The organism is Rugamonas rubra, assembly GCF_900114705.1.
GTDB classification, from domain to species: Bacteria; Pseudomonadota; Gammaproteobacteria; order Burkholderiales; family Burkholderiaceae_D; genus Rugamonas; species Rugamonas rubra.
Genome location: NZ_FOTW01000036.1, coordinates 1 through 53,338, shown reverse-complemented (window position 1 = coordinate 53,338; position 53,338 = coordinate 1). Strand labels below are relative to the sequence as shown.

The window sequence follows — 53,338 nt, the reverse complement described above, 5'->3', positions numbered from 1 at the left end:
GGTGTCGCGTTCCTCGGTGGCGCCGTTGCGGTGGAAGCGGACCACGCCGGCCGAACTCTGCCTGAGCCGCCTGGCGTCGTGGAACAGGACCATGGTGTGGGCCGGCGTGGGCGGCGCGGCGCCGCCGGCCTCGGGCGCGCGCGAGGTGGCGGCGCGGCCGGCGCGGAAGAACCAGGCGATGCCGCGCCGTTTGAGCAGGCGCCGCAGGAAGGCGCCGGTGCCCTCGTTGTGCTGGATGATTTGCCGGCGGGCGGGGTAGCTGCGCAGGGCCAGCGCCGTGTCGACCTCGAACTCGAAGGTGGCCGCCAGCGCCGGATTGGCGCGGCGCGCTTCGGCGAGCACGGTTTGCACCACCTCCAGCTCGGTCTTGTCGAGGAACACGCGGGTGTTGACGGCCAGGTCCAGTATGGCGAGGGCGTCGCGCAGCACCAACTGGTAGCTGGCCAGGCCGCCGTCGCTCTCGCCCTGGCTGGCCTCGGCGACGATGCCGCAGATGCTGCGCAGATTGCCCTGGTCGGTGACGAGCTGCACCTCGACCGGCAGGCCGACCAGCGTTTTGAGCGGGATGCCGGCGTCCAGCGCGAGGCAGTAGATGCGCAGCTCGATGCCGTCGCAGACGGCTTCGACGCCGTCTATGCGCTGCGGCAGCAGGACGTCGCTGGCGACGCCGTCGGGGAAGTTCAGGTTCATGCGCAGCGGGCGGTTTTTGGCGGACAGGTATTTTCCGATCAGGTCGGCACCTTCGAAATCGTCGTCATAGTCCACAATGAGCTCCAGTCAGAAGGTGAGGTAGTAGCGGGTGCTGTGCTCGTCGCCGGTCGCCGGCTGGTTGAGCAGGAAAGTGCCGTAACCCAGCCGAGAGCGGAAGTCCAGCGCCACGGGCGTGACGTCCTGGGCCCGCAGGATCAGACGCACTTCGAAACGCACGCTCGGCACGGCGAACAGGGCCAGCATCGACTTGAGCCCTTGCCGCCGCTGCCGATAGGGGAAGATGCGCGGCGGCAAGCTGGGGCGCGACGGGCGTGGCGATCAGGCGATCCCACACGCTGGAGGTAAAGCTTTCGATGGCTGGCCGTTTCATCCGCTGCCCACCTTCCTGGACGCCGAAGACAAGTGGCCAGTATTGGAGCTTTGCGCGACCGTTGTTCTGCGCTGCCGCAATAGATGCGGAACCAGACGGGGGCGTGAAAAAGCGCGGAACACCCCGCTGTCGCGGGTCGTTCCGCGCCGTCGGCGCCGGTGTGAAGGCGGCTAGAACTTGGTGAAGTGGCTCTCGTCCGGGCCGTCGGCGCCGACGGCCAGCGTGCGCGCCGGCTTGGCCGCGCGCCGCGTCGCGCCGGCGCGGATCGCCGTCGGCCGGTTCGGCGCGCGCGCCGGCGCCGCCTCGGGCGTGTGGTGGCGGAACAGCTGCATCAGTTGCTCGAGCTGCTCGGCCTGGGCGCTCATCTCCTCGGCGGTGGCGGCCAGCTCCTCCGAGCTGGCGGCGTTCATCTGGGTGGTCTGGCTCAGCTGGCCGACGGCGCTGTTGATCTGGCGCACGCCGGAGGACTGCTCGGCCGAGGCGGCGGCGATCTCCTGCACCAGCGCCGAGGTCTTGCGGATGGCCGGCACGATGGCGTCGAGCAGCACGCCGGCCTGCTCGGCCAGCTGCACGCTGTTGGCCGCCACCTCGCCGATCTCGCGCGCCGCCACCTGGCTGCGCTCGGCCAGCTTGCGCACCTCGGCGGCGACCACGGCGAAGCCCTTGCCGTGCTCGTGGGCGCGGGCCGCCTCGATGGCGGCGTTCAGCGCCAGCAGGTTGGTCTGGTAGGCGATGTCGTCGATGATGCCGATCTTCAGGGCGATCTGCCGCATCGCCGCCGCCGTCGCCTTGACCACCTCGCCGCCGCGCGCCGCCTCCTGCGCCGCCTGGGTGGCCATGCCGTCGGTCAGCTTGGCGTTCTCGGCGTTCTGGGCGATCGAGGCGCTCATCTGCTCGATCGAGGCGCTGGTCTCCTCGACCCCGGCGGCCTGCTCGCTGGAGGCCTGCGATAAAGTTTGCGCGGTGGCGCTGACCTCCTGCGAGGCGCCGGCCAACTGGGCCACCACCTGCTGCACGTCGCGCACCACCAGGCCCAGGCTGCGCGACAACCACCAGGCCAGCAGGCAGCCGACCACCACGATGACGGCGTCGAGCGCCAGGATCAGCCGCTTGGCCGTCTCGGCGACGGCGCCCATCTGCGCCGACTGGCGCAGCGTCTCGGCGGCGTTGAGTTCGAGCAGCTTGTCGGTGGCGGTGGCGATGGCGGCGTCGGCGCCCTTGGCCGCCTTGTCCAGCTCGGCCACGGCGGCGCCCTTGGCGCGCAGCGCCTCGAGCTCCGCCATGCTCTCGGCGTAGGCCTTGATGCCGGCGTGGATCTCGCCGAGCTGGCCCTGCTCCTCGCGGCTCAACTCGCCGCGCGCCTGGTAGGCGGCGACGGCCTTGTCGATGGCGGCCAGGTCGGCGCGGAACTTGGCGGCGGCGTCGCCGCCGCGCAGCACGTAGTTTTTGAAGTGGTGGACCGCCTCGCCGTGCGCCCGCACCACGCCCAGCACGGCGTCCTTGCGCGCCATGGTGACGTGCTCGACCTCGTCCCAGTTGCGCTGCAGCGCGCCGAGGTTGACGAAGGCGACCACGCCGAGCAGCAGCACCAGCAGCACGATGAGGCCCAGGCCCAGTTGCAGGCGAGCCTCCATTTTCATCCGTCTCAACATGAGCAACTCCTTTGGGTGGCGGCCGCTGCGCTGCGGCGGGACGGGCCTGCGCAGGGCGGCGGCGCTGAGGGAAAGCGGGGACCGGCGGAACCATTGTGCAGCAATAACGCACGGCAATTCTCACCAATAACCACAGTGTTGCATCGGCGCCCGCCGGGCGGCGGACGGCGCCGTCCCAGCGGCCGGCAACGCGGCCTGCGCCGCTGTGGGCGCGGGCGCGGCGCGCTACAGCGGCGCGGCCGGCGGCGCGGCCGGCGGCGCGGCTTGCACGGCGGCCAGCGCGGCGATCTCGCTGCCCGCCACCACGTGCTGCACGTCGAGCAGCAGGACGAAGCGGCCGCCGACCTTGCCGATGCCCTGCAACAACTCGGCGCGCACCTGGGCGCCGAAGCTGGGCGCCGGCTCGATGTCGGCGGCGCCGATGTCGAGCACGGCCTGCACCGCGTCGACCAGGATGCCGATGACGAAGGCGCCCTCCTCGGCCGCCACCTCGAGCACGATGATGCAGCTGCGCTTGGTGAGCGCGCCGGCGGCGCGCTCGAGGCGGCGCGCCAGGTCGAGCACCGGCACGGCGGCGCCGCGCAGGTTGATGACGCCGCTGATGCAGGCCGGCATGCCCGGCAGCGCCGTCACGCCGTTGTATTCGATGATCTCCTTGACCGCCAGGATGCCGATGGCGAACAAATCGGCCCCCAGCAGGAAGGTCAGGTACTGCGCCGACGCCGATGGCGGCGGCGGTGTCACCAGCGGCAAGGCAGCCATGGCCGTCCCCCTAGAATTTGACGAAATGCGACTCGTCCGGATCGCCCATGTCGGCCATCTGGCGGCGCCCGCCCTGGCCGCCGAAGCCCTGGCCGGCGGCCTTCTTGCCGCCGCGTGCAGGCGGCTGCGGCAGCGATTTGCGCGGCGCGCCCAGCAGCTTGAAGAAGGCCATGGTCTGCTGCAGCTGCTCGGCCTGGCCGCTCATCTCCTCGGCGGTGGCGGCCAGCTGCTCGGAGCTGGAGGCGTTCTGCTGGGTGGTTTGGCTGAGCTGGGTGACGGCCGAGTTGATCTGGCCGACGCCGGCCGACTGCTCCTCCGAGGCGGCGGTGATCTCCTGCACCAGGTTGGAGGTGCGGCGGATGTTGGGCACCATCTGGTCGAGCAGCTTGCCGGCCTTCTCGGCCAGCTCGACGCTGCTGCTGGCGACCTGCTCGATCTCCTGCGCCGCCACCTGGCTGCGCTCGGCCAACTTGCGTACCTCGGCGGCGACCACGGCGAAGCCCTTGCCGTGCTCGCCGGCGCGCGCCGCCTCGATCGCCGCGTTCAGCGCCAGCAGGTTGGTCTGGTAGGCGATGTCGTCGATGATGCCGATCTTGCGGGCGATCTGCTGCATCGCCGCCACCGTCGAGCGCACCGCCTCGCCGCCCTCGGCCGCCTCCAGCGCCGCCTTGCTGGCGATGCCGTCGGTGACCCGGGCGTTCTCGGTGTTTTGCGAGATCGAGGCGGTCATCTGCTCGACCGAGGCGCTGGTCTGCTCGGTGCCGGCGGCCTGCTCGCTGGCCGCCTGCGACAGCGCCTGGGCGGTGGCGCTGACCTCCTCGGAGGCGCTGGCCAGCGCCTCGGCGCCGTTGTTGACCTCCTGCACCACGTGCGACAGCTTGTCGATCATGTTCTTCATTGCCGCCAGCAGGCTGGCGCTGTCGCCCGGCTTGAGCACGACGTCGGCGGTCAGGTCGCCGTCGGCCACCCGGCGCACGATCTCGGCGGCGTAGGACGGGTCGCCGCCCAGCTGGCGCAGGATGCCGGCCAGGATCACCGCGCCCAGCGCCACCAGCAGCGCCAGCGCGGCGGCCGAGGCGGTGTACATCTGGCGCAGCGCGGCGGTCGAGGCCGCCTCGGCCTCCTTGACGGCGTCCTCGCCGTACTTGGCGTTCATCGCCACCAGCTTGCCCAGGCCCTCCTCGACGGCGTGGAAGGCCGGCCGGTTGTCGAGGATCAGCTGGTGCAGCGCGGCGAACAACTCCTTGCGCTTGGCCGGCTCGGCGCCGACGATGCGGTTCATCTGCTCGACGATCTGGCCGTCGCGCGCCTTCCACTGCTCCCAGTCCTTGACGAACTGCTTCCACACCACCGCCTCGTCGGCGGTCTGCGGCAGCGGGTCGTAGACCCTCCAGGCCTTCTCCAGCTCGGCCATGATGTCGGCCTTGCGCTTGACCTCGTGGGCGATGTCCTTGGCGTCGGTGAAGTAGCTGGCCATCGAATCGACCGCCCGGTTGGCCGAGCGCAGCGCCGTCTTCGCCTCGTTCATGGTCTGCAGGCTCTGCACCGAGGGCATGCGGTTGCGGCCGACCTCGTCGATCATGTCGGCCTGCTTGCGCATGCCGAGGAAGGCGATCAACACCACCAGCGCCAAGGCCAGCACGGCGACGGCGATCAGGCCGATGATTTTGCTCTTGACCGTCAGATTGTTCAGCATCATTGTCTCCCCAGTGTGGTCCTGCCCCATGGTCCGGTCGCACCGCGCGCCGGCCCTCTTTGTCAACTCAGTCAACCTGCCCGGCGCCGGCCAGCGCGCGCAGGCGGCGGCGGTCGCGCCGCATCCAGCCGATCAATTCCCCGGCCGGCATCGGCCGCGCCACCAGGTAACCCTGCGCCATGTCGCAGCCGAGTTCGCGCAGCAGGCGCCAGTCGGCCTCGCTCTCGACGCCCTCGGCCACGGTGTGCACGCCGAGGCGCTGGCCCAGCTCGAGCGCGCTCTTCAGCACCACCTGGCGGTTGGGCCGCTGCGCGGCGCCGTGCACGAAGGCGCGGTCGATCTTCAGTTCGGTGAACGGGCAGCGGGCGAACTGCTGCATCGACGAGTAGCCGATGCCGAAGTCGTCCATCGCCAGGCCGAAGCCCATCAGGCGCAGCCGCCCCAGGTTGGTCAGCGACTGCGACAACTGGCGCATCACGCTGGTCTCGGTGACCTCCCACACCAGCGCCGCCGGCGCCACGCCGGAGGCCAGCACCAGCGCCGTCAGGCGGTCGACGAAGGCGCGCTCGGCCAGGTTGTCGGCCGCCAGGTTGATCGACACCGTCAGCGGCGGCAGGCCGGCCTCGCGCCAGGCCAGCATGCGCTCGAGCACCTGGCCGACGATGGCCAGGGTGAACTCGGCCATCAGCGCGCTGCCCTCGAGCGCGCCGATGAAGTACAGCGGCGCCAGCAGGCCGCGCTGCGGGTGCTGCCAGCGCGCCAGCGCCTCGACGCCCTTCAACTGGCCGCTGTTGATGGCCACCTTGGGCTGGAAGTAGGGCAGGAACTCGCGGCGCGCCAGCGCCGCCGCCAGCTCGTCCAGGGTAGGCACGAAATCGGGCGCCAGCGCGGCGGCGCCGGGCACGCGCGCGGCCAGCTCGAGCAGCTGTTCGAGCGCGGCCGGCTGCACCGGCTTGAGCAGGGTGCCGAGCAGGCCGAAGCTGGCGTCCTCCGAGCCCATGCTCTCGATGATCTCGAGCAGGCGCGGGTCGCGCGCGCTGATGACGATCAGGTGGTGCACCAGGCGCCGCTCGCGCAGCTGGCAGGTCAGCTCGATGCCGTCCATGCCCGGCATCTCCAGGTCGGTCAGCACCAGGAACAGCGGCACGCCGCCGGCCCCCTCCAGCGCGCGCAGCGCCTCGTTGCCGTCGGCCGCCTCGAGCACGGTGCCGAAGCCGAGCTGGCGCAGCAGGCCGACCAGGTGGGCGCGCTGCACCGCGCTGTCCTCGACCACCAGCACGCTCTGGCCGTGCCAGACGCGGGCCGGCCCGGTCGGGGCGGCGTCGGCGTCGGCGTCGGCGTGGGCGGAGAGGTCGATGGTCATTGGTCGCCGGCGCTCAGTGGTGGAAGGAGGCGAGCTGCTGCAGGATCTCGCGGTAGATCTGGTTGAGCGGCAGGGTCTTCTCGACGCCGCCGCGCTTGACCGCCTCCTTGGGCATGCCGTAGACCACGCAGCTGGCCTCGTCCTGCGCCAGCGTGCGGGCGCCGGCCTTGAGCATCTCGAGCAGGCCGGCGGCGCCGTCGTCGCCCATGCCGGTCATGATGACGCCGAGCGCGTTGGCGCCGGCGCAGCGCGCCACCGAGCGGAACAGCACGTCGACCGAGGGCCGGTGGCGGTTCACCAGCGGGCCGTCGACCACCTCGACGAAGTAGTAGGCGCCGGTGCGGCGCAACAGCATGTGCTTGCCGCCCGGCGCGATCAGGGCGCGGCCGGGCACCACGCGGTCGTTGTTGGCGGCCTCCTTGACGCTGATCTGGCAGACGCTGTCGAGCCGCGCGGCGAAGGCGGCGGTGAACTTCTCCGGCATGTGCTGGACGATGACGATGCCGGGGCAGACCCGCGGCAGCGCCGTCAGCACCTCCTCGAGCGCCTGGGTGCCGCCGGTCGAGGTGCCCAGCGCCACCACCCGTTCGGTGGTCTGCAGCACCGCGCGCCCCTCGGCCGGCGGCAGGATCACGTCGGCGTTGTGCTTGACGGTGGGCTGCGGCGGCGCCGCCGCCCGGCCGGCCAGGCGGCGCACGTTGGCGCCGGCCGCCGCGCGCACCGCCGAGACCAGCTCGTCGGCGCTGTCGTGCAGGAACTGCTTGAGGTCGAGCCGCGGCTTGGTGATGATCGCCACGGCGCCGGCGGCCAGCGCGTCCATCGAGGTCTGCGCCCCCTTCTCGGTCAGGGTCGAGCAGATCACCACCGGGGTCGGCCGCTCGGCCATGATCTTGCGCAGGAAGGTGATGCCGTCCATGCGCGGCATCTCGACGTCGAGCACGATGACGTCGGGCCACTGCGTCTTCATGCGCTCGATCGCCAGCAGCGGGTTGGCCACGGCGTGGGTGACGACGATGCCCTGGGCGCCGTTGAGCAGGCCGCTGAGCACCTGGCGCACGACGGCCGAATCGTCGACGATCATCACCTCGATGCTCATGCCGGCTCCTGGTGCGGGCGGCGCGGCACGAAGTCGGGCGGCACCTGGCGGCTCAGCACCTCGCCGCTGCGGATGGTGAAGATCAGTTGGCGGTGGCCCTCGCCGTACAGGCTCTCCGAGACCACGGCGATGCCGTGCTGGCGCAGCAGCTCGCGGGCGCAGGCGGCGTTCTGGCTGCCGATGTCGGGCACCTTGGCGCTGCGCGGGAACATCGCGCCGCCGCCGAACAGCTTGCCCTGGCACTGCGCCGGCGGCACGGCGCGCCGCTCCAGCTCGGCCAGCAGGAAGTCCATCGCGTCGGCGCCGTACAGGCCGGCGCGCCCGGCGCCGGCCTTGCGGTTGCTGCCGGGCAGCAGGAAGTGCGACATGGCGCCGACCCGCCGCGCCGGGTGCCACAGGGTGATCGAGACGCAGGAGCCGAGCAGGGTGCGCACGCGGTACTGCTGGTCGCCGACGAAGCAGTCGCCCGGCATCAGGAACACGTCGATCAGCTTGAGGGCGGCGCCGTTCATGGCGCCGGCTTGCGGTAGATCGACGGCGCCAGCGCCTGCACGGCGTCGCTGATGTCGTTGAGGGTCTCGGAGTGGCCGATCAGGAAGTGGCCGCCGGGGCGCAACTGGGCCAGCAGGCGGGCCACCACGGCGCGCTTGGTCGGCAGGTCGAAGTAGATCATCACGTTGCGCAGGAAGATCAGGTCGAAGCTGCCCAGCTTGGGCAGCGGCTGCACCAGGTTGAGGTGCTGGAAGGTGACGCGGGCGCGCAGCGCGCGCTCGACCAGCAGGGTGCCGGCCTCGCTGCCCTGGCCCTTCAGGCAGTAGCGCTTGAGGTAGGCCGGCGGCATCTGGCTGGCGCGCTCCATCGGGTAGTGGCCGCGCCGCGCCTTGTCCAGCACGCGGCTGGAGATGTCGCTGCCGAGCACCTCCCAGGGCGCCTCGCCGAGCACCTCGGCCAGCACCATGGCGATGCTGTAGGGCTCCTCGCCGCTGGAGCAGGCGGCGCTCCAGACGCGCAGCGCGCGCTGCTGGGCCTTGGCCGCCAGGGCCAGCTCGCGCAGCAGGGCGAAGTGCTTGGGTTCGCGGAAGAAGTAGGTCTCGTTGGTGGTCAGCAGGTCGACCGCCATCTGCAGCTCGGCCGGCTCGCGCCGGCTCTCGAGCAGCATCAGGTAGTCGCCGTAGCTGGCCAGCTGGTAGTGCGCCAGGCGCTTGGCCAGGCGGCCGCTGACCAGGGCCTGCTTGCCGTTGGCCATGAAGATCCCCGCCGCCTCGTAGATGAAGCGCTGGAACTGCGAGAACTCGCGCTCGCTCAGGGTGATCATCGCCATGCCGGTGCTCAGTGTTGCGCGGCGCGCGCCAGCGCGACGATCTCTTCGCCCGACAGCACGCGGTCGATCGCCAGCAGGCTGACGAAGCGGCCGCCGGCCTTGCCGATGCCGGCGATGAAGTCGGGCCGGATGCGCGTGCCGAAGGCGGGCGGCGGCTCGATGTCGGCGGCGCCGATGTCGACCACGGCGTTGACGGCGTCGACCAGCATGCCGAGCACCTGCTTGCCGTCGCTGTCGGCCAGCTCGACGATGACGATGCAGCTGCGCTTGCTGATCGGGCTGCTGGCGCGGCCGAAGCGGGCCGACAGGTCGAGCACCGGCACCACGGCGCCGCGCAGGTTGATCACGCCGCGCACACAGGGCGGCATCATCGGCACCGTCGCCAGGCTGGCGTACTCGATGATCTCCTTGATGTGCAGGATGCCGACGGCGAACTGCTCCTCGCCCAGCATGAAGGTGAGGAACTGGCTGGGCAGCGCGGCGGCGGCGGCGGCGGCGACCAGCGCGCGGCTGGCGCTGGGTTCGGTGGCGGGGATCATCTCTGGCTCCATGAAGGGGGGACGGGCGGCCTCAGGCGGCGGCCAGCTGGGCCGGCGGCTTGCCGCCGACCTGGGCCATCAGCGCGGCGACGTCGAGGATCAGGGCGACGTCACCGCTGCCCAGGATGGTCGAGCCGCTGATGCACTTGACCTCGGAGAAGATCGGGCTGAGCGGCTTGATCACGGTCTGGAACTCGCCCAGCAGGGTGTCGACCACCAGGCCGGCGCGCTGGTTGCCGAACTTCAGCACGACGATGCTCTCGCGCCGCCCGGCCTGGCCGTCCAGCGAGAACAGCTGGCGCAGGCGGATGAAGGGCAGCACCTGGCCGCGCAGGTTGCAGTAGTCCTGGCCCGGCTCGGCGGCGTACTCGATGCACTCCTCGATCATGTCGAGCGGGACGACGAACACCGAGCCGCCGACCTGCACCAGGAAGCCGTCGATGATGGCCAGGGTGAGCGGCAGGCGCACCGTGACGATGGTGCCGGCGCCCTCCTTGCTGTCGACCTCGACGCTGCCGCGCAGCGCCGTGATGTTGCGCTTGACCACGTCCATGCCGACCCCGCGGCCGGACAGGTTGGTGATCTTCTCGGCGGTCGAGAAGCCGGCCTCGAAGATCAGGTTGTAGATCTCGGCGTCGGACAGCTTGCGGTCGGGATCGACCAGGCCGCGCTCGATCGCCTTGGCCAGGATGCGCTCCTTCTGCAGGCCGCCGCCGTCGTCGCTGACCTCGATGACGATGCTGCCCGACTCGTGGAAGGCGTTGAGCGAGATCAGGCCGCGCGCCGGCTTGCCGCGCGCGACGCGCAGCTCGGCCGGCTCGATGCCGTGGTCCATGGCGTTGCGCACCAGGTGCATCAGCGGGTCGCCGATCTTCTCGACGACGGTCTTGTCGAGCTCGGCGTCCTCGCCGTCGACGGCCAGGCCGATGTCCTTGCCCAGCTCGCGGGCGACGTCGTGCACGACGCGCTGGAAGCGGTTGAAGGTGGCGCCGATCTTGACCATGCGCAGCTCGAGGGCGGCGTCGCGCACCTCCTCGACCAGGCCCGACAGCACCGAGCTGCACTCGAGCAGCTCGGCGTTGCACAGGCGCTGGCCGATCAGGTTGGCGCGCGCGCCGGCGATGATCAGCTCGCCGACCAGGTCGATCAGCCGGTCCAGCTTGTCGGAGTCGACGCGGATCGAGCGGCTCTCCTGCGCCTTCTGCTCGTTGGCCTGCTTCTGCTTGGCCAGCGCCGCCTCGACCACCACCGGCGGCACGTTGCCGGCGCCGACCAGGATGCTGCCGATCTGGCCGCTGGCGGCGTCCTGCGCCGCCAGCGCCTGCTCCAGCTCGCGCGCCGTGACGCTGCCGCAGCGCACCAGGATCTCGCCGAGGCGGGCGTCCTGCTCGGGCAGCGTGCGGATCAGTTCGACGTACTGCGAGACGCGGCTGTGCGGCGGCAGGATGTGCATCACGCAGTCGTCGTGGACGAACTCGAACACCGCCTCGATGGTCTCCTTGTCGGCCGCGCTGTCGAAGGCGATCTCGAAGCCCAGGTAGCACAGTTCGGCGTCCATCTGCTCGGCCGGCGGCAGCGCGTCGACGGTGGCGATGCCGACGATGGTGCCGAGCCTGGCCAGGTAGCGCAGGAAGGCGATCGGGTCCATGCCGTTCTGCAGCACGCCGCGGCCGAAGCGCAGCGAGATGTGCCAATGGTCGCGCTCGCCGGGGGCGCCGGTCATGCGCTCGACGCCGGGCTGGGCCAGCTCGACCAGCGGGCTGGCGCCGGCGCCGCCGTCTTGGCCATGGCCGTGGCCGCCGGCGTCGGCGTGGCCGGCGCTCATGTGGCGGCGCAGCTGGGCCACCAGGGCGGCGTCCTCGGCGGCGTTGGCCGGGTCGGCCTCGGTGGCGCCGGCGGCCAGGCCGTCGATCATGCCCGAAAGGAAGTCGCAGCAGGACAGCAGCAGCACGATCATCTCGTCGACCAGCACCACGCGGCCGTCGCGCACCTCGTCGAGCAGGCTCTCGACGACGTGGGTGAAGGCGACGATGTGGTCCAGGCTGAACAGGCCGGCCGAGCCCTTGATGGTGTGGGCGGCGCGGAAGATGGCGTTGATCGCCTCGCCCTGGTCGCCGGCCAAGTCGACGTTGAGCAGGGCGTTCTCCATCTCCTCGAGCAGCTCGCGGCTCTCGACGATGAAGGTTTGCAGCGCTTGGTCCAGATTCATGGCTTACCTCGCTAGGCAGGTCGGCGGTGGCGTCGGCGGGTTGGTCGGCGAATTCAGTGGGCGGCGGAGACCAGCAGGGCGTCGCCGAAATAGCCGCCCAGGTCCAGCATGTCGAAGATCTCCAGCACGGCGGCGCTGTGGCCGACCAGGCGCAACTGGTGGCCCAGCGTGGTGGCGTGCTGCTTGGCCAGCATCAGCACCTGCAGGCCGGCCGTGTCGAGCTCGCTGACGGCCGACAGGTCGAGCTCGAGCAGCGGGGCGCGCGCCAGCGCCTGCATCAGCTCGCCCTTCAACTCGGCGGCGCGGTAGATGGTCAACTCGCCGGCGATGGCGAGGCGGCTGGCGGTGGTGCTGGGATCGGCGGGCATGGCGGACTCCGTGGCGTGGCGGTTGGACAGGCGCTGTGGCCAGCGCGGCGGGGAAAGGCGGGCGCGCGGCGGGCGCCGCCTACGGCAGCACCAGCTTGGCCACGGCGCCCAGCAGCACCTCGGGCTTGAAGGGTTTGACCACCCAGGCCTTGGCGCCGGCCGCCTGGCCCTCGCGCTTCTTGCCCTCCTGCGACTCGGTGGTCAGCATGATCACCGGCGTGAAGCGGTACAGCGGCAGCTGCTTGAACTCCTTGACGAAGGTGATGCCGTCCATGTTGGGCATGTTGACGTCGCACACCACCAGGTGGATCTTCTGCCCGGTGCACTTGGACAGCGCGTCGAGCCCGTCGCGCCCCTCGATGACGTCGTAGCCGGCGCCCTTGAGCGCGATGCCCACCACCTGGCGCAGCGAGGCCGAATCGTCGACCACCATGATAGTCTTGGCCATGCATTACTCTCCTTAGAAAAAGGTCACCTCGTCGGCGGCGGCGGCGGCCGCCGGGCGGGCCTGGCCGCCGTGGTGCACGGCGTGCTCCTCGGCCATCGCGTAGGTCTTCTCCAGCTCGCCGAGCAGGGCGGCGGCGGCCAGCGGCTCGAGGACCGCGCCCTCGGCGTAGCGGGCGCGGTTGTCGCGCAGCAGCCGCGGCAGCAGGTCCATATTGTCGCGCACGTGGGCCATCACCTGGCTGACCCGGTCCTGGAACTGCAGTTGCACCAGCGCCTCGCCGACTTCGCCCTGGATCGCCACGCTGTCCTGCTTGAGCAGCTCGGTCGACTGCTGCAGCGCGTCGGTGACCTGGCGGAAGTCGCCCAGCACGGCGGCGATCAGCCCCTCGGCCGACTGCAGCGAGGCGTTCTCCTGCTCGCTCGACAGCTCGGCCGCCTGGCTGGCGGCGATGATGGCGCGGCTGATCTGGCCGACCCGCTCGGCGATGCTGCGGCCGGTCTCGGCCGAGCGGTTCGACAGGTTGCGCACCTCGGTGGCGACCACCGCGAAGCCGGCCCCGGCCGGGCCGGCGCGGGCCGCCTCGATGGCCGCGTTGAGCGCCAGCAGATTGGTCTGGGCGGCGATGCTGGCGACGCCCTCGGCCATGCCGCGCAGTTCGCGGGTGTAGCCCTCGAGCTGCTTGATCTGGTCGAGCATGGTTTGTTTGGAGCGCATCGCCGACTGCATCGAGGCGACCACCGAGCCGAGCTGGCTCTGGCTGTGGCCGAACACCTCGGCCAGCGAGGGGCCGGCGCCGCCCTGCTGGCCGGCGCCGGCCACGTGCAGGGTGTTGTCGAGCTTGTCGACGATGGAGGAGAAGCGGCCGGCCAGCTCGGCCACGGCGTCCTCCATCTGGCTGCGCGACGATTCGAGGTGGCGGCTCCAGACCGGCAGCACGGCGTCGCCGAACTGTTCGCGTCCCTCCAGGTAGCGCTCGATCATGGCCTGCGGCGCGGCGCCGGCCGCGCCGAGCACGCGCGCGGCGCCGGCGCCGGCGGCCAGCAGCAGCGCGGCCCACAACCAGGCCGGCCAGCCGGCGTGGCCCCAGCCGGCCGCCAGCGTGCCGACGGCGCCGCCCAGCGCCAGGGCGAGGGGAAACAGGGTTGCGCTGCCGAGACTGGTGATATTTTTCACTGGACCCCACCGCCGAAAAAACCATTCGGGACACGCCGACCGCGGGCATGCCGTTGCGAAACATGTTCCCACATTCTGTGCCAATGCGGCGCGAAAGGGAAGCGTTGAAACACCCGGCCGCGCCCTCACTGGCAAACCAATTGTAGCTGGAGTTGCTGGCGCTGGCGCTTTAAATAACTGCCAAAGAGAAATAATTTCCAATCGACACATACGGCGCCGCGCCGCCCCGCGCCACGCCCGTGGCGGCGCGGGGCCGGCGCTGTTGCGGGGACGCAACCCGGCGCCTTGTCGCCTTTGCCGGTGGACTTTTTCGGCCGCCGCATGTACATTGCCACCGTCGCAAAGTAATAATTTAGACAATGCACTCTCAACAACAACATTTCTATAGGAACAAGCCCAATGAAACAATACGGAGCTGAATTTTTTGGTACCTTCTGGCTGGTGCTGGGCGGCTGCGGTAGCGCCGTGCTGGCGGCCGCCTTCCCCGGCGTCGGCATCGGCCTGCTGGGCGTCTCGCTGGCCTTCGGCCTGACCGTGCTGACCATGGCCTACGCCATCGGCCACATCTCCGGCTGCCACCTGAACCCGGCCGTGTCGATCGGCCTGTGGGCCGGCGGCCGCTTCCCCGCCAGCAAGCTGCTGCCCTACATCGTCGCCCAGGTGCTCGGCGGCATCGCCGCCGGCGGCGTGCTGTACCTGATCGCCAGCGGCAAGGCCGGCTTCGACCTGGCCGGCGGCTTCGCCTCGAACGGCTACGGCGAGCACTCGCCGGGCGGCTACTCGCTGACCGCCGCGCTGGTCACCGAGGTGGTGATGACGGCGATGTTCCTGGTCGTCATCCTTGGCGCCACCGACGGCCGCGCCCCGGCCGGCTTCGCGCCGCTGCCGATCGGCCTGTGCCTGACCCTGATCCACCTGATCAGCATCCCGGTCACCAACACCTCGGTCAACCCGGCGCGCAGCACCGGCGTGGCGCTGTACGTGGGCGGCTGGGCCACCAGCCAGCTGTGGTTGTTCTGGGTGGCGCCGATCGCCGGCGCCCTGCTCGGCGCGCTGATCTACCGCGCCATCGGCAAGAAGGACTGAGCCGGGCCGGCCTGAGGGCCGCCGCGTCAACGGGCCGGGGGCGCAGCTGCGCCGCCCGGCCTTTTTTTCGCCCGCGCGCGGCGTGGGCCGGTGATCAGTTACCATGGTGGCTTGTTCGTCCACACCCACACCGCGCATGCCCGCTCCGTCCATGTTCCGTTCGCTGCTGTCGCTGCCGCCGCTGCTCGCGGCCTTGCTGGCGTGGGCGCCGCCGGCAACGGCCGCGCCAGCGGCGGCGCCGCTGCGCATCGTGCTGCCGCCGCTGCATCCGAGCGCGCGCGAGCACGCCGCCTACTTCCCCGCGCTGCTGCGCCTGGCGCTGGAAAAGACCCGCGCCAGCGACGGCCCGTTCGAGATCAGCGTCTTCCCGCGCGAGCTGACCAGCCCGCGCCAGGCGCTGGAGCTGAAGAACAACGGCGTCATCAACGTCATCTGGGACGGCAGCAACGCCCAGCGCGAGCGCGAGCTGCTGGCCGTGCCGGTGTCGCTGTTGGGCGAGCTGAACGACTACCGCGTGCTGCTGATCCGCCGCCAAGACGCGTCCCGCTTCGCCGCCGTGCGCACCCTCGAGCAACTGGCCGCGCTGCGCGCCGGCGCCGGCGTCAACTGGCCCTCGACCGAGATCCTGCGCGCCAACGGCCTGCCGGTGGTGACGGCGATCTCCTACGAGTTCCTGTTCCCCATGCTGCAGGGCGGCCGCTTCGACTACCTGCCGCGCGGCGTCTACGAGGCCTGGTTCGAGCAGCGCGTGCACGCCGGGCGCGACCTGGTGGTCGAACCGGACATCTTCCTGCACTACCGCGTGCCCTTCCACTTCTTCGTCAGCCGCGACAATCCGGCGCTGGCGGCGCGCATCGAGCGCGGCCTGCGCCTGGCGCAACAGGACGGCAGCTTCGCCCGCCTGTTCAACGGCGTGCCGGCCTTCCGCCGCAGCCTGGACGAGATCCGCGCCGGCAAGCGCCGCGTGTTCGAGCTGCGGCCGCTGCCCTGAGGCGGCGCGCCGGCGGCGCCGCGGCGTGTTGCGTTTCATGCAGCAACAAGAATGCCAATCCAAGACCGCAAGCGCAGTCGAGCAGACCAATCCTTTACCGCAACCACCCGGCGCGGCCGCAAACGTGGCGCCGCCGGCCACCGCCGGCAGATGCCGGGCGACACGGCGGCCGTCTTGTGGCATATTGCCATTTAGAAAAATACGATTTGCGAGGGCAAACGTTTTCCCGCCACACGCCAAGCAAACTGCAAGAGAATTTCCCGCCATGAAACTGACCCGCCTGTTCGCCGTCTCCATCGCCGTGTTGGCGTTGCTCAGCAGCGCCATGCTGGGCCGCATCGTGCTGACGGAGTGGAACAACTACGGCGCCGCCGCCGACGGCCTGCGCATCCTACAACTGGTGCAAAAGAGCATGCTGGCGGCCGAGAAGCTGTCCTTCGAGCGCGGCCCGGTCAACGGCATGCTGGGCGACGCCCTGCCGCACCAGGCGCTGCGCCTGCAACGCCTGGCCGCCGCGCGCGGCGCCAGCGACCGCGCCCTGGCCGAGCTGCAGGACGCCGTCGGCGCCGGCCCGGCGCCGTCGGCCGCCGCGCTGGCCGCGCTGCAGCGGGTGCGGCAGGCGCTGGCGGCGGCGCGCCAGACGGTCGACCGCCTGGCCGCCCTGCCGCAGGAGCAGCGCGCCCCGGCCGAGCTGACCGCCACCGTCGAGCAGATGTTCGCCCTGGTGCCGATCATCATGGAGACCGTCAACGAGTTCTCGCGCAGCTCGCAGCAGCGCTATCCGCAGTTCTCGGTGATCTTGCAGAACGCCCGCTTCGCCGTCGAGCTGCGCGAGTACGCCGGCCGCCTCGGCTCGCAGCTGACGGCGGCGCTGGTGGCACGCCGGCCGCTCGACGAGGCGGCGCAGCGGCGCATCCAGTTCATCGAGGGCCGCATCGAACAGCTGCGCGAGCTGATCAAGCTGCCCACCAACAATGTCGCCACCGACCCGCGCCTGCTGGCGGCGCTGCGGGCGATGGAGCAGCGCTACTTCGGCGACGGCCTGGCGCTGGTGGCCGGCATGGTCGAGGCCAGCCGCGCCGGCCGGCCCTACCTCATGGACACCGGCCAGTTCGCCGAGCGCTACGTGCCGACCATGGCGCCCATCCTGCGCGTGCGCGACGTGCTGCTGGAGGCCTCGCTGGAACAGGCCCAGCAGGCCTACCACACGGCCCGGCGCCAGTTGCTGCTGGCCTGCGCCACCGGCGCGCTGACCCTGCTGGTGCTGGCGGTGCTGGCCCTGATCGTGCGGCGCCGGGTGATCCGGCCGCTGCTGTGGGCGACGCGCGCGCTGGTCAACCTGAGCAACGGCGACCTGGCCAGCGAGGTGCGCGGCACGCGCCGGCGCGACGAGGTGGGCGACCTGCTGCGCGCCCTGGTGGCGCTGCGCGCCGGCGCGCTCGACAAGCGGCGCCTGGAGCAGGAGCGCCAGCAGCTGATGGAGGAGCTGCGCCGCAGCGCCGACACCGACTACCTGACCGGCATCCTGAACCGGCGCGCCTTCACCGCCGCCGGCCAGCAGCGCATGCGCGGCGCGCAGGAGAACGACCTGTCGCTGGCGGTGATCCTGTTCGACATCGACCACTTCAAGTCGGTCAACGACTGCCACGGCCACGACGCCGGCGACCAGGTGCTGATCCGCGTCGCCGCGCTGGTGCGCCACGAGCTGCGCGACGGCGAGATCCTGGCGCGCTACGGCGGCGAGGAGTTCGTCGTCATGCCGGCCTACTGCGACCTGAACGCGGCGCGCGTGGTGGCCGAGCGGCTGCGCCGCGCCATCGAGGCCGAGCCGCTGCCGCTGGTCGACGGCCACATCCTGCGCATCACCGCCAGCTTCGGCGTGGCCGCCGCCAGCGGCGAGCGGGCCGCCCTCGACGGCCTGTTCCACGCCGCCGACCTGGCGCTGTACCGCGCCAAGCACCTCGGCCGCAACCGGGTCGAGGGTTAACTGCGGAATTGGTGCAGGCGGTACTTGCGCAGCACGCCGTCGCTGCCGAACAGCAGCACCAGCTCGCGGCTGCGGTCCGGCACGAACAGCGCGGCCGTGCCGATGATGGGCAGGTAGCGCAAGAAGCCGGGCACGCTCTGCCGGTCCTGGTAGACCCAGATCTCGTAGCCGCTGTCGAACTTGAACACGTGCGAGTCGCCGAAGGCGGCGACGATGTCGGCCTTGGTGCTGTGGCCGACCTTGATGGCGTGGTCCATCTCGCCACGGCTCATGCGGCTGACGGCGCCGTTGCCGAGCACGGCGCAACCGCCCAGCAACAGCAGCATGGCCCAGCTCAATCTGCTCAGGATATTCATCATGGTCGACTCCGTTCAGGGCGCGCGCGGTGCCGTGGCGGCGGACGCCGTCGGCGCCGGGCCGTCGTCCAGGTAGGCAAAGGCCGGCGGCGGCGCGGCCGGCGCGCCGGCCTGGCTCAAGCGCAAGGGCTTGCGCAGCGCGTCGGCGGGGAAGCCGAGCAGGCGGAAGCGCAGCGAAATGTCGGGCATGCTGGGGGCGTAACGCTCGAACAGGGCCATGCCCTTGGGCGGGCCGCCGGCCTCGGCGGCGGGCCCGGCGGGGGCCGGCGGCGGCGGCGGCAGCGCGGCCGGGGCCGAGCCGGCCAGGCAGCACAAGGTGCCGAGCAACATCATGCGTTGCCACATCGCCTGTCTCGCCATCATGCCTGCCTCCTGGTTTGCTTGGGGCGCACGTCGCGCCGGAAACAAAGTGTTGCAATTTCCCGGGCAAGACTCCAGTCATTTGTGCGCAGCACCATCGGACGCCACTTGGGGTAGCGCGAGGCGGTACGCGCGGATGCAAAAAAGGCCAGTCCGACGGGACTGGCCTTGACTGCCGCGCGGCGGGCGGCACGGCGCCGAGCGCCGAGCGCCGCCGGGCGCCCTACTTCTTGGCGAACTGCTTGTCGACCGCGCCCTGGGTCACCGGGTGGTAGCGTTCGCGCGCCTTGGCGTACAGCGCCTTGGCCCAGGCCTTGTCGTCCGCCGTCTTGAGCAGCGCGGTGTACAGCGGCACGACGAACTTCTGCCGGCCCACGCTCATCAGGAAGCTGCCGAGCGGCTCGCGCACGTTGTAGCCGGCCTTCACCGAGGCCAGGTAGAAGCGGTAGGCGATCTCGTTGTTGCCGCTCTTGCCTAGGCCGAACTGCTGGTCGAGCTCGGCCAACTGGGCCGCCGTGGCCTTGCCGCTGATGTCGTTGAGGAAGTGCATCCACTCGGTGGCGATCCAGGCCTTGCTGTCGATGTCCTTGGTGGCCAGCGCACCCTTGAGCCAGGCGTCGCGCTGGGCGTCGACGGCGGCCAGCCGCGGCGAGACGGCGCGCTTGGCGCTGGCCGGCACGCCGACGCCGTGCAGCCACTCGTCGAGCTCGGCCTCGCCCATCAGCTCGGGATGGCCGTCGAGCAGGTTCTTGCGCAGGTAGGCGACGAACTGCTCGGTGGTGGCCGACTGGAAGGCGTGCTGGTCGAACCAGCCGCGCAGGAAGGGGTCGAACACGGCGCGGCCGGCGCGCTGCTCGAGCGTGCGCAGGAACCAGGCGCCTTTCGGATAGGCCAGGCCCTCGTCGGTGTAGGTGGCGGCCGGGCGCTCGTCGGGGTCGCGGCTGAGCAGCGCCTGGCGCGCCGGCGGGATCTCCGGCAGCGAGGCGAACAGCTCCTCCTGCTCGAGCTGCAGGCCGATCTCGGCGACGTCGGCGCCGTACAGGCTCTCGACGATGCGCGTCGTCACGTAGGTGGTGAAGCCCTCGTTGAGCCACCAGTGCTTCCACGAGGCGTTGGTGACCAGGTTGCCGGACCAGGAGTGGGCCAGCTCGTGGGCGATCAGGTCGACCAGGCTGCGGTCGCCGGCGATCATGGTCGGTGTCAGGAAGGTCAGGCGCGGGTTCTCCATGCCGCCGATGGGGAAGGACGGCGGCAGCACGATCATGTCGTAGCGCTCCCAGCGGTAGGGGCCGTACAGGCTCTCGGCGGCGGCGATCATCTTCTCGGTGTCGGCCAGCTCCCAGGCGGCCGCTTCGATGCGGGCCGGCTCGGCGTAGACGGCCGAGCGCGGGCCGAGCTTGCGCAGCTCGAGTTCGCCGATGGCGATGGCCAGCAGGTAGGCCGGGATCGGCTGGGCCATGCGGAACTTCCAGCCGCCGGCGCCGCTGGCGTTCTGGTCGTTCTCGGCGCTCATCACCACGCGCAGGCCGGCCGGCGCGTCGATGCGGGCGCTGTAGGTGAAGCGCACCGCCGGGGTGTCCTGCAGCGGCGCCCAGGAGCGCGCGTTGATGGTCTCGGACTGGCTGAACATGAAGGGCCGCTTGCCCGACATGGTCTGCTGCGGCGTCATCCACTGCAGCGCGGCGGCGGCGGGCGCCGTGTGGTAGTAGATGCGCACCTTCCGCGGCTGGGCGGCGACGGCGATGCGCAGGGCGCGGCCCTTGTCGGCCTCCAGCTTGTCGAGCATGTAGGAGGCCGGCGCCCATTTGCCGTTGGCGCCCAGCACCTGGACGCGGGCGATGCTCAGGTCGCGCGTGTCGAGCACCAGGCTGCGCGCCGACTTGTCGAGCCAGTTCAGGCTCAGCTCGGCGTAGCCGCTCAGCGTCTTGCTGGCGAAGTCGGCCTTCAGGTCGAGGTGCAGGTCGCTGGTGCGCACCTGGTCGTAGCGGGCGTAGCTGAGCGGGTCGGCCTGGGCCTGGGCGGCGAGGCCGAGCAGCAGGCACAGCGCCAGGCGCAGGGAATGTGGAGTGGGCATGGTGGTCTTCGCAAAAAATGAGCAATTGAAAAAGATTGCCGGCAAGGGCAGCAGCGCCGAGCAGAATAGCACAGGGCGCCGCGCTGGACCGGGCGGCGCCGTTGCGGTATCATCGCCGCTGAACATTGGGGAGTAGTCGTCCGTCGGCCCGTCCGGCGGAATCTGCATCAACATAATCGGCCCGCAGGCCGTGGTGCAGATGGTGATCCACTTGACGAGACCATTGATCAAGGGGCGGCCGCATGGGCCGGAGTCGCCCCTGGATCATTGGTAAACCGTCCGGCCCGCGTACCACCCTCATCCCCATGGAAGCTTTCCTCGTCTCTAGCGGCATCGTCGCGCTCGCCGAAATCGGCGACAAAACCCAGTTGCTGGCCTTCGTGCTGGCCGCCAAATTCCGCCGTCCCCTTCCCATCGTGCTGGCGATCCTCGTCGCCACCATCGCCAACCACGCCTTCGCCGCCGCCGTCGGCGGCTGGGTCACCGGCCTGATGGGGCCGGACCTGCTGCGCTGGGTGCTGGGCGCCGGCTTCCTGGCGATGGCCGCCTGGACCCTGGTGCCCGACAAACTCGACGACGAGGACACCAAGCTGGCCGGCTACGGCGTGTTCCTGACCACCCTGATCGCCTTCTTCATGGCCGAGATGGGCGACAAGACGCAGATCGCCACGGTGGCGCTGGCGGCGCGCTACCACAGCCTGGCGGCGGTGGTGGCCGGCACCACGGTCGGCATGATGCTGGCCAACGTGCCGGCGGTCTACCTGGGCGAGCGCATCGCCGGCCGGGTGTCGCTGAAGCTGGTGCACGGCATCGCGGCGGCCGTGTTCGCCCTGCTCGGCCTGGCCACGCTGCTGGGCGCCGGCGCCGGCTGGGGTTTCTAGGACGTTTCCGGCACGCCACAGCTTGCCAATTTGCGTATTTTTCTGCCCGCTTATGTGCGTTCGCACACAGATCTCGAAAAATTGATAAGATATCATCTTTGTTAAGTATGAAATCTTTGAAAGAGGTTTGTAAATGCGTGTCCAGATCAAACTGGCGATCATGGCGTTGACGCTGGGGCTGGGCGGCCTGGCCGGCGCCACCCCGCTGGCCGTCGCCGCGCCGGCCCCGGCCGTGCCCGCCTTCCAGCTCGACGACTTGGCGGCGGCCACCCTGCTCGACGGCCTGGAACAGGCCGATCTGCGCGATTTCGCGGGGATGCGGGCCGGTCTGGACGAAGCGGCGGACGATCTGCCGCCGGGCCGACTGGCGCCGGCGCAGCGGGGCGGCAGCCGTGCCGGCCTGGACGGCCAAGCCCGCGCGCAACCACGGACGCAACATCCGGCGGCGCCGCCCGAACCGATCCCCGAGCCGGAGATATACACAATGTTTCTGGTCGGCATCGCCATCCTGCTGCTGGCGGGCCGCCGCCGCGACGTCGCCTCGCCCTGGGGCATGATCCGCGTCGACAAGTAGGAAGCGCGTTCGCGCCTTGCCGTTCCCGTCCTCCGTTTCCATCCGCCGTTTCCGTCCGCCGTTTCCGTCCGCCGTTTTCCCCGCCTCTTCCGCCGGACCGGCGCCGCCCACGCGGCGCCGGTTTTTTTACGCCCGCCGCGTTCAGCCGCGTGGGGCGGCCGCCACCTGCAAGTCCACCACATGGCTGGCGCCGTCGTCGACTAGGGCGAAGCTGGCGTCCGGCTGGGCCACGCCGTCCAGGCTCAGGCCGGCCGCGCCGGCCGCGGCGCGGCGCACCTCGATCCGGTAGACGGCGCCGCCGTGGCGGTAGCTGATGGCGAAGCCGTCCCAGTCGGCCGGCAGGTGCGGCGCCAGGCGCAGCCGCTCGCCGGCCCGCGTCAGGCCCAGCATCTCCTCGACGATCAGGCGGTACATCCAGCCGGCCGAGCCGGTGTACCAGCTCCAGCCGCCCCGGCCGACGTGGGGCGGCACGGCGTAGATGTCGGCCGTCACCACGTAGGGCTCGACCTTGTAGCGGGCGCAGCCCTCGGCGTCGGCGGCGTGGCGCAGCGGGTTGAGCATGCGCAGCAGCTGCCAGGCGCGCTCGCCGTCGCCCAGGCGGGCGAAGGCCATCACCGTCCAGATGGCGGCGTGGGTGTACTGGCCGCCGTTCTCGCGCACCCCCGGCACGTAGCCGCGGATGTAGCCGGGGTTGGGCTCGGCGCGGTCGAACGGCGGGTCGAGCAGCTGGATCAGGCCGTGCTCGCGCCGCACCAGGCGGGCGTCGACCTGCTCCATCGCCTGGCGCGCCCGCTCCGGCGCGGCGGCGCCCGACAGCACCGCCCAGCTCTGCGAGATCGAGTCGATCTGGCACTCGGCGTTGGCGTGCGAGCCGAGCGGGGTGCCGTCGTCGAAGTAGGCGCGGCGGTACCACTGGCCGTCCCAGGCGTTGGCCTCGACGCTGCCGGCCAGGCGCTTGGCCTCGACCCGGCACTCGGCGGCGAAGACGCCGTCCTGGCGCCGCTCGGCCAGTTCGGCGAAGCGCTGCAGCACCTCGACCAGGAAGAAGGCCAGCCAGACGCTCTCGCCCTTGCCGTGTTCGCCGACCTTGTCCATGCCGTCGTTCCAGTCGCAGGAGCCGATCAGCGGCAGGCCGTGGGCGCCGAAGCGCAGGCCGTGGCGGATCGCCCGCACGCAGTGCTGGTACAGGCTCTCGCTGCGCGAGGAGCGGCTCGGCAGGTCGTAGTAGGAGTCCTCCTCGGGCTTGACGGCGCGCCCCTCCAGGTAGGGCGCGGTCTCGTCGAGCACCGCCAGGTCGCCGGTGACGGCGGCGTAGCGGCAGGCCGCCAGCGGCAGCCACAGGTAGTCGTCGGAGCAGTGGGTGCGCACGCCGCGGTCGGACGGCGGGTGCCACCAGTGCTGCGCGTCGCCCTCGATGAACTGGTGGCCGGCGCACAGCAGCAGGTGCTCGCGCAGCAGCTGCGGCGCGCTGTGCAGCGCCGCCATGGCGTCCTGCAGCTGGTCGCGGAAGCCGAACGCGCCGCCCGACTGGTAGTAGCCGCTGCGCGCCCACAGCCGGCAGGCGATGGTCTGGTACAGCAGCCAGCCGTTGGCCAGCACGTCGAGCGCCGGGTCGGGCGTGGCGATCCGCACCGCGCCCAGGGTGGCGGCCCAGTGGGCGCGCACGGCGGCCAGCGCGGCGGCGGCGGCGCCGGCGTTGCCGTGCTGGCGCACCAGGCTGCCGGCGTCGGCGTTGCGGCGGCCGCCGACGCCGAGCAGGAAGACGAACTCGCGCTGCTCGCCGGGCGCCAGCTCGCAGGGCAGCTGCAGCGCGGCGCAGGCGTCGAGGCCGGCGCCGAGCCGGCCCGACAGGCGGGTGCGGCGCAGCGCGGCCGGCTCGGCCAGGCTGCCGTTGCGGCCGATGAACTCGGCGCGGTCGGCGCTGAAGCTGGCGCCGGCGGCCAGGCCGGCGTCGGCGTGGAAGAAGGCGACCCGGCCGCTGAACTCGGTGTTGTAGGGGTTGCGGGCGAACAGCGCGCCGCTGGCCGGCTCGCGCTCGGTGACGATGTGCATGCCGGACTTGCTGCGCATGTCGCCCAGCACCCACTCGACGTAGCCGGTGACGGACAGGCGGCGCGGCTCGCTGCCGTCGTTGCGCAGGCGCAGCACGCTGTACTTGAGCGCCGCGTCGAGCGCGACGAAGGTGGTCAGCTCGCTGGCGATGGCGCCCTCGCTGTGCTCGAACACGCTGTAGCCGAAGCCGTGCCGGGTCAGGTATTCGCCGGCGCCGCCGGCCGGCAGCGCGGTGGGCGACCAGACCTGGCCGCTGTGCTCGTCGCGCAGGTAGAAGGCCTCGCCGCTGGCGTCGCCCACCGGGTCGTTGTGCCAGGGCGTCAGGCGGAACTCGTGGGCGTTCTCGTGCCAGGTGTAGGCCTGGCCGCTCTCCGACACCACGCAGCCGAACTGGGCGTTGGCCAGCACGTTGCTCCACGGCGCCGGGGTGCGCCGGCCGGCGCCGTGGCGGATCAGGTACTCGCCGCCGTCGGCGGAGAAGCCGCCGATGCCGTTGTCGAGCAGCGGCGCCGGGCCGGCCCCGGCGCCGTCGGCGGTGCCGAACGGCGCGGCGGCGGCCGGCGCGGCGAAGCCGGCGCGGCCCTCGCCGAGCGGCGGCGGCAGGCGCGGCGCCGGCGCCGCCGGCCGCTTGATCTGCTCGGCCAGCGTGCCGCGGCTGTCGCTGATGACGACCCGCGCCACCGACTGCAGCAGCACGCGGTCCTCGTTGGCGATCTGCTCGGCCTGGCGCACGAAGATGCCGCCCGGCCGGTCGATCGCCTGGGCGTCGTTGCCGGAGGCGATCAGGCCCATGATCTGCTCGTGCAGCAGTTGGCGGTAGCCGGCCTGGTCCTCGTACCAGATGACCAGGTCGACCACCAGGCCCTTCAGGCGCCAGTAGGCGTGCGCCTGCACCAGCTGGCGCGCCAGCTCGATGTTGGCCGGGTCGCGGATCTGCAGCAGCACGATCGGCAGGTCGCCGGAGATGGCGTAGGCCCACAGGCCGGACTGGCCGCGCTGGTTCCTCTGCAGCACGGCCGGCTCGGCGCGCAGCAGCGCGTTGGGGTAGATGACGGTGCTGGCCAGGCGGGCGTAGAGCTGGGCGTCGGCCTCGCTGGCGTTGAGCTGGCGCAGCACCACCTGGCTGTGGGTCCAGGCCAGCTCGAAGACGCGGTCGGCCAGGTGGCGGTCCTGGTACTTGTCGATCAGGTGCAGCGCCGCCTCGCGCGTGTCGGTCATGCCGCTGACGATGTCGACGGTGGCGCTCTGGTCCGGCTCGAGCGTGATCTGGTAGCGGATCGCCACCACCGGGTCGAGCACCGGGCCGGCGCCGCCGCCCAGCGGCCCGGCCTGGGCCATGGCCAGCGGCGCGATGGCGCTGCGGCCGCGGCCGATGAAGCGGGCGCGGTCGGTCTCGAAGGACAGCTCGACGACGGCGGCGTCGTGCACCGTCATCAGGTGCAGCAGGGTCGGCGTCGCCTCGTCCTTGCCGCGCGGCCGGCGCGCGCACAGGATGGCGCCCTCGTGGTGCAGGATCTCGGTCTGCACGAACAGCTTGCCGAAGGCCGGGTGGGCGGCGTCGGCGGCCGGCGCCGCCATCACCACCTCGGCGTAGCTGGTCAGCTCGACGACGCGGCGGCGCGCCGACTTGTTGGTGACGCGGGTGCGGCGCAGCTCGATGTCGTCCTCCGGCGAGACGACGATCTCGGTGTGCAGGTCGAGCTCGTGGTCGCCGCGGCGGAACTCGGCGCGGCCCTCGGAGAAGATCACCTCGTACTTGCGCGGCGCGGCCAGGGTCGGCTGGTAGGTGGTCGACCAGACGGCGCCGCTGTCGACGTCGCGCAGGTAGCAGAAGCTGCCCCAGTTGTCGCGCGTGCCGTCCTCGCGCCAGCGGGTCACGGCCAGGTCGCGCCAGCGGCTCGAGCCGCCGCCGGCGTGGCTGACCATGACGTGGTAGCGGCCGTTCGACAGCAGCTGGGTCTCGGGCAGCGCGGTGTTGGGCTGGGTCAGCACGCGCAGCGGCATGACCTGCTCGGCGGCGGCCGGGCGCGGCTCGCCCTCGGCCTGCTGCTGCGGGTGGAAGGCGCCGGCCTGCGGGATGCGCTCCTGCAGCAGCAGCAGGGTGGCGCGCAGCTCGGCGTCGGCCTCGAAGCGGCGCTGCATCGGCCGCTCGTGCAGCAGGTAGCCGATGGCCAGCAGGCCCATGCCCTGGTGGTGCACCATGAAGGAGCGCACCACGGCGGCGCTCTGGCCGCGCGGCAGGCGGCTGCCGGTGTAGTCGACCGCCTCGTAGAAGCCGTAGCGGCCGAGGAAGCCCAGCGCGGCCATGCGCTGCAGGTTCTGGCAGGCCGCCTCGGGCCGCACCATCAGCCCCATCATGCAGGCGTAGGGCGCCACCACCAGGTCGTCGGCCAGGCCGCGCTTGAGGCCCAGGCCGGGCACGCCGAAGGCGCGGTACTGGTAGTTCAGGCTGGCGTCGACGGTGTTGTAGCCGGACTCGGAGACGCCCCACGGCACGCCGCGCTGGCGGCCGTAGTCGATCTGCGCGTCGAGCACGGCGTGGTAGGTCTGCGTCAGCAGGGTGTTCGGGTAGCTCGGCATGACCAGCAGCGGCATCAGGTATTCGAACATCGAGCCGCTCCACGACAGCAGCAGCGGGCGGCCGCCGACCATGCACAGCTGGCGCCCCAGCGCGAACCAGTGCTGCTGCGGCAGCTGGCCCTGGGCGATGGCGACGAAGCTGGCCAGGCGCACCTCGGAGGCCAGCAGGTCGTAGCAGCTGGCGTCGAGGCGGCGCTCGCTGACGCTGTAGCCGATCGCCAGCAGCTTGGTGGCCGGGTTGTACAGGAAGGAGTAGTCCATCTGCGCCTGGGCGCGGGCCAGCGCGGCCAGCGCGGCGATGCGCTCGATGCGGCTGGCGGCGCGGGCGCCGCCCAGCGCCACCAGCTCGGCCAGCTGCTGCTGGCGGGCGCGCTCGTCGGGCGCCAGGTCGGAGGCGCTGGCGGCGGCCGGTTGCAGCTCGGCCAGCGCGCGCAGGGTCGGCATGCGCAGCAGGGCGGCGTCGAACACCGCCTCGGCCGGCAGGCTCGACCAGGGCGCCAGCTCGGCCAGCTCCTGCTCGGCGGCGCGGCACTGGCGCGCCAGCGCGGCGGCCCAGTCGCGCGTCGTGGCCTCGCCCAGCACCTCGACCTGGGCCGACAGCGCCTCGGCCAGCGCGGCGCCAGCCGCCAGCCAGACGTGCAGCGCCGGCAGCGGCGCGGGCGGCGGCGCGGCCAGGTGGCGGCGCAGCGCGGCGGCGGCGGCCAGCGGCGGCGGCACGGACAGGCCCGGGCCCGGGCACGGGCCCGCGCCGGCGCCCGGCTCGGCGGCGGCGGCCAGCGCCTCGTCGAGCACGGCGGCGGTGACGGCCAGGCCGTCGAACAGCTGGGCGCCGAGCAGCGGCCGCTCGAGCAGGTCGAGCAGGCCGGCGCGCAGCACCAGCAGGTGGCCGGCCAGGTTGCCGCTGTCGACGGTGGAGATGTAGACCGGCAGCAGCGGCTGCAGGCTCAGCGTGTCGTACCAGTTGTACAGGTGGCCCTGGTGGCGCTCGAGCAGGGCCATGCTGGCCAGGGTGCGCTCGCTGCGCTCGAGCAGCGCGCCGACGCCGACGAAGCCGAAGTCGTAGGCGCTCAGGTTGGCCAGCAGGGCCAGGCCGATGTTGGTCGGCGAGGTGCGGTGCGCCACCACGGCCAGCGGCTGCTCCTGCACGTTGTCGGGCGGCAGCCAGTGGTCGGCCGGGCCGACGTGGTCCTCGAAGAAGGCCCAGGTGCGCCGCGCCAGCAGGCGCAGGAAGCGGTGCTGCTCGGCCGACAGCTGGTCCGGCGCGACGGCGGCCGGGCGGCTGATCCACCAGGCCGCCAGCGGCGAGCCGAGCCAGGCCAGCAGGAACACGGCGGCGGCCGCCAGCGCGTCCGGCCGCCACAGCGCCAGCGCGGCGCCGGCGCCGGCCGCCAGCAGCGGCGCGCACCACATGGCGCGCCAGTTGGCGGCCAGGCCGTCCGCGGCGCGCGCCAGCGCCGAGGCGCGCCACTCGAGCAGGTGGCGCCGGCTGACCAGCAGGCGCCAGGCGCTGCGCGCCGCCGCGTCCAGGCTGAAGGCCGCCTCGTAGGGCAGGAACACCAGCTGTAGCAGGGCGTGCGCCAGTTGCAGGCCGCTGCGCCGCAGCGAGCCGGCCAGGTGCTGGCGCCACAGCGTCTCGGCCGGCTTGCGGTCGAGGTCGACCAGGGCGCCCACCAGGCCGGGGCCGAACAGCACGGCCAGCACGGCGCCGCTCCACAACCAGGCCTGGCCGGGCAGCGCCCAGCCCAGCAGCAGCAGCGCCAGCAGGGTCGGCGCCACCAGGCTGCGGCGCAGGTTGTCGAACAGCTTCCAGCGCGACAGCGCCGACAGCGGGTTGGCCTCGCGGCCGGCGCCGTCGACGCCGGCCGGCACGCGCGGCAGCAGCCAGGCCAGCAGTTGCCAGTCGCCGCGGATCCAGCGCTGGCGCCGCGCCACGTCCTCGCTGTAGCGGGCCGGGTAGGCCTCGTACAACTGGGCGTCGCTGAGCAGGCCGGCGCGCAGGTAGCAGCCCTCGATCAGGTCGTGGCTGAGGATGCGGTTGTCGGGCAGGCGCGCCGCCAGCACCTGCTCGAACACGTCGACCGCGTAGATGCCCTTGCCGATGAAGGAGCCCTCGTAGAACACGTCCTGGTAGACGTCGGAGACGGTGCGCGTGTAGGGGTCGATGCCGGGCTCGCCGCCGCACAGCTTCTCGTAGCGCGAGGCGCGCTCGCCGGGCAGGCTGGCGGCGACGCGCGGCTGCAGGATGCCGTAGCCCTCGACCACCCGGCCCAGCCGGGGGTCGACGCGGGCGGCGTTGAGCGGGTGCTCCATGGCGGCGATGAACTGGCGCGCGGCGTCGCGCGGCAGCTGGGTGTCGGTGTCGAGCGTGATGACGTACTTGACCGTGTCCAGCGCGGCCAGCACGGCCGCCTCGCCCTCGACGGCGGCGAAGCGTTCGCCGCCGTGGCCGCGCAGGAAGGCGTTCAGCTCGAGCAGCTTGCCGCGCTTGCGCTCGTGGCCCATCCAGACACCCTCGCGCGCGTTCCAGCGGCGCGGCCGGTGCAGCAGCAGGAAGGGGCCGGGCGCGTCGGCGCCGGCGTAGCGGGCGTTGAGCGCGCGCACGCACTGGCAGGCCTGGGCCAGCAGCGCGGCGTCGCCGGGCTGGCTCTCGGCGGCGGCGTCGGCGTAGTCGGTGAGCAGGCAGAACAGCAGTTGCGGGTCGCGGTTGGCCAGGTAGCGCACCTCCATCTGCTCGCCCAGCGCGGCGACGTTGTCGGCGCTGTAGATCAGCGTCGGCACCACCACCAGGCTGCGGGCGCCGGCCGGCACGCCGCCGCGCAGGTCCATGCGCGGCAGCGGGTGCGGCCGGGTCAGCAGGGTGGCGCCCCAGTTGACCAGCGCCAGCGCCAGCTGGGCGCTGGCCGGCAGCGCCAGCAGCGCCAGCGCGGCCAGCGCCGGGCCGCGGGCGCCGTCGGCGGCGGCGCGCGCCAGCAGCGGCGCCGCCACGGCCAGCGCCAGCAGGCCGGCCGCGCCCAGGTAGCTGGCCAGCGGCGCGGCGCGGGCGCGCGCCTGCAGCGCCGGCCACGGCGCCAGGCGCACGCACAGCTGGCGCGCCAGCAGGCGCTGGCCGGCGCCGACCAGGTAGTGGCCGACGTGGCGGTGGCGCGCGTCGACGCCGCCGGCCTGCAGCCGCGCCAGCTGCAGCGCCACGGCGGCCACCTCGGCCTCGCTGTGCCGGCAGCGCCGCGCCAGCCGCTCGACGACGTGGCGGTACTGGTCGCGGGTGGCGAAGTCCATCCGCGGGTACACCTCGGCCGGGTCCTGGCGCAGCTCGCGCTCGACCACGCTCATCGACTCGACGAACTCCTGCCAGTCCATGCTGCCGAGCACGCGCAGGCTGCCGATGCTGTTGCTGATCGAGACCTGTTCGGCGGCCTGCTGCTGGATCTCGCTCTGGATCTGCTGCTCGATGGTCAGGCCGCCCTCGGCCAGGCGGTGGCCCAGCCAGGACAGCGCCAGCGTCAGCGCCTGGCTCTGCCCCTGCAGGCGGCGCGCCAGCTCGGCGACGAAGGCGCTGGTGACGGGCGGCTCGGAGCGCGCCATGTCGGCCACCAGCAGGATCAGGCCGCTGGCGTTGTGCTCGGCCACCTCGCCCATCCGCTCGGCCCAGTCGGCCGCCAGGTCGCGCTCGCGGCGGTTGTCGGCGACCCGCGCGGCGACGCGGCGCAGGTTCTCGATCAGCGCCAGGCGCAGCATGATGGGGATGGCCCACAGCTCGCCCAGCTCGAGGGCGGCGCCCTCCTGGTAGGCGTCGACGAAGCGGCGCAGGCTCTCCGGGTCGACCCGGCCGTCGCCGTGCGAGATGATCTCCAGCGCCAGCTTGTAGGCGCGCGGGCAGCCCTCGACACCGGCGCCGGCCAAGCGCGGCAGCTGCCGGCTGTAGCCCTTGGGCAGGTGGCGGCGCGCGGTGCGGATCTGCTCCTCGATCAGGTAGTAGTTGTCGAGCAGCCACTCGGAGGCCGGCGTCACCTGGCGCCCGGCCGTCACGGCGGCGGTCAGCTCGACGCAGGTGGCGCCGATCAGCTCGGCGTTCTCGGCCAGCCGCGCCAGCAGGCGGTCGCGGCGGCCGGCGAAGCTGGGCCGGCGCAGCGTGTGCTGGCCGGCCAGGGTCTTGCCGTGGGCCGCCATCTGCGCCGCGCTGAACAGCTCGGCGCGCAGCGGCAGCTCGTCGTCATCGTCGGGGCGGACGGCGCCGGAGCGCGCCTCGCGGAAGCCTGGGGTGCACCAGGCGTGCAATGCGGTGAGTGGTTTCAAAGTGACCTCGCTGTCGGCCCCCGGACGGGGACGGCGCCGCCCGGGCACCGGCCGGCAGGCAGGCGCGCGAACCACGCGATGGAAAGTATGTTCCAAGGCATGGTAGCGGGGCGCACGGCTGACCACCGTGCGCAGACGTACACAGCGCGCGGCAAGCGCGGCGCTACGGGGGGGCGGCGGCGGCGCCAACGGGCGCGGAACCAGGGTCAGACCCTAGGGTCTGACCCTCTATGGGCGCCGCCGAACCGCCGGCCTTAGGCGGCCCAGGCCAGCGGCACCAGCGCCAGGCCGCCGCTCAGGTTCCAGGCCTGGGCGTAGCCGAGCCGGCGCAGGCACTGCGCCGCCTTGACGCTGCGGTTGCCGCTGCGGCAGAAGAACACCAGCGGCCGAGGTTCGCCGCGCAGCCACTCGTCGAGCTGGGCGGCGAGCCGGCTCAGCGGCACGCTCAGCGCGGCGCGGCCGTTCGGGCAGGTCGGCGCGGCGGCGGCGTACTCGTAGGGTTCGCGCACGTCGACCAGCAGCGCCTCGGGGTGGCGGCGCAGGAACTGGGCCAGCGCCGCCGCGTCGATCTGCAGCGCGGTGGTGTCGGCCGGCGCGGCCAGCGGCGTGGCGCGCAGCGCGCGCGGGCTGCTGCAGAACTGGTTGTGCGCGTCGCGCGACGGACACAGCAGCGTGTCGGCGGCCAGCAACGCCGCCAGGCCGGGCTGGGCGGCGTGGCCGCAGAAGGCGAAGCGCACGGCGTCGGCCGGCAGCGCGGTGGCGGTGGCGGTGGCGTCGCCGCCGAGCAGGTAGCTGCGGCCGCCGTCGGCGTGGCGCGCGCAGGCCAGCGTGCGCGCGCCCAGCGCCAGGCCCTCGGCGGCGCTGCCGTCGGCCAGCGTCAGCGCGGCGGCGCCGGCCGGCCAGCCGAAGGCGTCGACGGCGCCGCCGTCCATATGATCGGCCAGCGCGGCGGCCAGCACGGCGCGGCCGTCCGGCCTGGCCGGGTTGGCCGGCTTGGCCGCCCCGGCCGCGCTGGCCAGGACGGCGCGCACGCGGTACTGCTGACAGCGGACGAACTGCTCGATGCGCTCGCCGTGCTCGGCCAGCGCGTCGATCACCACGCAGCTGCGGCTGGCCGCGTCCAGCACCAGCCAGCTGCACTCGCCCTCCACGCCCAGCTGCACCACGCCGTCGTGCGGCAGCGGCGCCTGCGCCGACGGCAGCAGGCAGCTGGCGCGCAGCGCCTCGCCGCAGCGGACGATGCGGGCGCAGGCCTCGGCCACGCTGGCGTCGTCGATCAGCGCGCCGAACGACAGGCGGATCGCGCCGCTGCTGCGCCAGGCCGGCAGGCCCATGGCGTCCAGCACGTAGCTGGGCGCGGCCTTCTTGGCCGAGCAGGCGCTGCCGGCGCTGACGCGCAGGCCGGCGGCGTCGAACACGTCCATCAGCTCGCCGCTGGCCAGGCCCGGCACGGAGAAGTTCAAGGTGGTCGGCAGCGCCTTGGCGAAGGGGTTGTTGAACACCACCCCGGGCAGCGCGGCGCGCAGGCTGTCGGCCAGGCGGGCGCGCACGCCGGCCAGCTCGGCGTGGCTGCGGAAGGTGGCGCCGCCCTCGAGCGCCTCGAGCACCGCGCCCAGCGCGGCGATGCCGACCATGTTCTCGGTGCCCGAGCGCATGCCGCCCTCCTGGCCGCCGCCCATCATCAGCGCGGTGAACGGCGCGCCGGCGCGCACGTACAGCATGCCGATGCCCTTCGGCGCGTACAGCTTGTGGCCGGAGAACGGCGCGTAGTCGATGCGGCTGCCGGCCAGCTCCAGCGTCAGCTTGCCCAGCGCCTGCACGCAGTCGACCAGCCAGTAGGCGGCGCTGGCGCTGTCGCGCAGCACCGCCTCGATGCCGGCCAGGTCGGAGATCACGCCGGTCTCGTTGTTGGCGGCCATGGTGCAGACCAGCGCGGCGCGCCCGGCCAGCGCGCGCAGCGCGGCCAGGTCGTGGCGGCCGTCCTGGTCGACCGCCAGCGCGCGCAGCTCCAGGTCGAGGCCGAGCAGGCGGTTCCAGTGCGCCAGCGCCTCCGGCACCGCCTTGTGTTCGGTGGCGCCGTACACCAACAGCGCGCCGATCGCCTCGCCGGCGGCGCGCCGCGCGCGCAGCGCGCACAGGGCCGACAGCACGGCGGTCTGGATGCCCTCGGTGGCGCCGCTGGTAAACAGCAGCTTGCCGTCGCCCACGCCGAGCAGGCGCGCGCCGCGCTGGCGCACGCCCTCCAGCAGCGCCTTGGCCTTCAGGCCGGCGGCGTGCGAGCTGCTCGGATTGCCGAAGCGTTCGCCCATGGCGTCGACGGCGGCGGCGATGGCGGCGGGCAGCACGGCGGAGGTGGCGTTGCCGTCGAGGTAGATTTCGGTCTTGATCATGGAGGGGCGCGCGTAAAGTGGTCGAATAACGGACAGCTTACTCATTCCCGCCGGTAAATATGTTCTAAAATATCTGCTGATTGCACCTTACTTAGCATGAACATGCTGAATTTGACGGAAAAATAGAATGAATCCACTCGACCGCTACGACTACGCCATCCTCGCCGCGCTGCAGGCCGACGGCACCCTGTCGATCGCCCACCTCAGCGAGAAGGTCGGGCTGTCCAGCACGCCCTGCTGGAAGCGCCTGCGCCGCCTCGAGGAGGACGGCTACATCGAGGGCCGGGTGGCGATCGTCAACCGGCGCAAGGTCGGCCTGCCGGTGACGGTGTTCGTCAGCGTGCGCACCAGCCAGCACGACGACAAGTGGCTGGCCCGCTTCGCCGCCGCCGTCACCGCCCTGCCCGAGGTGCAGGAGTTCCACCGCATGAGCGGCGACGTCGACTACCTGCTCAAGGTGGTCACCACCGACATCGAGGGCTACGACCGCTTTTACAAGAAACTGATCAAGGTGTCGCAGCTGACCGGCGTCGCCTCGGCCTTCTCGATGGAGCAGATCAAGGTCACCACGGCGCTGCCGCTGGAGCTGGTGTCGCACGGCCTGCCGGGCTGAGCGGCGCCGGCAGAGCCGCCCTCCCCGCTGATCCCCGCCTTCCTGCAAGGCTGGCTGCCCGGCCCCAACACCGCCGGCCGCCGCGCTCAGTGTCCGATGCGCGCCGCCGCCAACTGGCGCCGCCGCGCGGTCCAACCCAGCAGGCCCAGCCCGGCCGCCAGCATCGCGTAGCTGGACGGCTCCGGCACCGCCGCCACCTCGGCCACGCCTATCGTCGCGCCGTAATAGTATTCGCTGTTCGGCGTGGTGAAGCGGATGTCGGTGAAGGTGCCGGTGAACTTGATCACGCCGTTGCCCTCGTAGCCGACGATGCTGCTGCCGCTGGACGGCGTCAACAAGCCGCCGCCCCAGTTGCCGGCGCCCTGGCTCAGCAGCGTGAAGCTCAGACCGTCCTGGAAGTTGAAGCTGACCGGCAAGCCGTTCTGGCCGACGCTGAACAGTGCCATGTAGGGGTTGACCACCGGCGTGTCGAAATGGAAACCGTTGATGGTCGAGTTGCCGCCCTGCATCAGGATGGTGCCGTTGCTGCCCGGGGTGTTGGGCACCTCCGCGCTGGTAAACGAGCTGGGCACGTTGTAGATGGCCGGGTTGGTGTCCATGCCGATGGTGTCGCCGGTATACGTGACGTTGATCGACACCGCGTTCTGCATTGTCGTGCCGCTGCTGCTGTCGCTCCACAGCGTCCAATTGACAGTCGGCACGGCCATCGCCGACATGGGAACCACCAGTGCCGCCACCAAGCTTGCTGCTGCTAATTTCTTCATGCTACCCCCGAGATATTTTTTGTATTGGATCGCCGCCGCCCTGCCGGGCGACCGCGCCGTATATGCCCGCAAGAACATTATCTATCGTTGCGGCAAGTTTCAGAGTAGGACAATTTTTCGCTAAAACAAAGGAAATTGATTGCAAAGTGATATTTAGCATTTCCACAAGGAAATTGTGTGGCGGCGTTACAAATTTACCCCCGACAGTCGCGCCGCATCGCGTATCCTTGTCGCCGCCTTATTTCGACACCGTGACACCTACTCAGGAATCCGCAATGACGCCTCGCACCACCCGCCGCCCCCTCGTATCCGTCCGCCTCGGCCCGCTGGCCGCCGCCTGCCTGAGCCTGGCCGCGCTGTGCGCCGGCCCCGCCGCCGCCGCGCCACCAGCGCCCGCCGCCGCCGCCGCCAACGCGAGCGCGAGCGGCCAGACGGCCAACCCGGCCAGCCGCCAACTGCTGGCCCTGGCCGACGCCTACTACCAGGCGCTGGCCCGCTTTGAACCGATCGGCGCCACCGAAAACGGCGACAACCGCTTCGACGACCAACTCGGCCTGTCCATCGCGCCGGCCCAGCGCGCCCGCCAGTTCGCCCTGTACCGCCAGTTCGCCAAGCGCCTGCACGGCATCGCCCGCGCCAAGCTCGACGAGCGCGCCCGCATCAACTACGACGTCCTCGACTTCGAACTGCGCGGTCTGCTGGCGATGGAGAAGTTCCCCGAGCACCTGCTGCCGATCAACCAGATGGACAGCGTGCCGATGATGCTGGCCAACTACGCCGGCGGCGAGGCCTCGCAGCCGCTGACCACGGTCAAGGAATACGAGGCCTATCTGAACCGCCTCGGCCAGTTGCCCGCATGGATAGACCAGGCCATCGCCAACATGCGCCAGGGCATGCGCCAGGGCGTCACCGTGCCGAAGGCGATCATGCAGTCGGCCCTGCCGCAGTTCCAGAAGCTGCTCAGCGCCACGCCCGAGGGCAACATCTTCTACACCCCGGTCAACAAGTTCCCCGCCGCCTTCTCCGCCGCCGAGCAGCAGCGCCTTGGCGCCGCCTACCGCGCCATGGTGGCCGAGCGGCTGATGCCGGCGCTGGCCCGCCTGGCCGGCTTCCTCGAGCAAGACTACCTGCCGGCCTGCCGCGCCGGCACCGGCCTGGGCGACCTGCCCAACGGCCAATCCTGGTACCGCGCCCGCGTCGCCAACGCCACCACCACCACGCTGACGCCGGAACAGATCCACGCCACAGGACTGCAGGAAGTGGCGCGCATCCAGCAGCAGTTCGCCCTGCTCGGCCCGCAACTGGGCTACACCGGCCCGGCCGCCGGCCTGCCGGTCTGGGTCTCGCAGCAGGCCAAGTTCTTCCCCTTCAAGACCGAACAGGAAGTGCAGGCCGTCTACCACCAGCTCGACCAGATCCTCGACACCAAGCTGCCCCAGCTGTTCACCCTGCTGCCCAAGGCCAAGCTGGACCTGCGCCTGGAACCCGAGCTGAGCCGCGCCACCGCCTCCGACCACTACACCGCGCCGGCCGGCGACGGCTCGCGCCCCGGCGTGTTCTGGTCGGTGGTCAACGATCCCGCCAAGTACGGCAACACCGGCATGACCACCCTGTTCCTGCACGAGGGCAAGCCCGGCCACCACTTCCACATCGCCCTGATGCAGGAGCTGAACCTGCCCGACTTCCGCAAGTACGGCGGCAACAACGCCTACACCGAGGGCTGGGCGCTGTACGCCGAAACGCTGGGCAAGGAGATGGGCCTGTTCAACGATCCGGAGCAATACTTCGGCCACCTGAACGACGAGCTGCTGCGCGCCACCCGCCTGGTGGTCGACACCGGCATGCACGCCAAGGGCTGGACGCGCGAGCAAAGCATCGCCTACATGCACGACACCCTGGGCTACGACGCCGTGGCCAAGAGCGAGACCGAGCGCTACATGGCCTGGCCCGGCCAGGCGCTGGGCTACAAAATCGGTTCCCTGAAGATCGTCCAACTGCGCCAGCGCGCCCAGCAGGCGCTGGGCGACAAGTTCAGCCTGCCGAAGTTCCACGAGGTGGTGTTGAGCGACGGCACGCTTCCCCTGAGTCTGCTGGAAGCCAAGGTCGACCGCTGGATCGCCGCGCAACGCTAGGCATCCCCGCGCATCGCGCAACAACATCGCTGGCGGAGAGCCCGGCCGTCAGCGCGGCCGGGGGCTAGGCTGGGCGCCTGACCGGGCAGCCGTCGCGCTCGCCCGGCGTGGCCGGTAGGCGAACTGAACAACCTTTGATATTGCGCAAACACTTGCGTTTTATTCAAGCGTACAACATCGACATGCACAATGCCAGTTGCTAGTATCGGCGGACCGTCCCTCGTTCCTTGTCGACTCCGCCGATAGAAAGTGCGCCATGCCTTCGATCTTGCCCGCGCTGGTGTCCCTGTTCTTCCTCGCCTACGGCATCTATCTGCTGCGTCGGCACGGCGGCAGCCGGATCGGCCAAACCGCCTTCCTGATCTGCGCCGCCACGTTTTGCTGGCAAATCAGCTGGGCCGTGCTGTTCCAGCTAAAGGACGCGCAACAGGCCCTAATATTGGCCAAGTTCGGCTATCTGCTGATACTCTTCCTGCCCACCACGATCTACCACTTCATCGTCGAACTGACCGGCCGGCAAGCCGAGCGGCACTGGGTCGAGCTATCCTACGGCCTGGCCGGCATCCTCGCCATCGCCCTGCTGAGCAGCAACGCCATCGTCGCCGGCCTGCACTCCTATTTCTTCGGCTACTATCCGCGCGCCGGCTGGCTGCATCCGCTGCACCTGCTGCAAACCGCGCTGGTGATCGGACGCGGCCTGCATCTGCTGTACCGCCGCCAGCGCGCCGCCGTCTCCACCGAGCGCACCCGGCTGCGCTACTGCCTGGCCAGCATGCTGGTCTACCTGCTGGCGGCGGTCGACTACCTGGGCAACTACGGCGTGCAATTCTATCCGCCCGGCGTGCTGTTCATCGCCACCAGCCTCGGCCTGGTCGCCCTGGCCACCGTGCGCCACGACCTGCTGACCGACCCGCTCGAACTGGCCGCCACCATCGCCCACGAAATGCGCACGCCGCTGGCCACCATCCGCAGCCAGTCCCGGGTGTTGAGCAACAGCCTGCCGGAGTTGCTCGCCGGATATCAGAGCGCCGTCGACCACGGCCTGCTCGCCCCCACCCTGCGCGCCGACAAGCTGGCCTACCTGGCCGAGCTGGCCCAGTTGATCGACGCCGAGGTGTCGCGCTCGAACTTCGTGGTCGACCTGGTGCTGGCCTCGGCCCGCGCCGGCACGCTGAACCGGCAGGACTTCGCCTTGCACTCCGTCAAGAAATGCGTCGACGAGGCGCTCGCCCGCTATCCCTTCGAAAGCGCCATGCGCGACAAGGTGCGGGTGCGCATCGACAACGACTTCACCTTCTACGGCTCGGACGTGCTGCTGGTCTATGTGTTGTACAACTTGTTTAAGAACGCCCTGCACGCGATCAAGTCGGCCGGACGGGGCGAGGTGGAGATCGAATTCTTCACCTGCGGGAAAGGAAAACAACTGGTGGTGCGCGATACCGGCCCGGGTATTCCCGCGGATGTATTGCCGCACGTTTTCGATCCGTTTTATACCACCCGCCAGGGCGGCGGTGGTACCGGCATGGGATTGGCGTTTTGCCAGCGCGTATTAACCGCCTTCGGCGGCCAGATACTCTGCGAATCCAAGGCCGGGCGTTATACGATGTTTTCGCTGCAATTTCCCAGCGATTGCACGGCACCGAATAAATAATACCGGGCCGATCAGCTTATATTAATATCAAACGAATTTGATGTTGTTCAGGTCGGATTCAAATGTCGTTTCCGATTCCATTACCCGATTCAAATCCTCCTCGTCGCCCAGCACATATATTTTTTCCTCGCGCAGCATTTGCAGAATAAACGGCTGCTGCTCGCGCAGCCGCCGTTTAAAGTCGGGAAGCGAATACAGGTTGGGATTGATCTTGCGCCGCAATATACGTTCGGCCACCGGCAGCCTGGATAGCAACTCGCCATAGCTGGTGTTCTCGCCGATCAGCAATAACTCGACGTTGGTATCCATGCCCTCCTGCTCCTTGGCCGTGGCACCATACACGAAGGCCACATTCAATACCTTGGACAGCGGTGCCAGCGCGGAGTTGAGCACGCTGACCAGGCCGAAGCTCTTCTTCACCAGGCTGCTTAGTTCCCCGTAGATCATGCAGTCCTTGTTCGGCCGGAAGCGCCGCACATTGCCGATCCGTTCGGACACGATCAAACCGGAGTCGTGCAAACGTTTCAGCTCGCGCTGGGCCGACGCGCTGCCCAGTCCCGTCAAACGCATGATCTCGTTCAGGTGGAAACCCTGGTTGACGCGGACAAAAAGCAAACCCAGCAGCTTTTGCTGGGCGGGAGTGAAGAGGGCTTGGGCTATCATGAGCTAAATCTTAGCATGAATGAACTAACAACTGGCTCGACAATAATGTGCTTTCTACATTGCGCCCGGGCATATGGCCCCGGCTCTCGCGGCTTTGCAACAAGTACGGCACAAACCCCTGCGCCGTCGCCGCCGACACCACCAGCCCCCCGGCCGCAACGGGAAATTTTCGGGCCGCCACTGGATTCATGCCCTGCGCCAAAAAGTGGCATATTTATCATCGAGCCGCGCCTGCGCAATACACGGCGCCGTTGTCGCCGCCGTGCGTGATCCTACGCTCGCGCTTGCTGATGCTAGCCTTCTTCGCCGTGCCACCACGCCTCACCGGCATGGAGGATCTCGAGCACACTTGGTTGGCGACAGACTACTCTCGCCTACCATCGCCTCACGGCATCGATGCGGAGCGCCCAAGCTGCTTGCCAATGGCATTGGGTGCAAGGAAAGTTTGTACCGGAGGGGATATATTCGGGGTGCCTGCAATTTAAATAGCGATAGAAAATGGAAGCCGTATATTCCCGAATAGATTTAAGGCGGCCAATTTATCTAGCACCCTATATCCGAAGAATATTTCAAAGAATACGGACGAAAAAAAACGGCACCCGAAGGTGCCGTTTCTATTCAACTACTCGGCGTTATTACGCTTCGTCGTTGTGCTGTGCCGCCGCTGCGGCCTGGGAAGCAACTTCTACCGCTTCCAGTTCGCTGGCCATATTGGCCTTTTCGGCGTTCAACAGGTTTTGGCGCTCTTCCACTTCCCACGCTTCTTTCTCTTTGCGTGCGCGGTGGAATGCCAGACCCGTACCGCCTGGAATCAGACGGCCGACGATGACGTTCTCTTTCAGGCCGCGCAGACCATCGCGCTTGCCCATGATCGCCGCTTCGGTCAGCACGCGGGTGGTTTCCTGGAACGATGCGGCCGAGATGAACGAATCGGTCGACAGCGATGCCTTGGTAATACCCAGCAGAACGTTTTCGTAGGTCGCCGGGATCTTGTTCTCGGCATCCATACGGTCGTTCTCGTCCAGCAGTTCCGAACGCTCGACCTGCTCGCCAACGATGTAGTTGGTGTCGCCGGCGTTGACGATCTGAACCCGACGCAGCATCTGACGCACGATCACTTCGATGTGCTTGTCATTGATCTTCACGCCCTGCAGACGGTACACGTCCTGCACTTCGTCGACGATGTAACGGGCCAGCGCTTCGATACCCAGCAGACGCAGAATGTCTTGCGGATCGGCAGGACCGTCGACGATCATCTCGCCCTTGTTGACGACTTGACCATCGTGGACCAGCACTTGCTTGTCCTTGGTGATCAGGAACTCGTGCTTGTTGCCGTCCATGTCGGTGATTTCCAGACGCTGCTTACCCTTGGTTTCCTTACCGAATGCAACGGTACCGGTCACTTCGGCCAGCATACCGGCATCCTTCGGCGAACGGGCTTCGAACAGCTCGGCAACGCGCGGCAGACCACCGGTAATATCGCGGGTCTTCTGCGATTCGGTCGGGATACGTGCCAGCACTTCGCCGACCGTTACCGCCTGGCCGTCTTTGACCATGATCAACGCGCCGACCTGGAAGCCGATCGCCACCGAGTGTTCGGTGCCGGCGATCTTCACTTCTTCGTTCGAGTCGTTCAACAGTTTGACCTGTGGACGCAGCGTTTTGGTCAAGGAACCGCGACGTTTCGCATCGATCACGACCAAAGTCGACAGACCGGTCACTTCATCGACCTGGCGGGCCACGGTCACGCCTTCTTCGACGTTCTCGAAGCGGACCAGACCGGCGTACTCGGTGATGATCGGACGGGTCAGCGGATCCCAGGTTGCCAGGGCCGTACCGGCCTTGATGACCAGGCCATCCTTGACGATCAGGGTGGCGCCGTACGGCACCTTGTGACGCTCGCGCTCACGGCCGTGGTCGTCGGTGATCAGCACTTCGCCGGAACGGGAAATGACGATTTGCGCGCCCTTGCCGTTGGTGACGTAACGCATGGTCGAGGTGAAGCGGATGGTACCGTTCGACTTGGCTTCCACCGACGATGCCACCGCCGCACGCGACGCCGCACCACCAATGTGGAAGGTACGCATGGTCAGCTGGGTACCCGGCTCACCAATCGACTGCGCTGCCACCACACCGACGGCTTCGCCGGAGTTGACCAGCACGCCACGGCCCAGATCGCGGCCGTAGCACTTGGCGCACAGGCCGAAGCGCGTGTCGCAAGTCAGCGGAGTACGTACCTTGACTTCGTCGATCGACAGACGTTCGATCTCTTCGACCATGTCTTCGTCGAGCAGGGTGCCGGCTTCGTACAGCGTTTCCTGGGTTTCAGGATTGACGACGTCGTTGACGGTAACGCGGCCCAGCACGCGGTCGCGCAGCGCCTCGATGACTTCACCGCCTTCGACCATCGCCTTCATCAGCGCGCCGTTGGTGGTGCCGCAATCGTCGGCGATGACGACCAGATCCTGGGTCACGTCGACCAGACGACGCGTCAGGTAACCCGAGTTCGCCGTTTTCAGTGCCGTATCGGCCAGACCTTTACGAGCGCCGTGGGTCGAAATGAAGTACTGCAACACGTTCAGGCCTTCGCGGAAGTTCGCGGTAATCGGCGTTTCGATAATCGAACCATCCGGTTTCGCCATCAGACCACGCATACCTGCCAGCTGGCGAATCTGCGCCGCGGAACCGCGGGCGCCCGAGTCGGCCATCATGTAAATCGCGTTGAAGGACTCTTGGGTGGACTTGGTGCCGTCACGTTTGATGACGTCTTCCACTTTCAGCTGGTCCATCATGGCCTTGCCGACTTCATCCGAGGTCTTGCCCCAGATGTCGACCACTTTGTTGTAACGCTCGCCGGCGGTCACCAGACCCGAGGCGTACTGCTGCTCGATCTGTTTGACTTCGGACTCAGCGGCCGAAATCAGGGTGACTTTTTGTGGCGGTACCAGCATGTCGTCGACGCAGATCGAGATACCGGCGCGGGTTGCCAGGCGGAAGCCCGACTGCATCAGTTGATCGGCGAACACGACGGTGGCACGCAGACCGCACTTGCGGAAGGACGTGTTGATCAGCTTGGAGATCTCTTTCTTTTTCAGCGCGCGGTTCAGCACGGAGAAAGGCAGACCCTTAGGCAGGATTTCCGACAGGATGGCGCGGCCGATGGTGGTCTCGTAGCGCGTCACGGTGCGGACGAATTCGCCCGTTTCCAGATCCTTCGGATGCTCGACGATACGCACCGTGATGCGGGTGGTCAGTTCCACTTCCTTGTTGTCGTAGGCACGGATGACTTCCGACACGTCCTGGAACAGCATACCTTCGTTCTTGGCGTTGATCGCCTCGCGGGTCGCGTAGTACAGACCCAGCACGATATCCTGCGAAGGCACGATCGACGGCTCGCCGTTCGACGGGAACAGGATGTTGTTCGACGCCAGCATCAGCGTGCGCGCTTCCATCTGTGCTTCGATCGACAGTGGAACGTGGACCGCCATCTGATCGCCGTCGAAGTCGGCGTTGAATGCGGCGCAGACCAGCGGGTGCAGTTGGATGGCCTTGCCTTCGATCAGGACCGGCTCGAAAGCCTGGATACCCAGTCGGTGCAGCGTAGGCGCACGGTTCAGCATGATCGGGTGTTCGCGGATCACGTCTTCCAGGATGTCCCAAACCACCGGTTCCTGGATCTCGACCAGTTTCTTGGCAGCCTTGATGGTCGTGGCCAGACCCATCAGTTCGAGCTTGTTGAAGATGAAAGGCTTGAACAGTTCCAAGGCCATCAGCTTCGGCAGACCGCACTGGTGCAGTTTCAATTGCGGGCCCACGACGATGACCGAACGACCGGAGTAATCGACGCGTTTGCCCAACAAGTTTTGACGGAAACGGCCGCCCTTGCCTTTGATCATCTCGGCCAGCGATTTCAGCGGACGCTTGTTGGCGCCGGTCATCGCTTTGCCGCGACGGCCGTTGTCCAGCAGCGAATCGACCGCTTCTTGCAGCATGCGCTTTTCGTTGCGCGTGATGATCTCTGGAGCGCGCAGCTCCATCAGGCGTTTCAGACGGTTGTTACGGTTGATGACGCGGCGGTACAGATCGTTCAGATCGGAGGTCGCGAAGCGGCCGCCGTCCAGCGGGACCAGCGGGCGCAGTTCCGGCGGCAGCACCGGCAGCACTTCCATGATCATCCAGTCCGGCTTGATGCCCGAACGTTGGAACGCTTCCAGCACCTTCAGGCGCTTGGCGTATTTCTTGATCTTCGCTTCCGACTTCGATTCCTTCAGTTCCACGCGCAGGGTTTCGGCATCGCGGTGGATGTCGATCGAGCGCAGCAGTTCACGGATACCCTCGGCGCCCATGAAGGCGGTGAAGTCGTCGCCGTACTCTTCGTACTTGGCGGCGTAGTCGTCTTCCGACATGATCTGGCATTTTTTCAGCGGGGTCATGCCCGGATCGGTCACCACGTATGCTTCGAAGTACAGCACGCGTTCGATGTCCCGCAGGGTCATGTCCAGCACCATACCCAGACGCGACGGCAGCGACTTGAGGAACCAGATGTGGGCGGTCGGCGAGGCCAGCTCGATGTGGCCCATGCGCTCGCGGCGCACCTTGGCCAGCGTGACTTCGACGCCGCACTTCTCGCAGATCACGCCGCGGTGTTTCAGGCGCTTGTACTTGCCGCACAGGCATTCGTAATCCTTGATCGGGCCAAAGATCTTGGCGCAGAACAGGCCGTCGCGCTCAGGCTTGAAGGTGCGGTAGTTGATGGTTTCCGGCTTTTTAACTTCGCCGTAGGACCACGAACGGATTTTTTCAGGCGACGCCAGACCGATCTTGATCGCGTCGAACGTTTCGTTTTGCTGTACTTGCTTGAATAGATCGAGCAGTGCTTTCATGTATCACTCCAGAGGTGATTAAATTTCTAATTCCTGAGACTACATTGCCCGGCGTGGTTTCCCAGCCGGGCTTTGTCGTGCTCAAACCAAATGACAGGTTTGCTGTCTTTTAGTTGCGTTCGAGGTCGATATCGATACCCAGCGAACGGATTTCCTTGACCAGAACGTTGAACGATTCAGGCATGCCGGCGTCGATCACGTGGTCGCCTTTGACCAGGTTCTCGTACACCTTGGTACGGCCGTTCACGTCATCCGACTTGACGGTCAACATTTCTTGCAGCACGTACGAGGCGCCGTACGCTTCCAGTGCCCACACCTCCATCTCACCGAAGCGCTGGCCGCCGAACTGGGCTTTACCGCCCAGTGGCTGCTGCGTCACGAGCGAGTAAGGACCGGTGGAACGGGCGTGCATCTTGTCATCAACCAAGTGGTGCAGCTTCAGCATGTGCATCACGCCGACGGTGACCTTGCGCTCGAACGCTTCGCCGGTGCGGCCGTCGTACATGGTGACCTGGTTCTTCGATGGCGTCATGCCCAGCTTGGCGGCGATGTCGTCAGGGTAGGCCAGATCCAACATGCGGCGGATTTCCGACTCGTGCGCGCCGTCGAACACTGGAGTGGCGAACGGAACACCTTTTTTCAGGTTGTTCGCCAGCTTCATGATCTCTTCGTCGTCGAACTGGTCCAGATCTTCCGGCTTGCCGTTTTCGTTGTAGACCACGGTCAGGAACTTGCGCATTTCCTCGGCCTTGGTGTGCAGCGCCAGCATTTCGCCGATGCGGATACCCAGACCCTTGGCAGCCCAGCCCAAGTGGGTCTCGAGAATCTGACCAACGTTCATCCGCGAAGGAACGCCCAGCGGGTTCAGCACCACGTCGGCCGGCGTGCCGTCGGCCATGTACGGCATGTCTTCCACAGGAACAATACGGGAAACCACACCCTTGTTACCGTGGCGACCCGCCATCTTGTCGCCCGACTGCAGGCGGCGCTTGACGGCCAGGTAAACCTTGACCATCTTCTGCACGCCAGGTTGCAGCTCGTCGCCCTGGGTCAGTTTCTTGCGCTTCTCTTCGAAGGCCAGATCGAACTGGTGACGTTTTTCGTTGATCGATTCCTTGATCGCTTCCAGCGCTACCGCGGCTTCGTCTTCCGATGGACGGATGTCGAACCAGTGGTATTTGTCCAGATCGGCCAGGTATTCCTTGGTGATCTTGGCGCCCTTGGCCAGCTTTTTCGGACCGCCGTTGACGACTTTACCGATCAGCATTTTTTCCAGACGCTGGAAGGCATCGCCCTCGACAATACGCATCTGGTCGTTCAGGTCCAGGCGGAAACGCTTCAGTTCATCGTCGATGATCTGTTGCGCGCGCTTGTCGCGAACGATGCCTTCACGGGTGAACACCTGGACGTCGATGACGGTGCCGATCATGCCGGAAGGCACGCGCAGCGAGGTGTCTTTCACGTCCGAGGCTTTTTCACCGAAGATGGCGCGCAGCAGCTTCTCTTCTGGCGTCAGCTGGGTCTCGCCTTTAGGCGTGACCTTGCCGACCAGGGTGTCGCCGGCTTGCACTTCGGCGCCGATGTAGACAATACCGGACTCGTCCAGACGGGCCAGTTGGTTCTCGGCCAGGTTGGAGATGTCGCGGGTGATTTCTTCCGCGCCCAGCTTGGTGTCGCGAGCAACAACCGACAACTCTTCGATGTGGATCGAGGTGTAGCGGTCGTCCTTGACGACGTTTTCCGAGATCAGGATCGAATCCTCGAAGTTCAGACCATTCCATGGCATGAAGGCCACGGTCATGTTCTGGCCCAGAGCCAATTCACCCAAGTCGGTCGATGCGCCGTCGGCGATCACGTCGCGCTTGGCGACACGGTCGCCAACCTTGACGATAGGACGTTGGTTGATGTTGGTGTTCTGGTTCGAACGGGTGTACTTGATCAGGTTGTAGATGTCGACACCGACTTCGCCGGCGGTTGCCTCGTCATCGTTGACGCGAATCACCACACGGCCCGCATCGATGTAGTCGACGATACCGCCGCGCAGAGCCTGCACGGTGGTACCCGAGTCGACTGCCACGGTGCGTTCGATACCGGTACCGACCAGGGCTTTTTCTGGGCGCAGGCAAGGTACGGCCTGGCGCTGCATGTTGGCACCCATCAATGCGCGGTTCGCATCATCGTGTTCCAGGAACGGGATCAGCGACGCTGCGACGGAAACGATCTGGCCCGGCGCCACGTCCATGTACTGGATGCGCTCTGGCGACACCAGGATGGTCTCGCCGGCTTCACGGGCCGACACCAGCTCATCGCTGAGCATGCCGTTCTTGTCGATGGTCGCATTCGCCTGGGCGATGATGTAGCGGCCTTCTTCGATGGCGGACAGGTAGTCGATCTGGTCGGTGATCTTGGAGCCTTCGACCTTGCGGTACGGGGTTTCCAGGAAGCCGTATTCGTTCAGGCGGGCGTACAGCGCGAGCGAGTTGATCAGACCGATGTTCGGGCCCTCTGGCGTTTCGATCGGGCAGACGCGGCCGTAGTGGGTCGGGTGCACGTCGCGCACCTCGAAACCGGCGCGTTCGCGCGTCAGACCGCCGGGTCCCAGGGCGGAAACGCGGCGTTTGTGCGTGATTTCCGACAGCGGGTTGGTCTGGTCCATAAACTGCGACAGCTGGGACGAACCGAAGAACTCGCGGATGGCGGCCGAGATCGGCTTGGAGTTGATCAGGTCGTGCGGCATCAGGTTGTCCGCTTCGGCCTGGCCGAGGCGTTCCTTGACGGCGCGCTCGACGCGCACCAGGCCGGCGCGGAACTGGTTCTCGGCCAGTTCGCCGACGCAACGGACGCGACGGTTACCCAGGTGATCGATGTCATCGACTTCGCCGCGGCCGTTGCGCAGCTCGACGAGGATCTTGATCACGGCCAGCACGTCTTCGTTCGACAGCGTCATGGCGCCGGTCAGTTCGTCGCGGCCGATGCGGCGGTTGAACTTCATGCGGCCGACGGCCGACAGGTCGTAACGGTCGGCGCTGTAGAACAGGCCGTTGAACAGGGCTTCGACGGAGTCTTCCGTTGGCGGCTCGCCTGGACGCATCATGCGGTAGATCGCGACACGGGCGGCCATTTGGTCGGCGGTGTCGTCGATGCGCAGGGTTTGCGAGATGTAGGCGCCCTGGTCCAGATCGTTGGTGTACAGGGTCTGGATTTCCGACACGTGGGCGTCGCGCAGACGGCCCAGCAGGTCTTCGGTCAACTCGTCGTTGGCCGAGGCCACCACTTCGCCCGTTTCCGGGTCGACGATGTTTTTGGCCAGCACGCGGCCGAGCAGGTAGTCCTCAGGCACGGAGATGTGCTTGATGCCGGCCGCTTCGATTTCGCGCACGTGCTTGGCGTTGATGCGCTTGTCCTTCAGCACCAGGGTCTTGCCGGACTTGTCGACGATGTCGAAACGGGCCACTTCGCCACGCAGGCGCTCGGCGACGAATTCCATCTCGGCGCCTTCGGAGCGCAGATTGAAATTATCGAAGACGAAGAAGTTGGCCAGGATCTGCTCGTGCGACATGCCGATGGCTTTGAGCAGGATGGTTACCGGCATCTTGCGGCGGCGGTCGACGCGGAAGAACAGGATGTCCTTCGGATCGAACTCGAAGTCCAGCCACGAGCCACGGTAAGGGATGATGCGGGCCGAGAACAGCAGTTTGCCCGAGGAGTGGGTCTTGCCGCGGTCGTGCTCGAAGAACACACCCGGGGAGCGGTGCAGCTGCGAAACGATGACGCGCTCGGTACCGTTGATGACGAAGGAACCGGTGGTGGTCATCAGGGGCAGTTCGCCCATGTAGACTTCTTGTTCCTTCATCTCCTTGACGACCGGCTTGGTCGGCGATTCCTTGTCCAGGATCACCAGGCGCACCTTGGCGCGCAGCGGCGACGCGAACGTCAGGCCACGCAGTTGGCATTCCTTGACGTCGAAGGCGGGGTCGCCCAGGACATACGACAGGAATTCGAGACGCGCAAAGCCATTGTGCGACACGATGGGGAATATCGAGGTGAAGGCCGACTGCAGGCCATCGTTCTTGCGCGAGGACGGTTGTACGTCCTCTTGCAGGAAGCTATGGTAGGACTCGAGCTGGGTAGCCAGCAGGAACGGAACGTGGTGAACGTTGGCGCGCTTCGCGAATGACTTGCGAATGCGTTTCTTCTCAGTAAATGAGTAGTGCATGGACACTCCGTGAGTGACAGAAAGGATAGAAAATTCAGGTTTTGCTAGTGCGTTTCAGCAGCAATGTTCGGCTGCATGTCACACAGACGAAACCTCAAAGTTCTACCATTTCCAGCTGATTCGATAAAACTGCAGCGTGGACATACCGCTACAAATACGACAAAGACGACAAAGGAGCCAAAGCCGGATTTCCCCCTTTGACAGAGGAAACCCGCAGCTTTGGCTCGTGGCGCTAACTAGCCGCCGTACAACAATTACTTGATTTCGGCTTTCGCGCCGGCTTCTTCCAGTTTCTTCTTACCGGCTTCAGCGTCAGCTTTCGAAATCGCTTCTTTGACGGTCTTAGGAGCGCCATCGACCAGATCTTTGGCTTCTTTCAGGCCCAGACCGGTGATTTCGCGGACGGCTTTGATGACGCCGACTTTGTTCGCGCCGAAGTCAGCCAGAACCAGGTTGAATTCGGTTTGCTCTTCAGCGACAGCAGCAGCGGCGCCGCCGGCTGCAGGAGCCGACATTGCTGCGGCGGACACGCCGAATTTTTCTTCGAAGGCTTTGACCAGGTCGTTCAGGTCCATTACGGACATTTCGCTAACTGCTGCCAGGATGTCGTCTTTGCTAATTGCCATTTGAAACTCCAATAATTTTTTGATTCGTTAATACATCAGATTGGTACTTGAGAAAAACCGCCCCGGAACGAACCGGGGCGCAGCGCGCTATTAGGCGGCTGCTGGGGCTTCTTCCGCGGCCACTTCGGCCACAGGAGCTTCGCCCTCGGATTTTTTCGCTGCCAGGGCAGCCAGACCACGTGCAAAGCCCGACACCGGAGCCAGCATCACGCCCAACAGCTGCGCAATGAGGACGTCACGGCTAGGAATGCTTGCCAACGCGACAACAGCAGCTTTATCCAGCTGCTTGCCTGCGTAGTTACCTGCGGTGATGACCAGTTTGTCGTTGGTTTTAGCGAAGTCAGCGATGACTTTAGCTGCTGCAACGGCGTCGTCCGAGATCGAGTAGATCAGCGGACCGGTCATGCTGTCGGCCAGGTTGGCAAACTGCGTGCCTTCCACGGCGCGACGAGCCAGCGTGTTTTTCAACACGCGCAGGTACACACCTTGGGTACGCGCTTTAGCACGAAGTTGCGTCAAGTGAGCAACCTGGATGCCACGATATTCGGCTACCACCACGGTTTGCGCAGTTGCTACTTTTGCGGAAACTTCGGCGACTACAGCCTTTTTGTCATTCAGATTGAGACCCACGGTCAACCTCCTTAAATGATGTTCGGTTTACATGACCCTATGGCCATGGACCTCGCATCGGTTCGAACACGGCGTCCGAAGTTAAGAAGTACAAAGAGCGGAATAAATTCCTGCAACATGGACTACAAAACTTGTTCGGGTACACCATCTGCGTTGGGTGCGCGCCGGTCGCCCGGTTTGCGTTTATCTTCCTGCACATGCGGTCGCAGTCGGCCCAACGGTCTTTGATTGTCCGGCCGCCCCCTGCAGAACAGGGGACGTCCGGCCCAAAGATTCGCCCCGCGTGTTTCTACAACACGCGGGGACTTGATACTTGAAACTTAAGCGGCCAGGGTGGTCTGGTCGACACGGACGCCAGCGCCCATGGTCGACGACAGCGACACCTTGCGCAGGTAAACACCCTTGCTGGTGGTCGGCTTGGCTTTGTTCAGGGCGTCGATCAGGGCAACCAGGTTGCTCTTCAGATCGGCGTCGGCGAACGATTTGCGGCCGATGGTAGCGTGGATGATACCGGCTTTGTCGGTACGGTACTGAACTTGACCGGCTTTCGCGTTTTTCACGGCGGTAGCGACGTCAGGGGTAACAGTGCCGACCTTCGGGTTAGGCATCAGGCCGCGTGGGCCCAGGATCTGACCCAGGGTACCGACGATACGCATGGTGTCTGGCGAAGCGATGACGATGTCGAAAGGCATGTTGCCGGCCTTGACCATTTCGGCCAGGTCTTCCATACCAACGATGTCGGCGCCGGCGGCTTTAGCCTGCTCGGCCTTTTCGCCGGTGGCGAAAACGGCGACGCGAACGGTCTTGCCGGTGCCGGCTGGCAGCACGACGGAACCGCGAACGACCTGGTCCGATTTCTTCGGATCCACACCCAGTTGTACCGACACGTCGATCGATTCATTGAACTTGGCGGTGGCCAGTTCTTTGATCAGAGCGACGGCGTTGTCGAACGGGTATGCCTTGGTGCGGTCGACCTTGGCCTTGATTGCTTTGACGCGTTTGGACAGTTTAGCCATGATTACACACCCTCTACCGTGATGCCCATCGAACGTGCGGAACCAGCGATGGTGCGTACAGCAGCATCCAGGTCGGCAGCGGTCAGATCAGGGGTTTTCAATTTAGCGATTTCTTCAGCTTGCGCGCGGCTCAGCTTACCGACTTTGTCGGTATGTGGCTTCGGCGAACCTTTGACGACGCCCGACAGCTTCTTGATCAGGAAGGTCGCCGGAGGCGTCTTCATGACGAAGGTGAAGGATTTGTCGGCGAAAGCGGTGATCACGACAGGGATCGGCATGCCTGGTTCCATACCTTGGGTCTGGGCGTTGAACGCCTTGCAGAATTCCATGATGTTCAGACCGCGTTGACCCAGTGCTGGACCGATTGGTGGGGATGGGTTTGCTTTACCAGCTGGAACTTGCAGCTTGATAAAACCAATGATTTTCTTTGCCATGATTGGCTCCTATCTTTGGATTGAGTAGTAGCGCCCCACCCGGCGATGCCTTGCCTGGCGGGGCTCCTCTTGTCCGGGATTCGCTGCGGCGCTACATCACCGCGCGCACGTTCCGGGGACGCTTGCCGCTTATACTTTTTCGACCTGGCCGAATTCGAGCTCGACCGGGGTGGCGCGGCCGAAGATGGTGACCGAGACGCGCACTTTGGATTTCTCGTAGTTGACTTCTTCGACGTTGCCGTTGAAGTCGGTGAACGGACCATCCTTGATGCGGACTTGCTCGCCCACTTCGTACAGCACTTTCGGCCGTGGCTTCTCGATGCCTTCCTGCATCTGCTGCATGATCTTGTCGATCTCGCGGGCAGGAATCGGGGTTGGCTTGTTCGATTTGCCGCCGATGAAGCCGGTGACCTTGTTGGTGTTCTTGACCAGGTGCCAGGTCTCGTCCGTCATTTCCATCTCGACCAGGACGTAGCCCGGGAAGAAACGACGCTCGGTGACCGATTTTTGGCCGTTCTTGACTTCGACCACTTCTTCGATCGGCACCAGGATCTGGCCGAACTGGTCTTGCATGCCGGCGCGCTCGACGCGTTCCGTCAGGGCGCGCTGGACGCTTTTTTCCATGCCCGAATAGGCGTGGACGACATACCAACGCTTGTTGCTGACGGGCACGCTTACGGGAGTGCTAAGCTCAGCGCCAGCATCTTGTGCCGGAACGCTGCCCGGCACTTCATCTTGCACATTTTCGCTCATTATTTTCTTATACCCAGAATGACGTCGTACAACAGGAACTCGAGAATCTTATCCGTGCCCCAAAGGAACACAGCCATCACCAGCACGAAGGCGAAAACGATCGCCGTGATCTGCGTGGCTTCTTTGCGGGTGGGCCAAACGACCTTCTTGGTTTCGCGGACGGCTTCCTTGGCGAAATTCAGGAAATCGCGGCCATTGCTGGAGGTATAGGCAATTGCGACGGAAATAAGCAAACCACCCACAAGCGCAGCTACCCGCACCAGGGATGGTTGACCTGCCAGGTAAAAGAACCCGACGACTCCCGCAATCGCCGCAACCACTGCCAGCACGACTTTGATCTTGTCGTTTGACGTGCTAACGGTTTGCACGGATTGATTAGACATTTCTATTTTTACTTTCGGTGCCCTGCACCAGAATCGGTGGCAGGGACGGAGGGCATCGAACCCCCAACCTTCGGTTTTGGAGACCGACGCTCTGCCAATTGAGCTACGTCCCTACGTAAAACTTTTTGAAAAAAGGTCTGCTATTCTACCACCCGGGACACCCCGGGTGGAAGCCCAGATTCCTTCTTAGGCGATGATTTTTGCAACCACGCCGGCGCCGACGGTACGACCGCCTTCACGGATAGCGAAGCGCAGGCCTTCTTCCATGGCGATCGGGTTGATCAGCTTGACGGTGATCGACACGTTGTCGCCTGGCATGACCATTTCTTTGTCCGCTGGCAGTTCGATCGAACCGGTCACGTCGGTGGTACGGAAGTAGAACTGTGGACGATAGTTGTTGAAGAACGGGGTGTGGCGACCGCCTTCGTCTTTCGACAGCACATAGATCTCGCCGGTGAAGTGGTTGTGCGGCTTGATCGAGCCTGGCTTGGCCAGAACTTGACCACGCTGGACATCTTCACGCTTGGTGCCGCGCAGCAGCAGACCGACGTTGTCGCCAGCCATACCCTGGTCCAGCAGCTTGCGGAACATTTCCACGCCGGTGCAGATGGTTTTGACGGTGTCGGTGATGCCGACGATTTCGATTTCTTCGCCGACTTTGATGATACCGCGCTCGATACGGCCGGTCACAACGGTGCCGCGACCCGAGATCGAGAACACGTCTTCCACTGGCATCAGGAAGGCGCCGTCAACAGCGCGCTCTGGCGTAGGGATGTACGAATCGAGTGCTTCGGCCAGTTGCATGATGGCTTGCTCGCCCATTGGGCCGGTGTCGCCGTCCAGTGCCATACGTGCCGAACCTTTAACGATTGGCAGGTCGTCGCCTGGGAAATCGTACTTCGACAACAGCTCGCGCACTTCCATTTCGACCAGTTCCAGCAGTTCCGCGTCGTCGACCAGGTCGCACTTGTTCAGGAACACGATGATGTATGGAACGCCAACTTGGCGGGCCAGCAGGATGTGTTCGCGGGTCTGTGGCATTGGGCCGTCAGCTGCGGAGCACACCAGGATCGCGCCGTCCATCTGCGCTGCGCCGGTGATCATGTTTTTGATGTAATCGGCGTGGCCTGGGCAGTCAACGTGAGCGTAGTGGCGCGCTGCGGTTTCGTACTCGACGTGGGCGGTGTTGATGGTGATGCCGCGTGCTTTTTCTTCCGGAGCTGCATCGATCTGGTCGTATGC

39 protein-coding genes, 1 tRNA gene and 1 riboswitch are annotated in these 53,338 nt (G+C 67.8%); of the genes, 9 read left to right on the top strand and 31 right to left on the bottom strand.

All coding sequences use genetic code 11. The features are described 5' to 3' along the window. From BM252_RS27475 to BM252_RS27415, 14 genes are all read right to left on the bottom strand, one after another. Window positions 1-765: type VI secretion system Vgr family protein (locus BM252_RS27475; protein ID WP_139236780.1), on the bottom strand; the 765-nt coding region annotated here is incomplete at its 3' end. Window positions 766-777: 12 nt separating this feature from the next. Continuing rightward, window positions 778-954, bottom strand: a complete 177-nt coding sequence (locus BM252_RS30595; RefSeq protein WP_139236779.1) for a type VI secretion system baseplate subunit TssG — start codon at window positions 952-954, stop codon at window positions 778-780. Between the two features lie 297 nt (window positions 955-1,251). Then, window positions 1,252-2,733 carry a methyl-accepting chemotaxis protein gene (locus BM252_RS32305; protein ID WP_093390850.1) on the bottom strand — a complete coding sequence of 494 codons (1,482 nt, stop codon included), beginning with the start codon at window positions 2,731-2,733 and terminating at the stop codon, window positions 1,252-1,254. 225 nt (window positions 2,734-2,958) lie between these two features. Further along, complete coding sequence (locus BM252_RS27465) at window positions 2,959-3,495, bottom strand: chemotaxis protein CheW (RefSeq protein WP_093390849.1); 537 nt, start codon at window positions 3,493-3,495, stop codon at window positions 2,959-2,961. Between the two features lie 10 nt (window positions 3,496-3,505). Next, window positions 3,506-5,191 carry a methyl-accepting chemotaxis protein gene (locus BM252_RS27460; RefSeq protein WP_093390856.1) on the bottom strand — a complete coding sequence of 562 codons (1,686 nt, stop codon included), beginning with the start codon at window positions 5,189-5,191 and terminating at the stop codon, window positions 3,506-3,508. Window positions 5,192-5,258: 67 nt separating this feature from the next. Further along, a complete protein-coding gene (locus tag BM252_RS27455) occupies window positions 5,259-6,554 on the bottom strand; it encodes an EAL domain-containing response regulator (RefSeq protein ID WP_093390848.1) in 1,296 nt (431 codons plus the stop codon). A 13-nt stretch (window positions 6,555-6,567) separates the two neighbouring features. Then, complete coding sequence (locus BM252_RS27450) at window positions 6,568-7,650, bottom strand: protein-glutamate methylesterase/protein-glutamine glutaminase (protein ID WP_093390847.1); 1,083 nt, start codon at window positions 7,648-7,650, stop codon at window positions 6,568-6,570. Beyond that, window positions 7,647-8,162 (bottom strand): chemotaxis protein CheD, encoded by a 516-nt coding sequence (locus BM252_RS27445; protein WP_174900703.1) that lies wholly within the window; start codon window positions 8,160-8,162, stop codon window positions 7,647-7,649. Before BM252_RS27445 ends, BM252_RS27450 begins: the two co-directional genes overlap by 4 nt. Then, on the bottom strand, window positions 8,159-8,965 hold the full coding sequence (locus BM252_RS27440; RefSeq protein ID WP_409567906.1) for a CheR family methyltransferase: 807 nt from the start codon (window positions 8,963-8,965) through the stop codon (window positions 8,159-8,161). The genes BM252_RS27445 and BM252_RS27440 overlap by 4 nt, the downstream gene beginning before the upstream one ends. Window positions 8,966-8,979: 14 nt before the next feature. After that, the gene (locus BM252_RS27435) at window positions 8,980-9,510 is read right to left on the bottom strand and encodes a chemotaxis protein CheW (RefSeq protein WP_093390845.1); all 531 of its coding nucleotides are present in this window, start codon (window positions 9,508-9,510) and stop codon (window positions 8,980-8,982) included. 31 nt (window positions 9,511-9,541) lie between these two features. After that, window positions 9,542-11,719: a chemotaxis protein CheA gene (locus BM252_RS27430; RefSeq protein WP_093390844.1), complete on the bottom strand. Its 2,178-nt coding sequence runs from the start codon at window positions 11,717-11,719 to the stop codon at window positions 9,542-9,544. A gap of 53 nt (window positions 11,720-11,772) precedes the next feature. Continuing rightward, entirely contained in the window at window positions 11,773-12,087 is a 315-nt protein-coding gene (locus BM252_RS27425; protein ID WP_093390843.1) for an STAS domain-containing protein, read from the bottom strand. A gap of 79 nt (window positions 12,088-12,166) precedes the next feature. Further along, on the bottom strand, window positions 12,167-12,535 hold the full coding sequence (locus tag BM252_RS27420; protein ID WP_093390842.1) for a response regulator: 369 nt from the start codon (window positions 12,533-12,535) through the stop codon (window positions 12,167-12,169). A 12-nt stretch (window positions 12,536-12,547) separates the two neighbouring features. Next, window positions 12,548-13,708, bottom strand: coding sequence for a methyl-accepting chemotaxis protein (locus BM252_RS27415; protein WP_245774482.1), 1,161 nt, complete (start codon window positions 13,706-13,708; stop codon window positions 12,548-12,550). Between the two features lie 399 nt (window positions 13,709-14,107). On the opposite strand from BM252_RS27415, the gene aqpZ reads away from it, so the two are divergent. The 3 genes from aqpZ (at window position 14,108) to BM252_RS27400 (ending at window position 17,772) form a co-directional block, all read left to right on the top strand. Beyond that, entirely contained in the window at window positions 14,108-14,794 is a 687-nt protein-coding gene (gene aqpZ / locus BM252_RS27410; protein ID WP_093390840.1) for an aquaporin Z, read from the top strand. A gap of 136 nt (window positions 14,795-14,930) precedes the next feature. Further along, complete coding sequence (locus BM252_RS27405) at window positions 14,931-15,785, top strand: substrate-binding periplasmic protein (RefSeq protein ID WP_139236778.1); 855 nt, start codon at window positions 14,931-14,933, stop codon at window positions 15,783-15,785. Window positions 15,786-16,050: 265 nt separating this feature from the next. Then, entirely contained in the window at window positions 16,051-17,772 is a 1,722-nt protein-coding gene (locus BM252_RS27400) for a GGDEF domain-containing protein (RefSeq protein ID WP_093390838.1), read from the top strand. On the opposite strand, the gene BM252_RS27395 is transcribed toward BM252_RS27400, so the two are convergent. From BM252_RS27395 to BM252_RS27385, 3 genes are all read right to left on the bottom strand, one after another. Then, entirely contained in the window at window positions 17,769-18,131 is a 363-nt protein-coding gene (locus tag BM252_RS27395) for a hypothetical protein (protein WP_139236777.1), read from the bottom strand. The genes BM252_RS27400 and BM252_RS27395 overlap by 4 nt on opposite strands. Window positions 18,132-18,143: 12 nt before the next feature. Next, complete coding sequence (locus tag BM252_RS27390; protein WP_139236776.1) at window positions 18,144-18,491, bottom strand: hypothetical protein; 348 nt, start codon at window positions 18,489-18,491, stop codon at window positions 18,144-18,146. Window positions 18,492-18,711: 220 nt separating this feature from the next. Further along, window positions 18,712-20,562: a M1 family metallopeptidase gene (locus BM252_RS27385; protein ID WP_093390835.1), complete on the bottom strand. Its 1,851-nt coding sequence runs from the start codon at window positions 20,560-20,562 to the stop codon at window positions 18,712-18,714. Here BM252_RS27385 and BM252_RS31265 point away from each other — a divergent pair. The 3 genes from BM252_RS31265 to BM252_RS27375 all read left to right on the top strand — a co-directional run bounded on the left by BM252_RS31265 (window position 20,561) and on the right by BM252_RS27375 (window position 22,017). Next, window positions 20,561-20,698: a hypothetical protein gene (locus BM252_RS31265; RefSeq protein WP_174900702.1), complete on the top strand. Its 138-nt coding sequence runs from the start codon at window positions 20,561-20,563 to the stop codon at window positions 20,696-20,698. The genes BM252_RS27385 and BM252_RS31265 overlap by 2 nt on opposite strands. Then, window positions 20,678-20,831, top strand: a riboswitch (yybP-ykoY riboswitch). It overlaps the preceding gene by 21 nt. 36 nt (window positions 20,832-20,867) lie before the next feature. After that, complete coding sequence (locus BM252_RS27380) at window positions 20,868-21,443, top strand: TMEM165/GDT1 family protein (RefSeq protein ID WP_093390834.1); 576 nt, start codon at window positions 20,868-20,870, stop codon at window positions 21,441-21,443. Between the two features lie 133 nt (window positions 21,444-21,576). After that, complete coding sequence (locus BM252_RS27375) at window positions 21,577-22,017, top strand: PEP-CTERM sorting domain-containing protein (protein WP_093390833.1); 441 nt, start codon at window positions 21,577-21,579, stop codon at window positions 22,015-22,017. 141 nt (window positions 22,018-22,158) lie between these two features. Here the strand turns inward: BM252_RS27375 and BM252_RS27370 are convergent, their stop codons facing one another. Both BM252_RS27370 and BM252_RS27365 read right to left on the bottom strand, forming a co-directional pair. Further along, window positions 22,159-30,942, bottom strand: coding sequence for a glycoside hydrolase family 94 protein (locus BM252_RS27370; RefSeq protein ID WP_425442379.1), 8,784 nt, complete (start codon window positions 30,940-30,942; stop codon window positions 22,159-22,161). 254 nt (window positions 30,943-31,196) lie between these two features. After that, complete coding sequence (locus BM252_RS27365; RefSeq protein ID WP_217429974.1) at window positions 31,197-33,332, bottom strand: aminotransferase class V-fold PLP-dependent enzyme; 2,136 nt, start codon at window positions 33,330-33,332, stop codon at window positions 31,197-31,199. A gap of 127 nt (window positions 33,333-33,459) precedes the next feature. Between BM252_RS27365 and BM252_RS27360 the strand changes: the two genes are divergently transcribed. Further along, on the top strand, window positions 33,460-33,945 hold the full coding sequence (locus tag BM252_RS27360; protein WP_093390832.1) for an Lrp/AsnC family transcriptional regulator: 486 nt from the start codon (window positions 33,460-33,462) through the stop codon (window positions 33,943-33,945). 86 nt (window positions 33,946-34,031) lie between these two features. Here the strand turns inward: BM252_RS27360 and BM252_RS27355 are convergent, their stop codons facing one another. Beyond that, complete coding sequence (locus BM252_RS27355) at window positions 34,032-34,709, bottom strand: PEP-CTERM sorting domain-containing protein (RefSeq protein WP_245774481.1); 678 nt, start codon at window positions 34,707-34,709, stop codon at window positions 34,032-34,034. Between the two features lie 275 nt (window positions 34,710-34,984). Here BM252_RS27355 and BM252_RS27350 point away from each other — a divergent pair, with 275 nt between their 5' ends. Together BM252_RS27350 and BM252_RS27345 are read left to right on the top strand one after the other, a co-directional pair. Beyond that, window positions 34,985-36,841: a DUF885 domain-containing protein gene (locus tag BM252_RS27350; protein WP_093390830.1), complete on the top strand. Its 1,857-nt coding sequence runs from the start codon at window positions 34,985-34,987 to the stop codon at window positions 36,839-36,841. 256 nt (window positions 36,842-37,097) lie between these two features. Beyond that, window positions 37,098-38,492 (top strand): sensor histidine kinase, encoded by a 1,395-nt coding sequence (locus BM252_RS27345; protein WP_093390829.1) that lies wholly within the window; start codon window positions 37,098-37,100, stop codon window positions 38,490-38,492. 27 nt (window positions 38,493-38,519) lie between these two features. Here BM252_RS27345 and BM252_RS27340 read toward each other — a convergent pair whose 3' ends face one another. The 11 genes from BM252_RS27340 to tuf form a co-directional block, all read right to left on the bottom strand. After that, on the bottom strand, window positions 38,520-39,155 hold the full coding sequence (locus tag BM252_RS27340; protein ID WP_093390828.1) for a helix-turn-helix domain-containing protein: 636 nt from the start codon (window positions 39,153-39,155) through the stop codon (window positions 38,520-38,522). A gap of 635 nt (window positions 39,156-39,790) precedes the next feature. Then, window positions 39,791-44,038, bottom strand: a complete 4,248-nt coding sequence (rpoC, locus tag BM252_RS27335) for a DNA-directed RNA polymerase subunit beta' (RefSeq protein WP_093390827.1) — start codon at window positions 44,036-44,038, stop codon at window positions 39,791-39,793. 109 nt (window positions 44,039-44,147) lie between these two features. After that, window positions 44,148-48,254 carry a DNA-directed RNA polymerase subunit beta gene (gene rpoB / locus BM252_RS27330; RefSeq protein WP_093390826.1) on the bottom strand — a complete coding sequence of 1,369 codons (4,107 nt, stop codon included), beginning with the start codon at window positions 48,252-48,254 and terminating at the stop codon, window positions 44,148-44,150. A 254-nt stretch (window positions 48,255-48,508) separates the two neighbouring features. Continuing rightward, window positions 48,509-48,880 (bottom strand): 50S ribosomal protein L7/L12, encoded by a 372-nt coding sequence (gene rplL / locus BM252_RS27325; protein ID WP_093390852.1) that lies wholly within the window; start codon window positions 48,878-48,880, stop codon window positions 48,509-48,511. Between the two features lie 90 nt (window positions 48,881-48,970). After that, window positions 48,971-49,510 (bottom strand): 50S ribosomal protein L10, encoded by a 540-nt coding sequence (gene rplJ / locus BM252_RS27320; RefSeq protein ID WP_093390851.1) that lies wholly within the window; start codon window positions 49,508-49,510, stop codon window positions 48,971-48,973. 320 nt (window positions 49,511-49,830) lie between these two features. Continuing rightward, a complete protein-coding gene (rplA, locus tag BM252_RS27315; protein ID WP_093390825.1) occupies window positions 49,831-50,526 on the bottom strand; it encodes a 50S ribosomal protein L1 in 696 nt (231 codons plus the stop codon). Window positions 50,527-50,528: 2 nt separating this feature from the next. Beyond that, entirely contained in the window at window positions 50,529-50,960 is a 432-nt protein-coding gene (gene rplK, locus BM252_RS27310) for a 50S ribosomal protein L11 (protein WP_093390824.1), read from the bottom strand. A 129-nt stretch (window positions 50,961-51,089) separates the two neighbouring features. Beyond that, window positions 51,090-51,713 carry a transcription termination/antitermination protein NusG gene (gene nusG / locus BM252_RS27305; protein ID WP_093390823.1) on the bottom strand — a complete coding sequence of 208 codons (624 nt, stop codon included), beginning with the start codon at window positions 51,711-51,713 and terminating at the stop codon, window positions 51,090-51,092. Further along, complete coding sequence (secE, locus tag BM252_RS27300) at window positions 51,713-52,096, bottom strand: preprotein translocase subunit SecE (RefSeq protein WP_093390822.1); 384 nt, start codon at window positions 52,094-52,096, stop codon at window positions 51,713-51,715. The genes nusG and secE overlap by 1 nt, the downstream gene beginning before the upstream one ends. Before the next feature lie 37 nt (window positions 52,097-52,133). Beyond that, window positions 52,134-52,209: transfer RNA gene (locus BM252_RS27295), tRNA-Trp, on the bottom strand. A gap of 73 nt (window positions 52,210-52,282) precedes the next feature. Continuing rightward, the coding region (tuf, locus tag BM252_RS27290) for an elongation factor Tu (protein WP_093390506.1) at window positions 52,283-53,338 on the bottom strand (1,056 nt) is incomplete at its 5' end.

Excerpts from the sequence above, each read along its gene's own strand:
- BM252_RS27390 (WP_139236776.1), bottom strand. The coding sequence starts at position 18,491 with ATGATGGCGAGACAGGCGATGTGGCAACGCATGATGTTGCTCGGCACC.
- BM252_RS27345 (WP_093390829.1), top strand. The coding sequence starts at position 37,098 with ATGCCTTCGATCTTGCCCGCGCTGGTGTCCCTGTTCTTCCTCGCCTAC.
- rplL (WP_093390852.1), bottom strand. The coding sequence starts at position 48,880 with ATGGCAATTAGCAAAGACGACATCCTGGCAGCAGTTAGCGAAATGTCC.
- BM252_RS27430 (WP_093390844.1), bottom strand. The coding sequence starts at position 11,719 with ATGAATCTGGACCAAGCGCTGCAAACCTTCATCGTCGAGAGCCGCGAG.
- nusG (WP_093390823.1), bottom strand. The coding sequence starts at position 51,713 with ATGAGCGAAAATGTGCAAGATGAAGTGCCGGGCAGCGTTCCGGCACAA.
- BM252_RS32305 (WP_093390850.1), bottom strand. The coding sequence starts at position 2,733 with ATGTTGAGACGGATGAAAATGGAGGCTCGCCTGCAACTGGGCCTGGGC.
- BM252_RS27460 (WP_093390856.1), bottom strand. The coding sequence starts at position 5,191 with ATGCTGAACAATCTGACGGTCAAGAGCAAAATCATCGGCCTGATCGCC.
- BM252_RS27375 (WP_093390833.1), top strand. The coding sequence starts at position 21,577 with ATGCGTGTCCAGATCAAACTGGCGATCATGGCGTTGACGCTGGGGCTG.
- aqpZ (WP_093390840.1), top strand. The coding sequence starts at position 14,108 with ATGAAACAATACGGAGCTGAATTTTTTGGTACCTTCTGGCTGGTGCTG.
- BM252_RS27465 (WP_093390849.1), bottom strand. The coding sequence starts at position 3,495 with ATGGCTGCCTTGCCGCTGGTGACACCGCCGCCGCCATCGGCGTCGGCG.
- BM252_RS27395 (WP_139236777.1), bottom strand. The coding sequence starts at position 18,131 with ATGATGAATATCCTGAGCAGATTGAGCTGGGCCATGCTGCTGTTGCTG.
- BM252_RS30595 (WP_139236779.1), bottom strand. The coding sequence starts at position 954 with ATGCTGGCCCTGTTCGCCGTGCCGAGCGTGCGTTTCGAAGTGCGTCTG.
- rplK (WP_093390824.1), bottom strand. The coding sequence starts at position 50,960 with ATGGCAAAGAAAATCATTGGTTTTATCAAGCTGCAAGTTCCAGCTGGT.
- BM252_RS27360 (WP_093390832.1), top strand. The coding sequence starts at position 33,460 with ATGAATCCACTCGACCGCTACGACTACGCCATCCTCGCCGCGCTGCAG.
- BM252_RS27400 (WP_093390838.1), top strand. The coding sequence starts at position 16,051 with ATGAAACTGACCCGCCTGTTCGCCGTCTCCATCGCCGTGTTGGCGTTG.
- BM252_RS27355 (WP_245774481.1), bottom strand. The coding sequence starts at position 34,709 with ATGAAGAAATTAGCAGCAGCAAGCTTGGTGGCGGCACTGGTGGTTCCC.
- BM252_RS27420 (WP_093390842.1), bottom strand. The coding sequence starts at position 12,535 with ATGGCCAAGACTATCATGGTGGTCGACGATTCGGCCTCGCTGCGCCAG.
- BM252_RS27455 (WP_093390848.1), bottom strand. The coding sequence starts at position 6,554 with ATGACCATCGACCTCTCCGCCCACGCCGACGCCGACGCCGACGCCGCC.
- BM252_RS27440 (WP_409567906.1), bottom strand. The coding sequence starts at position 8,965 with ATGATCACCCTGAGCGAGCGCGAGTTCTCGCAGTTCCAGCGCTTCATC.
- BM252_RS27445 (WP_174900703.1), bottom strand. The coding sequence starts at position 8,162 with ATGAACGGCGCCGCCCTCAAGCTGATCGACGTGTTCCTGATGCCGGGC.
- BM252_RS31265 (WP_174900702.1), top strand. The coding sequence starts at position 20,561 with ATGGTGGTCTTCGCAAAAAATGAGCAATTGAAAAAGATTGCCGGCAAG.
- BM252_RS27450 (WP_093390847.1), bottom strand. The coding sequence starts at position 7,650 with ATGAGCATCGAGGTGATGATCGTCGACGATTCGGCCGTCGTGCGCCAG.
- secE (WP_093390822.1), bottom strand. The coding sequence starts at position 52,096 with ATGTCTAATCAATCCGTGCAAACCGTTAGCACGTCAAACGACAAGATC.
- rplA (WP_093390825.1), bottom strand. The coding sequence starts at position 50,526 with ATGGCTAAACTGTCCAAACGCGTCAAAGCAATCAAGGCCAAGGTCGAC.
- BM252_RS27380 (WP_093390834.1), top strand. The coding sequence starts at position 20,868 with ATGGAAGCTTTCCTCGTCTCTAGCGGCATCGTCGCGCTCGCCGAAATC.
- BM252_RS27340 (WP_093390828.1), bottom strand. The coding sequence starts at position 39,155 with ATGATAGCCCAAGCCCTCTTCACTCCCGCCCAGCAAAAGCTGCTGGGT.
- BM252_RS27435 (WP_093390845.1), bottom strand. The coding sequence starts at position 9,510 with ATGATCCCCGCCACCGAACCCAGCGCCAGCCGCGCGCTGGTCGCCGCC.
- BM252_RS27405 (WP_139236778.1), top strand. The coding sequence starts at position 14,931 with ATGCCCGCTCCGTCCATGTTCCGTTCGCTGCTGTCGCTGCCGCCGCTG.
- BM252_RS27425 (WP_093390843.1), bottom strand. The coding sequence starts at position 12,087 with ATGCCCGCCGATCCCAGCACCACCGCCAGCCGCCTCGCCATCGCCGGC.
- rpoC (WP_093390827.1), bottom strand. The coding sequence starts at position 44,038 with ATGAAAGCACTGCTCGATCTATTCAAGCAAGTACAGCAAAACGAAACG.
- BM252_RS27350 (WP_093390830.1), top strand. The coding sequence starts at position 34,985 with ATGACGCCTCGCACCACCCGCCGCCCCCTCGTATCCGTCCGCCTCGGC.
- BM252_RS27365 (WP_217429974.1), bottom strand. The coding sequence starts at position 33,332 with ATGATCAAGACCGAAATCTACCTCGACGGCAACGCCACCTCCGCCGTG.
- rpoB (WP_093390826.1), bottom strand. The coding sequence starts at position 48,254 with ATGCACTACTCATTTACTGAGAAGAAACGCATTCGCAAGTCATTCGCG.
- BM252_RS27385 (WP_093390835.1), bottom strand. The coding sequence starts at position 20,562 with ATGCCCACTCCACATTCCCTGCGCCTGGCGCTGTGCCTGCTGCTCGGC.